Here is a 55,562-nt window from a genome sequence, read left to right on the forward strand (position 1 = left end):
GGTCAATACCGACAAGGTGACGGCGAAGATCAACACCGATTCCAACGAATGGGGCGCGACGGCTGCCAAGTGGATGGTGAGCCAGCTCGGCGGCAAGGGCAAAATCATCGTCATGAACGGCCCGGCCGGCATCTCGGTGAGCGACGACCGCCGCAAGGGCGCCCAGCCGGTTCTCGATGCCAACCCAGGCATCCAGGTGATCACCGAGACCAACACGGAATATAATGTCGCGCCGGCACAGGAAGCGATGACAAGCCTGCTTTTCGCCAATCCGGAAATCGACGGCGTGCTGTCGCTCGGCGGCGCCTTGTCGGCCGGTTCGGTTCTCGCCTTCGAGCGCCAGGGCCGGGACCAGGTGCCGACGACAGGCGAAAATGCGAGGCAGTTCCTCGAACTCTGGAAGGAAAAGAGTCTGAAGGGCTGGGCGACGATGCAGCCCAACTGGCTCGGCGCGCTTTCCGTCTATACCGCGGTCCAGGCGCTGCAAGGCAAGGATGTCCCGGCCTTTGTCAAGGTGCCGCTGCCTGTTATCGACGACAGCTCGATCGGCGGCTATCTCGCACGCGCCGACAAGTTCCCGGCCGACGGCTATATCTACTCGGACTACGACAAGGCGCTCTTCGACAAGCTGTTGACCAAGTAATCCGCGTTGGGGACGTCGTCATGACGGAAGAAAACCCGCTGCTGGAAGCCCGGCAGGTGTTCAAGGGATTTTTCGGCAATCCGGTTTTGAAGGGCGTCGACATCGCCCTTCTGCCGGGCAGGGTTCATGCCCTGCTCGGCGAAAACGGTGCCGGCAAATCCACCCTGATCAACCTCCTGTCCGGCGCCCTCCAGCCCGACGGCGGGTCCATTCTTGTCGACGGCAAACCCGTCGGGCGTTTCAGTCCAGCGGCGGCGCGGAAAGCCGGTATCGCCGTGGTTCAGCAGGAGTTGAGCCTGACGGCCAGTCTCTCGATTGCCGAAAATATCGGGCTCGGCGCCTTTCCGCGCTGCTTCGGCCTCATCGATTACCGAGCGCTTCGCCGCGGCGTGCAGGCGATGTGCGACATGGTGGGGCTCACCGAGCCGCTCGACATGCCGGTTGCCGATCTCGCGCTCGGCCGCCGCCAGATGGTCGAGATTGCCAAGGCGCTGTTCCGCAAACCACGGGTGCTCATCCTCGACGAGCCGACCTCGTCGCTCTCGGGCCATGAAGCCGGCATTCTCGCCGGGCTGATCGAGACACTCAGGGGTCGCGGCATGGCACTCCTCTATATTTCCCACCGCCTCAACGAGGTGCAGGCGCTCTGCTCGCATGTCACAGTGCTGAAGGACGGCGGGGTCACAGCGGATCAGTCGCTCTCCGGCATCGACGGCGAAGGGCTGGTGCGTCTCATGGTCGGCCGCGAGACCGGCGACCTGTTCCCGCCGCGTGGCGCCACTGCGCCCGGCGTCATGCGCATCGGCGTCAAAGGCTTTTCCGCCGGCATGGTGCGCGACATCGCCTTCTCCGCCCGCGCCGGCGAGATCGTCGGCATCGGCGGGCTTGTGGGTCAGGGGCAGGAAGACCTGCTGCTTGGCCTCTACGGTGCCATTCCGGCGGCAGCCGCCCGAGCGGAAGTTTCCGGCAAACCTCGCCTGCCCGCTCACGTCGGCGAAGCGAACGCGGCTGGCATTGTCTATGTCCCAGCCGATCGCAAGCATGAGGGGCTGGTGCTGCCGCATTCCATCGCCTCCAATCTCATCTTGCCCTCGCTCGGACGGCTTGCCGCCAAGGGCTTGCGCAACCGGACGGCGGAAACCGGTCTGGTCGCCGATCTCGCCCGCCGGCTGACGATCAAGGGTGATACGGCCCGCCCGGTGCAGGCGCTTTCCGGCGGCAACCAGCAGAAGGTGGCGCTCGCCAAATGGCTGCCGCTCGATCCGTCCGTTCTGCTGCTAAACGATCCCACCCGCGGCGTCGACATCGAAACCAAGCGGGAAATCTATCTGATGCTCCGCGCCTTCGCCGCCGAGGGGCGGCTCGTCATTCTCGCCAGTTCCGACACGCCGGAGCTCGTGCATCTCTGCGATCGCGTCCTGGTTCTGCGCGAGGGGCGCGTCGCGGCGGTGCTGTCGCAGGATGAGATCAGCGAAGCGGCGATCGTCGGTGCTGCCATGGGCGTCACCGCCACGGCGCAGGGAGAGGCGGCATGAACACCGATTCCTCACCCCGGCTCTACCCCTCGATCCAGATGCGCCGCAATCGCGGCCTCTCCGGCCTCTACCTTGTCGTTGCCGCCTTTCTCATTCTCTATGCGATGCTCTTCCCGGGCATCCTTTCGGTCGGCGGCTTCTCGAAGTTCACGCAGAACTGGTTCCCGCTCGCACTCGTCACCATGGCGCAGGCGCTGCTCATGCTGAACGGCGGCATCACGCTGGCGATCGGTCCGCTCGTCAGTCTCGGCGCTGTCATCGCCGCGACGACGATGGAAGGGGCGCTCGGCGTGTCGGGCGGCATTCTCGCGGTCGCCGCCGCCGGCCTTGCGGTCGGCGCCGCCACCGGCGCCATCGTCACCTATCTGAGGCTTCCTGCGATCATCGTCACGCTCGCCGGCTCCTTCATCATCAGCGGCGTGGCGCTCATCCTGCTGCCGCGGCCGGGCGGCGCCATTCCCGACTGGCTGTCGACGGCGCTGGCCGGCCATACGCCCGTCGCCTTTCTGATGCTGGTGGTGGTTCTGGCACTCTGGAAGCTTTTTCTCGCCACCCCGCTCGGCCTCGGCATCTACGCGGCCGGCGACAATCCGGTCGGCGCATTCCGTTCCGGCGTCCCGGTCGAACGGGTGAAGGTCACGGCTTTCGCGCTCTCCGGTCTGCTGGCAGCGCTGACCGGCCTCTTCGTCGCTGCGCAGACCGGCTCCGGCGATCCTGTCATCGGCACGCCCCTCACGCTGAACTCGATTGCCGCCGCCGTGCTTGGCGGCGTCGGCTTCCTCGGCGGCAAGGGCACGATGCGCGGAGCGATCTGCGGCAGCCTGCTGCTCTCGGTCATGATCAACGTCATGTTCTTCCTCGGCTTCCCGCCGGTGGCGCAATATGTCGCTCAAGGCTTGATCATCGTCGGCGCGGTCGCCGTTCCGGAACTTCTCGGCGCGTGGAGGGCAAGACGATGAACATCATCAGATCAGCATTCCGCAACCCGCCGCTCCTGACCTTTCTTCTGGTGGCGCTCGTCTGGTTCGTTGCAGGCTTCACGCTGCGCGGCTTCGGCGCCTACGGCCATTTGCGCTACCTCCTCGAGCTCGCCGCCGTGATCGGCATTGTCGCCGCCGGGCAGACGTTGGTTATTCTGATGGGCGGCATCGACCTTTCCGTCGGCGCGGTGATCACGGTCACGACGATCCTGTTGCCGCTGATTTCGCCGGCATGGGATCCGACCGGCCTTGCCGGCATCGCGTCAACCCTTGCCATTGCCACCTGCATCGGCTTGATGAATGGCGCAGGTGCCACCTATCTCCGCGTCCCGCCGATCATCATGACGCTTGCGATGGCGACCTTCCTGCAGGGCCTGCTCGTCATCGTCGCCGGCGGCAGCGCCGTCACCGTCAGCAATCCCGCCGTCATCCTGCTCGGGCAGGCGCGGCCGCTCGGCATTCCCTCGGGCATCATTCTGTGGCTCGCGGTCGCGGTCGTCGTCCTGCTGCTCGTCCACCACATGCCGATTGGCGCCCGTTTCCTGGCGCTCGGGGCGAACCCGCTGGCCGCCCGGCTTTCCGGCGTCAGCGTCACACGCAACACGCTGATCGCCCATACACTGTCGGGCTTTTTCGCCGGCCTTGCCGGCATTCTGGTGCTCGGCATGAACCGGCAAGGCTATGTCGGCATCGGCGATCCCTATCTGCTGACCTCGATCGCCGCCGTCGTGCTCGGCGGCACCTCGATCCTCGGCGGCCGCGGCACCTATGCCGGGACCATTCCGGGAGCGATCCTGCTTGTGACGGCGACGGCGCTGATCACCGTCGTCAACGCCTCGCCCGGCTGGCGGTCGATCATGTTCGGCACGCTGATCCTCGCCCTTCTGCTCGTTTCCGGCCGCGAGACGCGCCGATGACGGGACGCTATGATGGGCCGGTAATCGACCCGCACCACCATCTCTGGGACTTGGGCCTGCAGCGTCATCCCTGGCTTCAGAAAGCGCAGGTATCAGGTGAAGAGATGGTGTTCGGGAGCTTAGCGCCGATCCTGCGCGACTATGACATCGACGATTACCACGCCGACGCGGCGCGCCAGAATGTGGTTGCGACCGTCCATGTCGAGGCCGGCTGGTGCGCTGCCTATCCGCTGGAGGAGAGCCGTTGGCTGGATGGGCTCGACCGCAGCTCCGGCGTGGCGCGCCGTTATGTCGCCGGCTTAGCCCTCGACCGGCCGGACGCCATGTGCCTGCTCGAGGCGGAAGCGAAAAATCCCAACGTCGTCGGCATCCGCGATATTCTGAGCTGGCATCCCAATGTGACCAAGAGTTTTGCGTTGCGTCCGAATCGCATGAGCGATCCGGCCTGGCGAGCAGGCCTTGCCCATGTCACGCGGCTCGGGCTGGTCTTCGACCTGATGCTCTATCCCTGGCAGATGGCTGAAGCGCTCGAGCTCGTACAGGCTTTTCCGGCGACGCTTTTCGTGATCAACCACGGCGGAAGCCCTGCCGACAGGACGCACGAGGGCATGGCGCTCTGGCGCCGCGGCCTGCGGGCGCTCGGCGGAGAGCCCAACGTGCGGCTGAAGATTTCCGATCTCGTCGCCTACGACAATGATTGGACACTCGAAAGCCTGCGACCGGTGATCGAGCATTGCCTCGATTGTTTCGGGCCGGCACGTTCGATGTTTGCGAGCGATTTTCCGGTCGCAGGCTTGCACGCGTCTTTCGACGAGATCTATGAGGTTTTCCGTACGGTCGCCTCGCAGCTCTCCCAGGACGAGCAGCGCGCCCTGTTCTTTGTCACCGCCAACGACACCTACCGTCTCGGCATCGCCGACCCGTCCGACGCCCGGAGGGGCTGCCATGTCTGAGCTTCATGCTGCGTGGGAAAACGTGCTGATCGACGAGCGGGTGCGGGGCTTTCCGCCGGGCCATCCGCCGCTTTCGCTCTCGGAAATCGGCAAGCAGGGATGGAAGCCTTATGACGGCAGGATGGCTCTACCGCTGATCTCGCTCGACCGGCAGGCCTTCTCAGCCAATGTCGAACTGATGATGGCCTATGTGAAAAGCCACGGCGCCGAAATTGCGCCGCATGCCAAGACGCCGATGTCGACGGTGCTGGCAGAGGCGCTTGTGACGGCGGGGGCCTGGGGCACGACGGTTGCCGATATCCGCCAGGCTGCCGTCCTGCTGAAGGCGGGACAGCGCCGCCTCATCCTCGCCAACGAGATCGGCGGGGCGGCGGCGGCCCGACGGCTTGCGGCTCTGCTCGGCCAGTATCCCGATGCGGAACTTCACGTCTTCGTGGATTCGACAGCGCTGGTCGAAGCGCTCCGGTCGGCGTGGCGAGAGCGCATGGACCTGCCGCCTCTTGGCCTGCTGGTGGAGCTCGGCGCCGGCCGGGCCGGCGTCCGCAGCGCCGCTACCGCGGAGGCGGTTCTCGAGGCAATTCTTGCCGCGGAGACGTCCACCTTCCGGTTGAGTGGCATCGCCGCCTATGAAGGTGCTGCCGCGACCGCTGATGCGGCGGAGACGATGCTTCGCATCGAGGCTCTGATGGCGATGACATCAGATTTTCTGCCGAAGGTGCGCGCCCGCACGAGCACCGACCGGTCGCTTCTTGTGACGGCCGGCGGCTCGGTGTTTTTCGATCTCGTGATCGCCGGACTTTCGGCCGCGGTTGCGGCCGATCCGGCCTGCCGATTGGTGCTGCGTAGCGGCGCCATCTTCTTCCACGACCACGGCGTCTACGAGCGCGGCCTTGCCGGCCTCGATTCGCGCGGCGGTTTCCGTATGGCTGGTGAGACGCTTTCGGCGGCGGCTGGGTTTCATCCGGCGCTGCGGGTCTGGGCCGAAGTCCTGTCGCGGCCGGAGCCGCGGCTTGCGATCTCAGGCATGGGCATGCGCGACGTGGCGATGGACCAGGGCCTGCCACGGCCGCTGGCGCTCTATCGCCATGGGGCGTATCTCGGCCATCTCGAGAGCGCCGAGGTTTTCCGCCTCAACGATCAACACGCCTTCGTCGGACTTGCCGAGGCGAGCGATGTCCGCGTCGGCGACGTCATCGAGTTCGGCATCTCTCATCCCTGCACCTGCCTTGACCGGCACGCCATTCTCTATGGTCTCGACCCCGACCATTCGGTAACGGCGGCCTATCTCACAAGCTTCGGCTGAATTCTCCCTTCAAAAGCAAGAAAAGGAAAACCTGCCCATGATCCAGCGTTATCAGAAAGGTTCGCGAATGAGCCAAGCCGTCAGCTATGGCGGTCTCGTCTATATTGCCGGCCAAGTCGCGGAAAATCGCAAGGCCGGGATCCAAGAGCAGACCCGCGATGTGCTCGGCAAAATCGACGCTCTTTTGAAGGAGGCCGGTACGGACCGCTCGCGTCTGATCGCCGTCAATGTTTTCCTGCCGGCAATCGTCGATTTCGAGGCGATGAACGGCGTCTATGACGACTGGGTCGACATCGAAAACCCGCCGGCGCGCGCCTGCACCGAAGCACGCCTCGCCGATCCCGATCTGCGCGTCGAGATGACGGCGGTCGCCGCGCTCTGACGGTGAAGTAACCGCCCGGACTGGAGAGATCATGCACAGCGGCCTCGTCAACCCGATCGACTTCTCGCGCGAGGGCCGGCAGGCCGGCTACCTCGCCATTCCTTATTCGATAGACCGTTCGCCCTATTATCAGATCCGCATCCCGGTCCTTCATCTCAGGAACGGCGAGGGTCCGTCTCTGCTGCTGATGGCGGGCAATCACGGTGACGAGTATGAGGGTGAACTGCAGCTCGGCCGGCTGATGCGGCTGTTGGATGTTGCGGAAATCCGCGGCGCCGTCACCATCCTGCCGATAGCGAACCTGCCTGCGGTGATGGCGGCCAAGCGCTGCTCGCCCTTCGACGGCGGCAATCTCAACCGCGCCTTCCCCGGCGATCCCGCCGGTTCGCCGACAGCGCGGATGGCGCATTTCCTCGAGCGTGAACTCTTTCCGCGCCACGACGTCGTGCTCGACCTGCATTCGGGCGGCACGTCGATGGCGCATCTGCCCTGCACGCTGATCGAGCGGCAGGCCGATGCCGTCCGCTTCGAGCGGTCCATGTCGCTGATTCGGGCGCTCGGCGCGTCCTATGCCTTCATTGCTGATAACGGACCGGCGGCGCCGACATCGATGGGGGCTGCCGCGCGGGCGGGGACGATCGGGCTTTCCGGCGAATTTGGCGGCGGCGGAACCGTGACGCCCGAGACGATGGCCTTCACGGCGGCGGCGATCGACCGGCTGCTTTTGACACTCGGCATCGTCGAGCGCCCGGTCCTGTCGCGCGGACCACTCCCCCAGCCTGGGCCGCTGCAGCTGCTTTCGCTATCCCGGCACAGCCAGGGCATCTATGCGAGCCGCAGAGGCTGGTTCGAGCCGGCTGTCGCGCTTGGCACCGCCGGTGCCGCCGGCGATCTGGCGGGATGGTATCATGATCTGGAACGCCTGGAGCAGCCGGAGGAAGAGCTCCGCTTTGCCGAGAACGGCATCGTGATTTCCCACAGGCTGCATTGCGACAGCCAGGCCGGCGACTGCCTGATCCAGGTTGCCGAACCTATCGCATCCTGAGCCAATCCCCGTACGCGCGATCCCACTTAACTGATTGCGTCCACCGCGGCCTTGACCCAGTCGAGGCGCTTTGCCGGAATGAGGCCGTAGTTGTAGAAATTGACGCCGTCGGCGCCGGCATCGATAGCGGCCTTGGCGCGTGCGGCGAGCACCATGGGTCCGCTGACCTCGGGATAGAAGACGCGCAGGCCGACTCCAAGGAACTTTTCCCGCCCGATTGCCGCCCGGCCGGCTCGGATGACATCGCCGACGGCCGCCGGCGTCGTGTCGTAACAGCAAAGAATCGCGCCGTCGCAGAGCTTGCCGACGGCTGCGAGATCGACGCCGCCGAGCCAGCCGTCCTTCAAATCGATAAGCACGATACGCGTCGCCGGATCGGCCGCGGCCTTGATCTCGCCGATCAGGCTGGTCACCGGCTCGCTGCGCCACGCAAGATAGGCATGGAGATCGGGATGGTCGCGGAAGGCATCGATGCCGGCTGCCGGGAAATCCGGGAACTGCCGCTCCGGCACGGCTCGTTCGCAGAGCTCGGCGATGAAGCGCGCCACAGTTCTGCGCGCGCCCTCTGCGGGCACGCCGGCTCCAGCGGCGCGCGCGATACAATGATCGCAGAAGCAGAGCGACAGCAGGAAATCGTCTTCGGCATTTAGGCCGACCCCGTCCTTCTCGTGATGATATTCATGCGCGAAGCCCATGAAGTTCGGGCTCTCGAGCTCGATCATGTCAGGCCGGTAGTTCGTCGTGATGTCCTGCACGAGAGTGACGACATAAGCCCGCGCGGCTGGGCTCGAGGGGCAGAGGTTATAATAATTGGGATTGCCGAAGGCGTTTCGTGTCACGTGATCGGGATGCAGCATGCCGAGACGGGTATTGTGCAGGCAGACCGTCCAGCAGGAGACTTTTAGACCAGTCGCCGCGCGCTCCCTGACGAGCGCCTCCAGCATATCGCCGCGCTCGGTCACGTTGCCCGCCATCAGCGGCCGGATCAGCGTGTCCTGCCACAGGCTTCCATCCGGCCGGAAATAGACCGTTCCGTCCTCGGGGAAGTAGGCCTTCTGTTGCGGGCTGCGCGGTTGGAGGAAGCGGCCGGCATGATAGGAAGTCGCCAGGCTGACCGTTGTCAGGCCTGCCCGGCCGGCAAGCTCGGCAGCGAAGACGTCGAGCCCCTGGTCCTGGATATCCCAGGGATAGGTCCACATGGAAAGATGCATGGCGCGCTCCCGTCGAATCTGTCCGCTTTATAGAACATGTGTCCATAATAGTGTCCAGGCCGATCTGTGAGCGCTGGCATGTGCAGACCGGTATGACAGAGGGATCGGCAAGAACCTGACGCCCAACTGGCTTTGCTGCGCCGGCCAGGCATCAGGGAGTATCTCAGATGTCGACGACAAGGCCCTTGGCTTTCAGCACCGGCGCCAGATTGCTGACCTCGATGACCGATTTGCCCGCCTTGTAGGCGGCGATATAGTTGGCTTCGGCATCTTCGCGCGCCTGCGACAGCCGGGCGGCTTCCTGGGCCTCCTGCCTGCGCACGACCACCAGTCCGTCGGCATCGCCGACGATGATGTCGCCGGGATTGATGGTTTCACCGCCGACGATGATGGTGTCATTCACCGCCGCAATGGTTTCCTTGACCGTGCCCTTGATGCAGACGCTGAGCGAGAAGACGGGGAAGCCGAGTTCCCGCAGCTGCAGCGTGTCGCGCACGCCGGTATCCGTGACCAGGCCGCCGATGCCCTTGGCGAGGCAGGCATTGGCAAGCACGTCGCCGAAGGAGCCGGCTTCTTCGTATTCACCAGCCGAGACGACGATGATGTCGCCCGGCTTCGCATAGTTGATGGCGAGCTGCAGCATGATGTTGTCGCGCGGCGCGCATTTCACCGTGAATGCCGGGCCGCACAATTTCATGCGGCAGTCGACGGGCTTGAGGCGGGAGGAAAGTGCGCCGCGGCGGCCCTGGGCTTCGTGGATGGTCGCCGGCGAAAATTTCGAAACGGCCTCGATGTCGGCTTTGCTGGGCCGCTCAGCGATGTCTTTTATATGAATCATGGATGCCTCACATCGTTGGTAGACGGCGGGCATATCCCGCCGTCTTATCTCGGGTTGATTGTCATCGGGAGGTTCCGAGACCGGTCGGTCTACGGGATCGGGTCGAATTTCAGCTGCGCGAGCGGCACGACTTTGTCGGTACGGGCCATCTTGTACTCGGTGTTCGGGCCGAGCCACTTGTCCCAGATCTTGTTGATCTCGCCCGACTCGTCGAGCTTATGCAGAATCTCGTTGATCTTGGCGGTGAGCGCCGGCTGATCTTTGGCCATGCCGATGCCGATCGGCTGGTAGAGCATCGGCTCCTCGATCATCCGCATTTCCTTGCCCTTGCTCTTCGATTCGTTGACGAACTTGGTCGTCGTCATGGTGTTCGCCACCATGCCGCGCGCCTTGCCCTGCTGAACGGCGAGGTAGGCCGAGGCGGTATCCTGGAAGGTCAGCGGCTCGGACTTGTTGAGCTTGATCGACATTTCCGAGGTCGAGCCCTTGGTCGAGGCGATGCGCTGACCTGCATAATCGGCCTTCGTCTTGCCGGCGTCATCGGCCGGCACGATCAGCATTTCCTTGGCGAGGTAATAGGGATCGCTGAACTGGATCTGTTCGGCGCGGCTCAGCGTATAGGCAAGGTTGGCAACGGTAATGTCGACGCGGCCGAGCTTGACCTCGGGCACGCGGGCTTCGACCGAAACCGGCTTGATTTCAGCCTTGACGCCCAGTTCCTTGGCGATGGCGCCGCAGAGATCGACGTCGAAACCGGCCATTTCGCGGGTCTTCGGATCGGGAGACGCGAAGGGGGGAACGTCGGCAAACGTCGCGCAGCGCAGGGTCTTTGCCGACATGATGTTGTCGAGCTGATCGGCTTTCGCGGGCATCGCCGCCGCCAGGCCGGCCAATGCGACGGTGAGGCTCAGGTATTTCCAGTTCATTGCTGTTCTCCTTTGTTTTTGATGGTTGGTATCAATGCCTGAGATCAGCGAGGAAACGCTGAGCCCGAGGATGGGTCGGATTGCTGAAGAAATTTTCAGGCGTCGCCATTTCGATGATCTGGCCGGCATCGATGAACCAGATCCGATCCGCGACCTCGCGCGCGAAGCCCATTTCATGGGTGACGCAGAGCATGGTCATGCCTTCCGATGCCAGGCTCTTCATGACGCCCAGAACTTCGCCGACCATTTCGGGGTCGAGCGCGCTCGTCGGTTCGTCGAACAGCATCACCGGCGGCTCCATCGCAAGCGCACGGGCGATTGCTACCCGCTGCTGCTGGCCGCCCGACAGCTGACCGGGATAGGCCCGGGCCTTGTCGGCGAGGCCGACGCGGTCGAGAAGTTTGAGCGCCTTCTCGTGCGCGATATCGGGCGCCACGCCCTTTACCCGGATCGGCGACATCGAGACGTTTTCAGCCACGGAAAGATGCGGAAAGAGGTTGAAGTTCTGGAAGACGAAGCCGATCCGGCTGCGCATTGTGTTGAGCTCCTTCGCCCGCATCGAGGCGTGGATGTTCTGTCCATCGAGCGTGATCGATCCGCTGTTGATCTCCTCGAGGCGATTGATCGTGCGGATTAGCGTGGATTTTCCCGAACCAGATGGACCGCAGATGACGACCACCTCGCCGCGTGCGACCTCAGCATCGATGTTCTTCAGGACCGGATAGTCGCCGTAGCTCTTGCAGACCTGCGAAAGCCGGATCGTCTGCGATTCCTGCGCGGAAACTGACATGGTCATAGCTGCTCCGATACGATTTTCGATGGCGTGACCGGAGAGGCCGTGGGAACCTTGAGAAGTCCCGCACGCCGCCGCGTGATGCGCCGCTCGAGGCGATTTGCGAAGTAGGTGAGCGTCCAGCAGATGATGAAGTAGACGATCGCCAGGATGAGGAAGACCTGGAAGGGCTGCGTCAGGAGCTGGTTGTTGACCTGGCTTGCCGCAAAGGTGAGATCCGGCACATTGATCACATAGCCGAGCGTCGTATCCTTGATCGTCGAGACGAAGGTGGAGAGGATGCTCGGGATCATGTTGTAGAGCGCCTGCGGCAGGATGATGTAGCGCATCGCGCCCATATAGCCGTGGCCAAGCGCACGCGCCGCGTCCATCTGGCCCGGTCCAAGCGCGACGATGCCGGCGCGGACGACTTCGCTGAGAAACGCGCTCTGATAGACCACAAGCGTCGTCAGCATGGTGACGAAGCTCGGCACATCGGCGCCGGTCAAGAGCGGCACCAGGAAATAGCTCCACAGGATGAGCATCAGGAGCGGCACGCCGCGGGTGAAATAGACAAGCGCGGTGACCGGCCAGCGCATCAGCCGCGACTTGGAGAGTCGCGCCATTGCAAACAGAATGCTGGCAGGAAAGGCGAGAGTGATGCTGAGCGCCGAGAGGATCAGCGTGTTGGCGAGCCCGCCGAGCGGTCCGTTCGGATATTGACCGACCAACAGCAGCAGCCAGTAATCGCGAACGATGGCGATCATGTCCTGGATCATGCGCGGGCACTCCTGGCGGGATCGGCGCGCATCGACAGATAGGCGCCGATGCTCATGATCACCAGCGAGAAGAAGAGGTAGAGAACCGTGCCGATCAGGTAGATCTCGAAGGTGCGGAAGCTGAGGTTCTCGATTTCCTTGACGGCATGCGTCAGTTCCGACGCGCCGATGACGACGGCGAGACTGCTGTTCTTGAATAGGGAGACGCTGTGATTGATGAGCGGCGGCAGCGCGTTGCGCACGCCCTGCGGCATGATGACGAAACGCATCGCCGAGACGTAGCCGTGGCCCAGTGCACGGGCTGCCTGCATCTGGCCGTCAGCGACCGAGCGTACGCCCGAACGAAGATCTTCGCTGAAATAGGCCGCCTGGCAGAGCCCCAGCCCGATCACCGCGAAGATGGATTCCGCATTGTGGCTTGCAAGCCAATTCCCGATGCCGCTCGGCATCAGCGTGAAGATCCCGAAATACCAGAGCATGAGCTGCACCAGCGTCGGGACGTTGCGGTGATAGGAAACGTAAGCTGCGACCAACGGATCGCCGAGGCGAAAGGGTGACAGGCGCAGACCCAGCAGCAGAAGCGCCAGCATCATCGCCAGCAACCAGGATCCGGCATAGATGATGAAGGTCATCTCGATGCCATGCAGCAGCATGTCGGCATATTCCGGATTTCCGAGGATCGCCGAAAGGTCGAAGCCGCTCACGGTTTTGGCTCCCCGGATTGATCCGTCTTCGCCACAGGCTGCGGCTTGGCCGTCTGCAGACCGCCCATGACCTGCAGCGTCGGGGTGATCTCCATATGTCCGATGTTGACCGCGACGGGGGCTGCGATTGCGAAGGCAATCGCATCTGCGATATCGGTCGCCTGCGGCAATTCGAAACCGTCGATGAACCGTTCCCGGACGCTGGGGTCATTGCCGTGGACGTGTTTGAAGATGTCGGTGGCGACCCGGCCGGGGCAGATTTCCGTGACCCGAACCCGCTTGCCGAAGGCGTCGATGCGCAGCTGGTTGGACAGCATGCTCACCCCCGCCTTGGTGGCGTGATAGGACGAGTTGCCGCCGAAATTGTAGGCGCCGGCAATCGACGAGATATTGATGACATGGCCGCGATCGCGCGCCACCATGCCGGGCACCACCAGGCGGCAGAGGTGCAGCACCGCCCGCAGATTGACGTCGACGATGAGATCGATGTCGCCTTCATCGGCTTCGAGGAACTTCTTCGGCCGGTCGACGCCGGCATTGTTGACGAGAATGTCGAATTCCACCCGATCCGCGAGCTCGGCCATCGCCTTGCGGTCGGTCACATCGATGGCGTGAGGGATGCAGCCCGTGCGCGCGGCCAGCTGCTGCAGCGCGTCAGTGCTGCGGGCAACGGCGTGGACCTCGATATTCTCCCGGCGGAGCCGCTCGACAACGGCTGCGCCGATTCCGGAGGATGCGCCGGTTACCAGTGCGGTCTTGTAGTCGGAGAATGGCATTGTCGTTCCCTTGTTGTTGATCGAGAGAGTAGCGAAGCTTTAATTCCTTGCCTAAGACCGATTATCTCTGGAGCAATAAGCAACGGTTATGGAGCCTTGCGCGGCTGCCGAAGAAGAGAAAGATGCGATGTCGCCGCTATTGGCGGTGTTCGTGCCTCGGCAAGGCCTGGCCGGTTGACGATCGCGTCGCGTTGCAAAAGCTATACGCGTCTGCAAACATGCCATCCCAGCAGATCAGAACGGTTCCCCGATCCTCATGGACATCAGACGCCTTAAATCCTTCATCGTGATCGTCGACAGCGGCAGCATCACGCGCGCGGCGGATCTTTTGCATATCGCCCAGCCGGCGCTCAGCCAGCAGCTGGCGGCGCTGGAGGAGCATTTCGGCCAGAAGCTTTTGATCCGCAGCCAGCAGGGCGTCAGCATGACCGATGCGGGCCATGCGGTGTATCGCCATGCCCAGATTATCCTCCGGCAGATGGAGCAGGCGCAAGCGGATGCTTCGGCGGCCGGCAATTCCCTTGCTGGGCGTGTCTCTGTCGGTCTGGTCCCTTTCAGCAGCGCTGCCACGCTGTCGGTCGACCTGTTGGCGGAGACGCGGAAGCGGCATCCCGGCATCCTGCTGCATCTGACCGAAAGTGTGGGGCAGACCTATAGCCAGATGATCATGAACGGCCGGCTGGAGATGGCCCTTCTGCATGGAACCGGGCCAATCAAAGGCGTGCGGTTCGAACCCATCCTCAGAGAAGAATTTTTCCTGGTCGCGCATCGCGATTTTGCAATCGAGGCGGATGCGAAACCTGTCTCCGTCAACGCTCTCGACGGGATACCGATGCTGCTGCCGCCGGCCTATAATTTTGTCCGCCGCGCAGTCGATACCGCCTTCACGCGCACCCGCACCAATTTGAAAGTCGTGGCGGAAGTCGAGATCGTCCGCACCCTGGGGCGCGCGGTCGGCGACGGTCTCGGCGCAACGATTATGCCGAAAGCCATCGCCGATCGCATCGTATCGGAATCAAGCGAGCCGCTGATCTGCCGGCTCGTCTCTCCGCGGATCGAGGAAACCCTGTCGCTTTGCGTTTCCGACCAGAATCCCCTGTCGGAACCGGCCCTTGCCGTCCGGGACATTCTCCTCGAGCTGACGGCGCGGCTGAAAGACTGAGGCGGGGGCTGCCGGTCAGCGCATATCCTTACAGAACTCGGCGATGCGGGCGCAGCCCTCACCGAGTTTCTCCATGCTGGTGGCGTAGGAAATGCGGAAGAAGGGGCTCATTCCGTAAGCCGCGCCTTGCACGGTCGCCACATGGTGCTCTTCCACGAGCGCCATAACGAAATCGACATCCGTTTCGATCTTTCGTCCGCCCTTGCTGGTCTTGCCGATCAGCCCTGAAATGTTGGGATAGATGTAGAAGGCGCCTTCGGGCCTGTGGCAGCGCAGCCCTTCCACCTCCGACAGTTTGCCGAGGACGAAGTCGCGTCTCTTCTTGTAGATTGCCGCCCGCTCCTTCAGGAGATCCTGAGGTCCGTCGAGCGCCGCGGTCGCGGCCGCCTGCGTCAGCGTCGCGATGCCGCCGCCGTTCTGACCGTTGACGTTGCTGATAGCTGCCATCAACTCTTTCGAGCCGGCGCAGAAACCGAGCCGCCACCCCGTCATCGCGTAAGCCTTGGAGACGCCGTTCATCGTCAGGACGCGCTCATAGAGCCTCGGCTCGACTTCCGCCATGGTGCAGAACTGGAAGTCGTCATAGACCAGGTGCTCGTAAATATCGTCGGTCATGATCCAGACGTGGGGATGGCGCAGCATGACCTCGGCGATGGCGGCCATCTCCGTCCGGGAGCAGGCTGCTCCCGTCGGATTGTTCGGGAAATTAAGGAAGAGCCATTTGGTGCGCGGCGTAATCGCCGCCTCCAGATCCTCCGGGCGCAGCTTGAAGCCGGTCTGCTCGTGGCAGGGAACCGCGACGGGCACGCCGCCGGCGAATTTGACAATATCGGCATAGCTGACCCAGGAGGGTGTCGGAATGACAACCTCGTCGCCCGGATTGCAGGTTGCGAGCATCGCATTGAAGATCACCTGCTTGCCGCCGCCCGAAACGACGATCTGGCTGGCGTCATAGTCGAGATTATTGTCACGCTTGAACTTCCTGATGATCGCGGCCTTGAGGACCGGCGTGCCGTCCATCGGCGGATATTTCGTGTCGCCCGCGAGAGCCGCCGCATGCGCCGCTTCGATGGCGTGCGCCGGCGTGGGGAAATCCGGCTCGCCGGAGGAGAGGCTGACGACTTTGATCCCTTTGGCGGCGAGCTCCCTGGCCCGCTGGGTCATGGCGGCGGATGCTGATATGGAGACGTTTTTCAGGCGGTCGGCTTTGATGGACATCGGAATGGTCCTTCGGCGAGGGATTGGAGTTATGGACCGCCCGCGGGCGATCGGCATTGAGTCATTCGGCGAGTCCGGCAGCGGGAGCGAGTGCCGCGCCCGTGGCTTCGATTTCGCCGCGAACGATGCCGGCGAGTTCGAGGGCGCCGGGTGTATCGCTGTGCACGAGGATGGAGCGCGCCGGCATGGCGATCACGGCGCCTTCGATCGTCTGGACGGTCCCATCGAGCAGGAATTGCCGCACGCGGGCGCGCACCGAGGCTTCGTCCTTGATGACGGCGCCCGGGAGCCCGCGCGCGACGAGTTTGCCGTCGGCATCATAGGCGCGGTCCGCGAGGAAAAGCGCCAGCGTCTTCAGGCGCGCGCGTCTGGCCGCCAATTCGATCTCGCTGCCCGCCGTGACGAAGACCACGAGACCGGGGTCCACGGTAGCGATCGCATCCATCATCAGGTCGGCGAGGACGGGATCGCGGTTGACCATATTGCCCATGGCTGCATGGAAGCTGATATGAGAGACGGCGACCCGCTCGCTCCTGGCGATGGCCATCAGTGCGCCGAGCTGGTAGAGCATCTGCTGGCGAAGCTCGTCTGCCGAGAACGGTATTTCGCGCCGGCCGAAGCCGAGCCGGTCGGGCAGACCGGGATGAGCGCCGATGCCGACGCCGCTCAGCTTTGCGAGCCGGACCATGCGTCCCATCGTATCGGGATCGCCGCCGTGGAAACCGCAGGCGATGTTGGCCGAGGAGACGATTTTCATCATCGCTTCGTCGTCGCACAGCCGGTAGGGACCAAATCCTTCGCCCATATCGGAATTCAGATCGATCTTCATGAGTTCCTCCTTGTGAGGGTCCTAAGCCATCGCCTTCAAAGCGCGCTTGACCATCCGGGACGTCCGTCTGACGTCGTCGACATAGCGGGCGACGGCCTGTTCGACAGCGCGCGCTTCGGCGTGTGTCGAGCGAACAAAGCTGAGGCGGGCGCCGATGCGGGCCTGTCCCAGCCGCCAGAGATCGGATTCGATCACGCCGGCGATTTTCGGATATCCGCCGGCGGTGTTCGCATCGCTCATCTGCACGATCGGTTCGCCGCCGGGCGGCACCTGGATAACGCCGGGCACGACACCGTGGGAGCGCATCTCGATGGATGCCACCGGTTTGATCGGTTCGCCTGACAAGCGGTAGCCCGTCCGGTCGCTTCGGGAGGAAATCCTCCAGGTCTGGCTCCAGAAGGCTTCGCCGTCTTTGGTGAAAAGCTCATGCTCGCCTGCCGGCAGAGCGCGGATCGGCAATACGCCATCGACCGGGGCCGGAAAGACATCGCTGAGCGCTGTCGCCGGTTCGACGACGGCGAGGCCCGTGGCCGGCAGCATGGCAATCTCCGCGTCCTCGCCGATCGCGATCCGATCGCCTTTCGCCAGTGGCCGGCCTGCATTGCCTCCGAAGCCGCCGCGTAGCGACGTGCTGCGCGAGCCCATGACGACCGGGATATCCAGGCCGCCGCCGAGCGCGACGTAGGAGCGCGCCAGCCGCGGAGGCTGCTTCAGTTCGAGAACCTGTCCGGGCTCGGCGACATAGGCGCACCAGGCAAGCCGTTCCGATCCGTCGAGATGGGGATTGCCGTCGGCGCCGGTTATGGCAAAGGCGATACGTCGCTCGAAACGCAGGCGGAACGGGAAGGTCTGCACCTCGACCACGGCAGCGTTCTCGTCGTTGCCGACGAGAATATTGCCGATCCGGACCGCAAGCGGATCCATCGCGCCGCTCGCCGATACGCCGATATCGCGATAGCCGGGACGGCCAAGGTCCTGCACGGTGTTGAAAGGGCCGCTCTCCAGGATCTCGATCATAGCTCGATCCTCGCCGGCAGGAACCGGACCGTGTCTCCCGGCGCCATCATGGCCGGGATCGGCGAGGCGGGGTCGAACATTTCAAGTGTGGCAAAGCCGATGGAATTCCAGCCGTTCGGTCCTGTCAGCATGGCGACGCCGGTCTGCATGCCGCCGATGGTCACGCAGCCCTTCGCCATCTTCAGCGAGGGGACGGTCTTCCGTGGCATGTAGATACGTGGGTCGAGACCATGCAGATATCCGAAGCCGGGAGCGCTTCCCAAAGCGAAAACACGGTAGGTCGCTTGATGATGGATACGCACCACCTCGCGATCGCTGAGGCCCGAGAGATTGCAAAGGGCCGGAAGATCGGTCGCGTGTTCGCCGCCGTAATGGACGGGGATCTCGATGGTCTTGCCATCGAGATCGATGCTCTCAGCATTCGCCCATGCCTCCAGCAGCCGTGCGACCACCGCATCGGGGTCCTCGGGCGTCTCCTTGAAAATCACCAGCAGATTGGTCATCCCGGGAATATCTTCCGCAAGATCCGCCCAGCCTTTCACAGTCTGGGAGAGAGCCCAGATCCGCCGCTGCGCGACAAGATCGAATTCACCGGGCGCCTCGAGCAGGAAGGCTCTAGCGCCGACCGAGGAAACCCTTGCCCGGCTGTTGGTGGCCGGAACGATCTCGCGTTGCGAAGCGTGCCTGTTCGTCGTGACGATCATGATGGGAACCTGATTTCGAACAGAGGATCGCCGTAGCCCACCAGCGCGCCGGGCGCGGCGAGCAGTCTGGTCATAACACCGGAAGGGTCGGCGCGAAGGGGAAGCAGCACATCCCCTACCCTGATGAAGCCGAGGATATCGGCGACGGACTGGGATCGCGGCAAATTTTGCGGCACGGCGGAGGCGGCCGGATGTTCGACGCAGAAGCGGCCCGCCATCGGCGCCGTCACGACCGTCTGTGTGGCGCGTGGCGCGCGCGGCGCTGCCTCTGTCGCGCTGATCCGCGCCTCCCCCTCCCCTGAAATGACGATGCGAAGCTGGGCGCCCGGACGGGAAATTTCCAGCCCGTCCACGCCGGCGGCCGTCAGTGCTTGGGTCAGCAGCGCGATGGTGGCCGGATCGCTGAAATCGATCGCGCTCATGCCGCCGCCCTCCGCAGCTTCAGCCATTGTTCGAGATAGTGAATGTCGGTTTCGCCGCGCGCGAAAGCATGGTCCTCGAACAGGGCGCGCAGGAAGGGAATATTGGTGGCGATGCCCTCGATCTCGGTGCCGGCAAGCGCTTCGCACATTCTGGCCATGGCTTTCGCCCGCGTCGGCGCATGCACGATCAGCTTGGCGATCAGCGAGTCGTAATAGGGCGAGACCTTATAGCCGGCATGGATATGTGTATCGACGCGGGTGCCGGGTCCTTGAGGCAAAGCCAGACGGGTGATGATGCCCGCCGACGGCAGGAAGGTGTCGGGATCTTCGGCGTTGATGCGGCATTCGAAAGAGTGGCCTTCGCAGATCACCTCGCTTTGGATGAGGTTCAGAACCTCACCCTGGGCCGCCCTTATCTGCGCCTGGACGATATCGACGCCGCTCGTCAGCTCGGTGACGGAATGCTCGACCTGAAGCCGGGTGTTCATTTCGATGAAATAGAAGGCTCCGTCCTCATAGAGGAATTCGAAGGTTCCGACGCCCCGGTAGCCGATCTGGCGGCAGGCCTCGACACAGGCCATGCCGACCGGCCGGATGATATCGGATGCGATTCCAGGCGCCGGCGCCTCCTCCACAACCTTCTGATGGCGGCGCTGCATCGAGCAGTCTCGATGCCCCAGCCATACGGTGTTGCCGTGGTCGTCGCAAAGTACCTGTATTTCGATGTGGCGCGGATGCCCCAGGAATTTTTCCATGTAGAGTGAGGGCGATCCGAAAGCCTTGCGGGCTTCTTCCCCGGTCAGCGCGATTGCTTCATGCAACTGGTCGGCCTTCGGAACGACGCGCATGCCGCGGCCGCCGCCGCCGCCTGATGCCTTGATGATGACGGGATAGCCGATCTCCAGCGCGAGCTGCTCGACCGATGCGGGATCATCGGGCAGCGCCGTGTCCGGCCCGGGAACGCACGGCACGCCCGCCGCCATCATCGCCCGCTTCGCCGCGATCTTGTCGCCCATGGTCGCGATCGACGAAGCCGTCGGACCGATGAAGACCAGCCCTGCCTTTTCGACAGCGTCGGCGAATGCCGCATTTTCCGACAGAAACCCGTAACCGGGATGGATGGCGCCTGCGCCGGTCAGGCGCGCCGCGAGAAGAATGGCATCCTGATTGAGGTAGCTTTTCGCCGCGCTCGACGGGCCGATGCAGAGAAAGCTGTCGGCGGTGCTGCCGTAGGGTGCTTCCCTGTCCGCCTCGGAGCAGATGGCGATCGTCTTGAGGCCGAGCTCGCGACAGGCGCGCTGGATCCGTGCTGCGATCTCGCCGCGATTGGCGATGAGGACGGTATCGAAGCGGCGCCGTGAGACAGCGGATTGTTCAGTTGATTCCGGCATCAGGCAATCTCCGCCAGCAGGTCGCCGGTCTCGACCTCGCCGCCGTCTATTTCGGTCAGGCGCATGATGCGCCCGGCCCGCGGTGCGGTGATCGTGTTGAAAACCTTCATGGCCTCGATGATGAAGAGCGTCTGCCCCTCCTCCACCGCGTCTCCGATCGCGACAAATGGCGGTTCCCCGGGCGCCGGGGCCTTGTGGAGAACGCCGAAAACAGGCGCCGTCACCGCATGGGAGGTTTGCTCGACGCCGCCCGAGAGCGCACCGGCGATCGGTCTCGGCTTTCGCTCGGGTTTGGCGACAGCCTCCTGGCTCGCTGCCGTTCGGAAAATCCGAACCGTCAAGTCCTTTTCCGTCACGGTCAGCTCGGTAATATTGGATCGTCCGACAAAGTCGATCAGCGTCTTGATCTTCGAGAGGTCCATGTGCGTGCTCGGAATTTCAAAATACCACCGCGCATAGCCGAAGTTTCAGATCGCCCGGTGTTGTGATTTCGTAGCACGACGGGCGGATTGATGGGGTCAGACGAAGTTTTGATGGAGCGCAGTCCGCGCCCTGTGGGGACATGGCGCCGGATGCCGTTATGGCAGCCGGCGCTGAGACAAAAGCGCTTAAGTCCTGTACGCCCTCAATCCGCCATCGATAGCGGCGGCCTCGACGTCAGACAAGTTTGAATGTTTTTCGTGTCGCTTCAACTTTGCCCTTCATGTCATCCAGTTTTATGGCAATCCAGAACTCAGTTTTTTCGTCGAATGGGCCGGCATCTAGTTCCGGTTTAACAACGAGCGACAACACTTTGTCTGTGCTCGTCGCAGAGCCATCGGTATCTATTTTGATTTTATAGATTTCTTTCTTGTCGCTGGCAGTTGGGTTTGAAACGTCGTCACTCCCGTCTGGCTGAGTAGAGATATAGACATATATCTTGTTGCTGAGACCGGAGCCTATTATTTTAAAGGGCGTTCGAACAAGCAATGGAGCAACGACGGTCTCCGGCTCGAGGCGCTCGATTTTAACTTTAGGGTTTGCGGCGGGCATATGATCCTCCCTCATCCGTCTTTAACTTGAATTACTCGTTATCGCCTGATCTTCGAGGAATGAACCCACCTGATCTTGACATCACGCCACCGGAGCGGGACAGGGCCCCGCCCGATCTGGACATTGCGCTGCTCGCCATCCCTCGGGGGTCAGAGGAAACCTCGGCCGACAGAAGGATTTGCTCGAGGGTTCCTGTTTCAGCATCGAGTCTCATCGAGACGTCGCCCTTGTCATAAATCCAGACCCTGATGTCCTTGGCGAGTGCTCCGAATTGGGAACCAAGGCCGGTTCGCGCACTCGAACCAGGAGCCCGATACAATCTGTCATACTCAATATCGCCATCCACGTTCCTCGGCGGCGGATCGTCAGGATCGGCTCCCGGGCCGTGGACAACGAAGATCGCTGGTCGACCAAGTTCAACGAACGCCCCCTCGAACGAGAAAGCGAAGATTCGCGCCAGAACCGCGTCGGCTGCACCAAGCTGGTCTCTCAGAAAATTATTTCTTCCCGCTATTGGTACGCTTAGATTCTGATAAATGGGGCCTCCTCTAAGGATCAGATCGCTCAGCGGACGTCCGAACAGATGTATCGATGATATGCCTAGTAAAGTTTCATTGTCTGCCACTTCTCCCTCCATCTCTGTGATTATTGGCTTCTAGCTAATGTCGACAGCAGAACTTTCTCGCGATAGCTCATCTTCGGAAGATTCAGATGATCTCTCGGCAGCAAGATTCGCGCAGAGTGAAAATGGCTGCGATGCTCGCTACCCTTGAGGTGCGCGCCGGCGTGTAGCTTGCCGATCGCCCGTTGCCCGAAATTTCCGGTGATGATCCCCGCGAATTGGCCGCGAGTTTCCTTTCGATCAACTGCAAGCATTGTTTCCGCGACGTCGCCGTAGTCCAAAAAGTCGGGAGCAAGGGTCCACAAGGTTTCCGCCAGATACGTGCCGGCGATGTCTCGTGCATCGAGCAGCGCTTCGACAAATCCATCCGGATTCCGCGCAAAAGCGCGGTCGAAAGCGAGCTGTACGGGCGCCTCGGCAGTCGGGTCGAACTCGGCAATATCCGAGAGATCTTCGACGTCCCGGGAGATGAGGCCTCGCGCCACAAGGCTCTCGTGAAAGATATCGACGAGTATATCGAATACCGCACCGGTGAGTGGCTGGGAGAGCTCGTGTTCGTCCTTCCAGGCACGCGTGAATTCGGCCATCGTCCGTTTGTTGTTTGCCGAACGAATCTGACGATGCGGCGAGAATTCCGAAAAGCGTGCGAGGCGATTTGCCCGGTAAAGGTTGCCGCGCGTCTCCTCGAGTACATTCTCGATCACCGACGGAAAATGCATGGCCGCGATCAGCGACACGCAGTCTGAGAAGGACTCCTGGAAGCCGAGATATTCCGGATACTCGGTTCCCGGGCGCGGTACGCCGAGGACGCTGAAGATGATCGCGTGCCCCACCTCATGGGCGATGACGTCGAAATCCAGGCTGAAGGGAAGGATGCGCCCATCCTTCTCGAACTGGCTGCCGACTTCAAGGAAGCCGTAGCCGTACTGGGCGTTGTCCCACTGCGGCAAAATGGAGATTTCCAACCGGTCATAGTGATCGCGAAAATGCCACGTAAGCGGCTGGCCGAGATAACGCTCCCAAACATCGAGTGTGAACCGTACGCAGCCGAAGACATGCGCGGCTTCGAAAGCGGGCATCGAAGGTCGGAGATGGTCGAAATTGCCGCGCTCATCGGGAGCGGCCGGCTCGAGGATTTTGCCCGTCCAGGGCGGAAGGGACATATACGGCGTCCCGAGCGGGCCGTGGTTTACGCCATAGGGAGAGATTTTGCCGACCGGTTTGACAACAAACATGTAATCGTCGGCCGGACCAGCGGTCAGGCTGCCCAACGGAGACGACACTTCGACAATCTCGGGACTTGATCGAGCATCTTCAAACGGAGGCTGCACAAAAAGTCTGAACCGGGTGCCCATCCGCTCCCCCCTCAAAAGACTTTCTTGATTGCCAGTTTAAGTTGACATTCGGCGCTCGTGGCAGATTTAGCAAGTAATAAAATGGTATTAGTGACGTTGTTCAGACAGTGAAACCAGTTTCAAATAGCGCGGGTGACTGCGAATGGGATCGAGATCGGAATCATTCTTGAACCATAGCCGCATTTCGATGCCGACTTGCGGCATCCAGACTTCAAGCAAGTCTATCGCCCGATCGATCTCGCCAAGCAGTGCATAGGTGCAGGCGGCGTTGTACTGAATGTTTATATCATCGGGATCCGTCGCCAGGGAGCGCGCCAACCATTCCAGCGCGGTGTCGCGAACACCGAGGAAGGCCAACGCTGTCGCTCCCAGGCAGGCAACATTGGCATTCTCCGGATGGAGCCGCAGTTCCTCCTCCGCCCGTTTCAATGCGATCCTGGCATAGCTGCTGGCCTTATCTATTTGTCCGAGTGAACGTAAGACGTTCACAAGCATGATCGGTGCACCGTAGTCGGCAGGCTTGATTTCCATCGCCCGCTGAAAGTGCGTAGCCGCAAGTTCGAACTGACCTTCAGTGACGCAAAATTCGGCATAGTAGCGGTTCGCTTCGTGGCAATTGGCGTCGAGCGACAAAGCTTGCTCGAATGCGGAAGCTGCCTCGGTGCGATTGCCGGCCACCGCCAAAGCAAATCCCTTGGCAGCATAAGCCTCCGCCAGATTAGGATCGATAACGAGCGCCGTCGTCGTGTTTGCAAGAATATCTTCGACCGGAATTTCAGCGCCGAATTGAGACCGCAGGCGCGCATCGCAGACCGCGATGCCGGCATAGGCGCGGGCATAACCCGGATCCAGTTCGATGGCTCTGGCGAAGCTCTGCCTGGCCATCAGATGGTTGGAGCGTGAAGCAATATGGTAGTATTCGCGTCCTCGGAGGAAATGCGTATAGGCTTCAACGCTCTCTGTCGGCGCCTGCTCGATTGCCCTCTTCTCCTCCGGCAGCAGCTTGACCTTGAGCTGCCCGACGATTGCCTTGACGATCTCGTCCTGCATTTCGAAAATGTCGGTCAAATCGCGGTCGTAACGCGCGGCCCAGACATGGCCGTCGCTGGCTGCTTCAATCAATTCCGCATTGATCCGCACGTGGTTGCCTGCCTTGCGGACGCTGCCCTCCACGATATAGGCAACGCCGAGTTCGGCAGCGATACGTTGGAGGTTTTCGCTCCGGCCTTTCCACGTAAAGACAGTGTTGCGGCTTAGTACGAACAGGCCTGAAACATTCGATAGATCAGTGATGAGATCTTCGGTGATGCCGTCGCTGAAGAAATCCTGCTCGGGATCGTTGCTGATGTTGGCGAATGGCAGAACCGCAACCGAGGGCTTGTTGACGGGCGCCCGTGTGTGTCCGCCTGCGGTAAGCGGAACCTCTTCACTGGAGGGGGCATTGCCCCAATCGGCCAAATAGACATGGACCGGTCGGGATATATTCTTGACGGTCATGGCGCCCTGGTCTGCGAAACCGAGGCCGAGCTTGTTGGCGACTTCGTGGCGCACGGCCGCCGAACAGGCGATACCGCCAGGGGCCGCAAGAGCTTGCAGCCGGACTGCGACATTAATGCCGTCTCCATGAAAGTCATCCTCATCGAAGACGATGTCGCCGAGATTCAAGCCTATGCGGAACGCAAAATGCCTGTCCGCCGGAATCCCTATGTTGCGCTCCAGCATGCCGCGCTGGATCTCGACAGCGCAGCGTGCCGCACTCAGCACGCTGCCGAACTCGACCAGGAAACCATCGCCCATGACCTTGATTATATGTCCGCCATGGGTTGCGACAGCAGGATCGAAGAGTTCCCGGCGATGCTGACGAAGGGCGTTGAGCGTCTCCTCTTCGTTGGCTTCGAGGAGACGGCTATAGCCCACCACATCGGCAGCCAGAATAGCCGCCAGCCGACGTTCAACAAGCTCTGCACACATGCCCGTCTCCCCAACGCGCTGGTGGCAATACTATTCAGTTCAAGAAGCTGGACAGTAATGTTGCCGGACGATTGTATTACTGACAACTAAAATCTCCCGCGCGGCTGTAAGAACCGCCGGAACCGCTTGATGGATTATAGTGGAACTTCAGAATTGATGGTGCGGCCCCTGATTACGGGAGGCCGCGGGTTCCGGCATCGTCAAGTCTTCGCAGCGGCGATGCTCTCCCGCAGGATAAGCCTGCTGCGGATGACGGTACGCAGCGTTGCCGGGTTTTGCGCCCGGCCAATGGTGTCGAGCAAGAGTTCCACCGCCGCGCGGCCCATCTCTTCCACCGGCTGCTCGATCGTCGAGAGTGGCGGCGCGGAGAATTCGCAGACCGGGGAGCCGTCGAAGGAGATGACCGACAGATCGTCGGGAATGCGCAAGCCTGCACGCTTGATGCGGCTGATGAATGAAATGGCCATGTCATCGCTGGTGGCGATAACCGCCGTTGGTTTTTCGGCTAGCTTCGTGAAATCGTCCGCCGCCTGAACGCCGATGTCGAAGCCGTGTTGATAATCGAGGCGACCGCCCGAGCGACGCACTGCCTGCTGTGGCAGGCCCGCTGCATCGAGCGCCTCGAGCACGCCGCCATAGCGCTCGACATCGTGATAATTGCCTTCAGGGCCTGCAAGATAGAGGAACCGCCGATGCCCCAGCCGGACCAACTCGGCCGTGACGTCGCGCACAGCCTCGCGATCGTTGGTAACGACGCTCTGCAGGCCCGCATCGCTCATGTCGAGCAGCATCGACACGATCGGCAGGCCGGAATTTGCCAGCGAACGCCCGTCGACCTCCGGAAGCTTCGACGACAGGATGATGGCGCCGCGCACGCTGCCGCCGAAGGCGAGATCGAGAATGTGCCGCTCGGAGGCCTCGTCGCGATCAAGGTTGGCGATCATCAGGTTATAGCCGCCCTGGATCAGCGTCTTGTTGATGCTCTGCAGGACCTGAGGAATGATCTGGGAGACGCCATAATAAAGCGACCCCGGCAGGATGATCATGATGATGTTGGATTTTCCGACCCTCAGGCCGCGTGCCATTGCGTTCGGCGTGTAGCCGAGTTGCCTGGCGGCCGCATTGATCTTGGCACGGGTCTTCTCGTTGACCCGTCCGGGATTGGCAAGCGCCCGGCTGACCGTCGATATTGCGACACCGGCGAGCCGCGCGACATCAGCCATCAAAGCGCCAGACGGCTCTTCTCCCGCCACATCCTTGTTTTTATTCACCTTTAATTCCGTCCTCCCGGATGCTTCGATTTGCAATTCTAAGGCAGGTGACGGTTTATAGCAAACGTTTGCCAAAAATCGCTTGCTTAAAAAACCAGCTTGGCTATCATTTGGGCATGGCAAACGATTGCCGTCTCTTAATGCATTGAAAATGCACGACGTATTGAATGCGGAGCCGCTGTTTCGCATGCAGATAGCATCGTGCCTTGAGAATGGATAGGTTATGGCCACTGACGACAGACTACGCTTCGGTGTCGATCTCGTGACGTTCTTCCATCCCGGCTTCTGGGGCGTCGGCAGCCATGATGCGATTGTCGACCATGCGCGCGCCGCGCCGCGCGCCTTCTGGGACAAAATCCTCGACAGCGTCCAGGCTTCCGGCGTCACCGGCGTCGAGGTGACCTTCTCTCCCTTTAACTGGCAGGACGCGATCCAGACCTACGGTTCGATCGATGGCTTTGCCGCCGAACTGGCAAGGCGCGGGCTGACGCTTTGCAGCGGCTTCTTCGCAGAGCTCGAGGCAGCGGGAGACTTTACCGACCCTGAAGCCCAGCGCGCTTTGATCGACAAGGCGGAACGATATGCCGATTTCCTGAAGGCCTGCGGCAGCGATATCATGGTGATCGGCGCCCCCCTGCGCCAGACGCTCGGCGCCCAGCCGGTGCAGTTCCATGACTTCGACCATGCCAAGGCAATCGCGGATTTCCTCAACCGGCTCGGCGCGACCCTCCATGCCAGAGGCGTCCGGCTCGCGCTGCACACGGAGGCGCACTCGGTCTTTGCCGCCGCGCGCGACGTCGACCTGATGATGTTGCTGACCGATCCGGCCTATGTGCATATGTGCCCCGACACGGCCCACATCATCGTTGCCGGCTCCGACCCCGTCCAGCTCGTCGACCGCCATCATCAGCGCATGATCATCGCCCATTGGAAGGACGCGATCGGCCCGATGCCTGCCGACACCCCGATCGACAAGCACATCCACGAACGCCACCAGCCCTATTTCTGCGGCTTCGGCCTCGGACGGGTCGACTGGCCGGCCTGGATCCGGCTGCTGCGCGACCGGGCCTATGAAGGCTGGGCGATCCTTGAACTCGATGCCGCGCCGGATCCGGTCCGCGACATCGCTAACGGGCTCACGCTCGTCCGGCAGGCACTCCTGCCGATCTACCGCTGATATCATTCCGAAGACGACAAACGCCCCGCCAAGAGGGCATTTTCAAGAGGTGGAACATATGACGACCATGATGAAGTTTTTTCTTGCCGGTGTGGCTTTCGCCGGTCTCTTCGCCGCGGCGCATGCCGAGGACAAGCCGACGATCGAGATCATGTCGTCCTGGACATCGGGCGGCGAAGCCGCAGCCCTCAACGTCATCAAGACGGAGTTCGAAAAGCGCGGCGGCGTCTGGAAGGATTCCTCGATCGCCGGTTTCGGCGCGGCCGACGCGGCTTTTCAGAACCGTATCGTTGCCGGTGATGCGCCCGGCGCCAAGCAGGGCGTCATCGGCCTTGCCGCCGCCGATTTCGTCAGCCAGGGCCTGTTCAATTCGATCGACGACGTGGCCGCCGCCGGCAAGTGGGCCGACGCCCTGCCGAAATCGATCCATGACCTCATTTCCTATGACGACAAGGTCTATCTCGCGCCGACCGGCGCGCATGGCGAAAGCTGGGTCTTCTATTCCAAGGAGGCCTTCGACAAGGCTGGGATTGCGCAGGAACCGAAGAGCTGGGACGAGTTTTTCGCCGATCTCGACAAGCTGAAGGCCGCCGGCATCATCCCGGTCGCCTGGGGCGGCCAGCCCTGGCAGCAGACGAAGGTCTTCAACATGATCCTGCTTTCGCAGGTCGGCATCGACGGCTTCCTCAAGATCTATGTCGATAAGGACAAGAGCGAAGCGTCTGTCGCCGGCATCAAGAAGACGCTTGAAATCCTCGGCAAGCTGCGCGGCTATGTCGATGCGGGTGCTGCGGGCCGCAACTGGAATGATGCGACCGCCATGCTGATCACCGCCAAGGCCGGCGTGCAGTTCATGGGCGACTGGGCCAAGGGCGAATTCACCGTCGCCGGCAAGGAACCGGGCAAGGATTATGGCTGCATGATCGCTCCTGAATCCAAGGGCATGGTCTACATCGCCGACGCCCTCTGGTTCCCCAAGACCGGCAATGGCCAGACCGACAAGGCGCAGAAGCTTCTTGCCGAGGTCGTGATGGACCCGACCGTCCAGGTCGAATTCGCCCTTAAGAAGGGCTCGGTCCCGATGCGCGCCGATGTCGATAAGTCGAAGCTTGATGCCTGCGCCCAGAAGGGTGCGGAGCTGATGGCTGCCGGCGCGATCGTACCGGATCAGGCGATCGTGCTCACGCCGCAGCAGGTCGGCGCGCTCGACGATTTCGTCGACGAATATTGGAGCGGCGGCTCGAACGACGCGGCGGCTGCGGCCGAGAACTTTTTCGCCACCTTCGAGTAGGATCGTGCCCGTGGCGTCGGATTGATCCCGACGCCACTACTGGCCGGCCGCCGCGCTCGCGGGGCGGCGCGTGTTCCGCTTTCCACCGTCAATGAGCTGGCCGATGCCCGTCAAACGCAAGCGCAATCTTTCCGCGACCATCGCCCTCTTGCCGACATGGTTCGCCGCGGTCGTGGTCTTCATCGGCACGATGGCCTGGTCGATCCGGCTGTCCTTTACCAATTCCACGCTCTTTCCATCTTCGACCTATGTCGGCTTCGCGCAATATTCCAAGCTCTTCGCCTCGGCCAAATGGCTCGCCTCGCTGCAAAACGTCTTGATCTTCGGCGTACTCTATGTGTCGGGCTGTCTGGTGCTCGGCTTCCTGCTGGCCGCCGCCCTCGATCGCAAGATCCGCTTGGAAAGCGCCTTCAGGACGATCTTTCTCTATCCCTACGCCATGTCCTTCGTGGTGACCGGGCTGATCTGGCAATGGATGCTCAATCCGACGCTCGGCATTCAGGCGAGCATGCGTTCGCTCGGCTGGGAAGGCTTCGTCCTCGACTGGGTAGTCAATCGGGACATGGCGATCTATGCGCTGGTGCTTGCCGGCGTATGGCAGGGCGCCGGGCTCGTCATGGTGATTGCGCTCGCCGGCATACGCGGCATCGAGGCCGAGCAATGGAAAGCGGCGCGCATTGACGGCATTCCCGTCTGGCGCATCTATGTCTCAATCATCCTGCCCCAGCTCGGACCGGCGCTTGCCGCTGCCGGCATGCTGCTCGCCATGGGTGTGATCAAGACCTACGACATCGTCGTCGCCATGACCAACGGCGGCCCCGGCAATGCCACCGAAGTGCCGGCGAAATTCATCATGGATAATCTGTTCGGGCGCCAGAATCTCGGCCTTGCCACAGCAGGCGCGACGGTGCTGGTCCTTGGCGTCATCATCGCCGTCGCGCCGTTCCGCTACGCGATGCACATGCGCAACCAGGCAAAGGGTGGGGCGTGATGAACCAGCCTCACCCGAATGGGCCGAAGCCGGCACGGATCACCGCGGGACGCATCGGCCTTTATACCTTCCTGGTCGCCGCCGCCCTTTTCTTCCTGCTGCCGCTCTATACGATGGTCGTCACTTCGCTGAAGTCGATGGACGAAATCCGACTCGGGCAGATATTTGCCCTGCCCGCCACGCTCGATTTCTCCGCCTGGGTGACAGCCTGGTCGGGCGCCTGCATGGGAACTGTCTGCGTCGGCATTCGCAGCGGCTTCTGGAATTCGGTGGCGATCACCGTTCCCGCCGTCGCGATCTCGGTCTTCATCGGCGCCGTCAACGGCTATGCGTTGTCGCTCTGGCGGCCGCGCGGGGCGAATGCGCTCTTTGGCCTGTTAATGGCCGGTGGTCTCATCCCCTATCAGATCTTCCTCTATCCGATGGTCCGGGGCATGGCGAATATCGGCCTCTACAATTCACTCGCCGGCATCATTCTCGTCCACGTCATCTTCGGTCTGCCGCTGGTGACGCTGCTCTTCCGCAACTATTTCGTCAGCGTGCCGGAGGAGCTCTGCAAGGCCGCGCGCGTCGACGGCGCCGGTTTCTGGCGCATCTTCTTCGAAATCATGCTGCCGATCGCCGTGCCGATGGTCGTCGTCGTCTCCATGCTGCAGTTCACCGGCATCTGGAACGACTTCCTGCTCGGTCTCGTCTTCGCCGGCCGCGACAACCTGCCGATGACCGTGCAGCTCAACAATATCGTCAATACCACGATGGGCGAGCGCACCTACAATGTGAACATGGCGGCGACGATTCTCACCGCCATCGTCCCTCTCGCCATCTATTTTCTGTCCGGCCGCTGGTTCGTGCGCGGCATCGCCGCCGGCGCAGTCAAGGGGTAACGCTTCCATGCAATCCGCTGTCTCCGTCAAGGACCTGAAGATCGCCTATGGCCACCACACGGTGATCGAGAAGATGTCGATCGACGTCGCGCCCCGCGAGTTCCTGGTGCTGCTCGGCCCTTCCGGCTGCGGCAAGTCGACGCTTTTGAACGCCATTGCCGGCCTGCAGGACATAACGGCAGGCGAGGTGTGGATCTCAGGCAGGAACGTCAGCTGGGAGGAGCCGAAGGATCGCGGCATCGGCATGGTCTTCCAGTCCTACGCGCTCTATCCCCGCATGTCGGTGCGCAAAAACCTCTCCTTCGGGCTTCGCGTCGCTGGTCTGCCGAAGGCCGAGATCGAAGCGCGCGTCGCCCGCACCGCCGCCCTCCTCCACCTCGATATGCTGCTCGATCGACGCCCCGCCGAACTATCCGGCGGTCAGCGCCAGCGCGTCGCCATCGGCCGGGCCCTGGTGCGGGAAGTGGACGTGTTCCTCTTCGACGAACCGCTGTCGAATCTCGACGCCAAGCTCCGCAACGAATTGCGCGTCGAGATCAAAAAGCTGCATCAGAGCCTCGGCAATACCATGATCTATGTGACTCATGATCAGGTCGAAGCGCTGACGCTCGCCGATCGCATCGCCATCATGCGCGATGGCGTCATCCAGCAGCTCGCCTCGCCGGCGGAGATCTACCGCCGCCCGGCCAACCTCTTCGTCGCCGGCTTCATCGGTGCTCCGGCCATGAATTTCATCGAGGGCCGGATCGAACGCGACGGCGACACTCTGCTCTTCCGGAGCAACGGGCTGGCCGTCGATCTCTCGGGATATGCTTTCCGGGCCGCGGTGGCGGAAGGGCCTGTTACATTAGGAATTCGCCCTGAGCATCTTGTGCTCGACGGGGTGGTAAGCGGGCTGCCCACCATTCCTGGCCACGTTTCCGTCGTCGAGCCGATGGGATCGGATACCGTCGTCTGGTTCGACTGGACGGAGCAGAGCCTCTCGCTTCGTCTTATGGGCGACGTCGACGTCAAGCCGGGCGATGCCGTGGCTCCGGGCCTGGATATCGCCAAGGCGTCGCTCTTCGCTGCCGATGGATCGCGGCTATGACGCGCCATCCCTGCGCTTTCCCGCAATTCCGGACGCGTCTCACGCTGCTTTGAGGAATTGCCCCAGGACAGGATTTGAAAGAGACATGTCTGAGATCGTTTATGATGCGCTGGTGATCGGCTCCGGCGCGGCGGGTTCCTTTGCCGTCAAAGAGCTGACGGCCCATGGACTGTCGGTGCTGCTGCTCGAGGCTGGGCCGGCCGTCGGCCCCAGAGATTTCGATCCGGCGCGCAAGAAGGCGCCGGCAAGCAGCATCAATATCTGGGAGCGCGCACGCGCCACACTGAAGGGGCAGCCGATCCAGGCGCGGGCGGCGTTCTTTACTGAACGCTTCAGCCACTTCTTCGTCAACGATCGCAAGAACCCCTATACGACGCCGAAGGGTGAACCCTTTCTCTGGATCCGCGGCCGCCAGGGCGGCGGGCGTCTGCACAGTTTCGGCCGCGTGCTGCTGCGCTGGACCGACGATGATTTCAAGATCCGCTCGCGCAGCGGAAAGGGCGTGGACTGGCCGGTCTCCTATGACGAGCTTGCGCCCTTCTATGACGAAGTGGAGGCCTATCTCGGGCTGTACGGCAACAGGGACGATGTGCCGACCTTGCCGGACGGCCTCTATGCGAAACCGGCAAGCCTGACGCCCGCAGAACAGATCTTCAAGCAGGCAGTGGAAAGCCGCTGGCCGGAACGGCGCGTCGTCTCCTGGCGCTATATCGCGCCGGACGCCGAACGCATGCCGCGACCGCTGCGGGAGGCAAAGGCGAGCGGGCGGCTGACAGTCCGCTATGACGCCATCGTGCGTCGCATCACCACCCACGAAAAGACCGGCCGCGCCACCGGTGCGGAATTCATCGATCGCAATACGGGCAAGGTTTCGACGGCGCGTGCCGCGACGGTCGTGCTCTCCGCCTCGCCGATCGAGAGCGTGCGGCTGCTGCTGAACTCGGCATCGGCAAGACATCCTGATGGACTCGGAAACAGCTCGGGCGGGCTCGGGCGTTATTTCATGGACCAGCTTCCATGCCTCGCCTTCGGCTCTTTTTCCAAGGCGAAGGGTTGGGCCGTTGACGATTCCGCTCCTGTCGATCCTTTCTACAATCCGTCGGGTGGGATCTTCATCCCGCGCTTCGGCGAGGGTGACGCCGCCCGCGGCGATTTCGACTATCAGGGCAGCGTCGGCAGGGCGCCGGTTTCAGAGGAGACCGATGCGCGTCTCGCCTTCTTCGGCTTCGGCCGCATGCTGCCCTATGCCGACAATCGCATCACCCTCGATGGCAAGCGAAAGGATGCCTGGAACATTCCGGTGCCGCACATTCGCTGCGTCATGCAGGAGGAGGAGCAGCGGCTGCTTCGCCGGCAGCAGGAGGCGTTGATCGCCATGATCCGGGAGGTCGGCGGCGACCTGGAATTCATCGGCTCTCCCAGCGGCCTCAAGGAGATGGGCAGGGGCGCCTTTCCCGACGCCGATGCCTTCAGCCGCTTCATGTTTCGCAAATGGTTCCGCAAGACCATGTGCATGGGCGCGGCAATCCATGAAACTGGCGGCGCGCGCATGGGCGAAAGCCCGGAAGCCTCGGTGCTCAATCCCTACAACCAGCTCTGGGATGCCCCGAACGTCATCGTTACCGACGCCAGCGCCTTCCCGGGCAGCGGTATCGCGGGCACGACGCTCACCGTCATGGCGCTGACGATCCGCGCCTGCCGCAACCTTGTCGACCACTACCGAACGGGGCTGCTCTAGTCCCGCCTCCATCTCGTCGTGAGCGGCGTCGAAGAAGTTCGCCGGCATGTGGAGTGGCGAAAGAGGCGAACAAGTGAACGAGCTTTGGGTTATCCAACCGTCACACTAACTTTGCAGTGACATGCTCCTGTCAACTGAGCAGGAAGGGAAAGCCCATGTCTAGAACACATCAGGACCAGCTCAGCCGGATAAAGGCCGAAATCGCCGACAGCTTCGATGAGGAGCTGGAAATGCAGATGGAGGAAGACCGGCTGGACGATCTGGTCGTCGAAGGAATGACGGAACCCGCGGAGCAGACGCTCGATCGAAAGATCTATTTCCGCGAGCTGTTCCGGCTGCAGCATGAGCTGGTGCGGCTGCAGGATTGGGTCCAGTACAAGCAATTGAAAGTGGTGGTGCTTTTCGAAGGCCGGGATTCGGCCGGCAAGGGCGGCGCGATCAAGCGCGTGACCCAAAGGCTCAACCCGCGCGTCTGCCGCACCGTGGCACTGCCTGCGCCGACCGAACGGGAGCGCCATCAATGGTATTTCCAGCGTTATGTCCCGCATCTTCCCACCGCCGGCGAGATCGTGCTCTTCGACCGCAGCTGGTACAACCGCGCCGGCGTCGAGCGCGTGATGGGGTTCTGCACCCCTGACGAACTCGAGGAGTTCTTCCGCTCGGTGCCCGAATTCGAACGGATGCTCGTCCGTTCCGGCATCGTGCTGATCAAATACTGGTTCTCGATCACCGACGAGGAACAGGAATTCCGCTTCAAGATGCGCATCCACGATCCGCTGAAGCAGTGGAAGCTTTCGCCCATGGACATGGAAAGCCGCATCCACTGGGAGGAATATACCAAGGCCAAGGAAGAAATGCTGGCGCGCACACACACCAGGGAAGCGCCCTGGTGGGTGGTGCAGGCCGTCGACAAGAAACGGGCGCGGCTGAACTGCATCGCCCATCTTCTCGAGCAGATTCCCTATGAGGATGTGCCGAAGCCTGAGATCCAGCTGCCGGGCCGTATCCGTCATGCCGACTACATCAGGGCGCCGGTTCCGCCTGAAATGCTCGTACCGGAGCGCTATTGAAAGCATAGCTGCAACAAGTCGGCTGCCGAAGCGTTGAAGCCGAGACCGCATGGTCACTGCCACCGTGCGGTCAACGTGTGTTTCCCAACGGCTGCATCGTGAAGTATAAAGACTGAGCGTCCTTCGGCCGATAATACGGAGATGACAGGAGGTTGATCATGACGGGCTTTTGGAGATTAATCGTTCAGGAGGTTGTGCTCTCGGCGATTCTGGCCGCCGGCACTGTTATCGGCCTTCCCAAGCTTGCCGATCCGAACGCCAGTGCCAATTATCCTTTGGCAATCGTCGTTTTTCTGGCGATGTCAGGGGCCTTGGTGGCTTATGAGCTTCTGACACGGAAGCCATCCTGATGCTCTCGTTTACCGGCCGGTTGGCGCAGCCAACAAGGTGCTGCCGACCGACAGATTGCGCCGGCAGGTCCGGCAAGCTCGCTACGCCGCGCGAGAACACGGCGCAACGATTGCGCCGCCGGCAGCTGTCAGGCCGCGATGTCAGCCATATGATTCAGTTCCTCAACGGCATCATCCGGTAGCACCAATCCGGCAGCAGCGAGATTTTCCCTGAGATGGCCGAGCGACGACGTGCCCGGGATCAGCAGGATATTGGGTGCGCGGCGCAACAGCCAGGCGAGCGCCACCTGCATCGGCGTGGCGCCGAGGCGTGCGGCGACATTGGAGAGCGTGGACGATTGCAGCGGCGTAAATCCGCCGAGCGGGAAGAAGGGTACATAGGCGGTGCCTTGACGGGCGAGATCGTCGATCAGCCGGTCGTCGTTCCGATGCGCCAGATTGTGCTGGTTTTGCACACAGACGATCTCGGCGATCCCGCGGCCTTCGGCGACCTGTTTTGATGTGGCGTTGCTTAAGCCCACATGACGGATCAGACCCTGCCGCTGGAGATCGGCCAGAACCGCAAGGGGTGCTTCTATCGAGCCTTCGGCCGGGCGATGCAGGTCAAATGCGATCCGGAGATTGACGACATCAAGCGCATCAAGGCCGAGGTTGCGAAGATTGTCGTGAACCGCCTGCGTCAGTTCCTGGCGCGAGAAGGCCGGAATCCAGGATCCGTCCGTGCCGCGCCGCGCGCCGACCTTGGTGACGATGACGAGATCGTCGCCGTAGGGATGGAGCGCTTCACGGATGATCTGATTGGTGACGTGCGGGCCGTAGAAATCGCTGGTGTCGATATGGTTCACACCGCTTGCGACCGCCTCGCGCAGCACTGCCAGGGCGGTGTCATGATCCCTGGGCGGACCGAACACGCCAGGCCCTGCAAGCTGCATGGCGCCATAGCCAAGTCGCCTCACCGTGCGGTCGCCGATAGTGAATGTGTCGGACTGATTTATGATGGACATGATCTCGCTCCTTTCAAGAGATGAGGCCAAACTTACTCCTTGGCGGTGCGTATGATAATCGAGTACAATGCGCACAGGCTGTGCGGAGTGGTGAACAGTGAAAGCAGACCTGAGTGACCTCAACGCCTTCGTCGCAGTGGCGCGGGCGGGTGGTTTTCGCGAGGCAGCGCGCGCCAGTGGCAGCAGCGCCTCCTTCTTGAGCGAAGCGGTGCGTCGCCTGGAGGCCGATCTTGACGTCAGGCTCTTCAATCGCACGACCCGTAGCGTCGTTGCGACCGATGCCGGCAAGGGTCTGCTGGAGCGGCTCGGCCCTGCATTGACGGAGGTGGAGGCCGCGCTCGACGTGGTCAACCGTTTTCGCGACAGGCCGGCTGGTTCGCTGCGCCTCAATGTGCCGGTCAGCGCTGCACGGCTGGTGCTGCCCGCCATCGTCCCGCCATTCCTAGCCGCCTACCCCGACATTCGCCTGGAGATCGTCGCCGAGGAGAGCTTTGTCGACGTGCTCGCTGCCGGGTGTGACGCCGGCATCCGTTATGACGAGCGGCTGGAGCAGGATATGATCGCGATTCCGATCGGTCCGCGCTACCAGCGCTTTGCCACTGCGGCGTCGCCTGCTTATCTCGACCGCCACGGGCGGCCGCAACATCCGAGGGAACTTCTCGGCCATGCCTGCTTGCTGGGCCGTTTTGCCAGTGGTGCGCTGACGACCCCATGGGAATATGAGCGGGACGGTGAAGTCGTGCGGGTCGAACCGACCGGCCCATTGATCGTCAGGGTCGGTGGGGCGACCGATCTTTCCGTCGACGCGGCGATCGCGGGCACAGGAATCATCTGCATTTTCGAAGACTGGCTGCGCCCGCATTTCGACAGCGGCGTCCTCGAGCCCATCCTCGAGCCGTGGTGGCAGCGCTTTTCAGGACCGTTTCTCTATTATCCCGGCCGGCGTCTGGTGCCTGCGCCGCTCAGGGCATTCATCGACTTCGTCAAGGCATCGGCCGGCCGGGCTTGATGTCCGTCGGCGAGCGGCATGCCTTCGGCCTTCGCGCCTATGTGTCAGAGCGTGACCTCGGCATTGTCGCCCATATCCGGTTTGCTGTTGGTGACCGCTGCGGCCGCCATTTTAATATAGCTGATGATGGTGCCGGGGCTGTCCCAATATTCAGCCGAAGACGGGGTAACCTTGAGGATGCGGATGGAGGGATCGTCGGGATTGTCCCACCATGCTTTTGCCGGCGTTGCCCATAATTCACGGATCTTTTCGCGGTCGTTCTGCACCTCGGCCGTCCCCGATATGGAAACATATTTCTGTGCCTTGGTGTCAGCAAAGGCCAGGCAGACATTCGGCCAGCGGGCGACCTCGTCGTCCTTGTGACTGGCTAGATCAGTCAGAAAATAGACTGCATTTTCGAGTTGCGCGCTATAGACAGACATTGGTCGGGCGCGCAGATCGTCGCCGTTGCGGGTGGTCAACATGCAGAACCCTATTCTGTCGATCAACTCCCACACCCGTGTCGCGTCATCCTGCTCGGCCATCGTCATCTCCATTGTGGGAAAGACGGATTAACCATTGGCTTGAGCCAATGTTCCCGCTGTTTATGCGGCCAACTCCCGGAAGGTGATCGAGTAACGCAGTCGGTCGACAGGCGGGATGGAATGCTCCCAGAGCGTTCTTGAGGCGCCGGCCATGAGATAGGCGGAGCCGGGTTCAAGCACGAGCGATCGTCGCTGCCACTTGTCGCCGTTCCGGCGCCTCAGCCTGAAGGTGCAGGACGAAAGCAGGGAGATGCCGACGACGCGGCCGAACACGGCTTTATCCTTATGCCAGCCGATCGGCGCGCCAGGTGCGTATTCCGTCACGAGAGCATGTTCCAGCGCCTCCGGCGCGATATTCGCGAAGCATGCGGCGATCTCGCGAATGGGGAGCAGCCATGAGGGTATTTCCCCTGCTTTTCTCATGCGCTGACTGTCGAAGTCGTATTTCCAGCCGAAGGAGACCGTCCTGCGCTTGCCTTCGAACCCGTGGAAGTCGAAGGCTTTGAACGGCAGGGCCGGTATCGCTTCGAGAGCTGAGCGCTGCAGATCGACGGGCACAATATCCCGGATATATCGGAAACCCTCGGGAAAACCGTCGTCGGCCACACCAAAGAGATCCTTCTGCGCCATCATGGTCACCGCTCGCTCCTCAATGCACGCTCGGGGTTTCCATGACCATCGCGAAATCTTCTGCGACCAATTCGCTGACCGCTATGAGGATTTCCTCCCGTGAAAAGCCCGATGTCAGTGCGTGCTGGATCAACTCCTGTAAATCCGGCTCCACGACATCGCGACAATCCTCGAGGCGTTCCTCCGAAATGGTGAGGCTATTCAATTCGTCCATTGTCTATCCTTTCGGCAAATGTAACCGCTGAGGCCGGGGGCAGGATTCTAACGCGCGGCCGTCCGCTTGCGCCCGACCAACAGCCCTTCGCGCTGCATCTTCTTGCGTGCAGCCTTTCGCTGCCGGCTGATCGCTTGCGCTTTTTCCCGGAGGCGGCGTTCCGACGGTTTCTCATAGGCGCGCCGTTCCTTCATTTCGGGAAACAGCCCTTCGCGCTGCATTTTCTTCTTCAAGGCCCTGAGGGCCTGATCGACATTGTTGTCTCTGACGAGTACCTGCATGTCGGATTCTCCTTGTTGGATGAGTGTCGATCGTCTTTCAGCCGAACTGCGCGGCGATCGGCGTCTACATTCGCTGCGGCTAAAGAGGCTGAAATGCCTGGCCTACGGCCGCAATCGCAGTCGCTGTGTTTCGTCGCTCAAAAAGAAATCCCCTGCCGGCCGCAGCCGGATTTATCGTTTGTTGCTGGGATTGCCCATAGCGCGCGCGATGACGCCCACCGCCGATCCTTTACGTTCTTTGACGAGTCGGCACTGCTTGAGTGACCGATGGGATCGGGTTCGGCTCTAAAAATAGGTGGCGGCGATGGGGATTGCAATGGTGTGCGGGCACCATAAAGCAGCACCAGAAAAACGCCGCCGTAACCTAGTCGCCCCAGAAGTTCCTTCAAGTTTACCGCGTGTAAATTGTTCTAAATTGCTTCAAATTTGATTGAAGCGGCGTACGTAATGGTCGTTTTATGAAGCGACGACACACGTTATAGGTGAATTTTAACCTTTCGTTAAATAACCCGTTGACTTGAAGTATTAATAAGTTGTTAAAGAAGCCGCTCTCAAGAGGTCAAATTGGCCCGTTAATATACAATTTTAGGAGAAACTAATGGCTTCGCCGATTCACGCAACTGATGATAGTGCAACATTTCAAGAAACTGACGTAATTTCCGGAAATCTGCTTTCCAACGATTCGTCCGACAACGGACACTTGTTCCTGCGCGCCTTCGACGGCGCCAGCGTTGGCGCCAAGAGCGGCTTGAGCCAGATCACCGAAATTCACGGTGAGTACGGCACGTTCTTCGTCAAGCCGGATGGCAGCTATACCTATGTTCTGAGCGATGCCGCCAAGATCGGCTTCACCAACGGTGAAACGCTGACCGAGCGGGTCTCCTACAAGATTTCCGACGGCAGCGGTCATACAGATGTTGGCGTGTTCTCCCTGAACATACAGGGCGTTACCCAGGTAAAGCCGATCGCTGTTGACGATACCTACAGCTTCACCGAAGGCAGCGTCATCGGCGGCAACGTTCTCGACAACGACATTGCCGGCGACAACGGCAAGCTGTTTCTCCGTCAGTTCCTGAGCACGAAGGTGGACTCCAAGGCAGATGCCGTAACTGACGTTCAGGGCACCTACGGCATGTTCCACGTCAAGGCCGACGGCTCGTTCACCTATGATCTGACGAGCGATCTGAACGATGGGCAGACCTACACGGAAGTTCTCCGCTATTACAAGATCTCCGACGGGGAAGGCCACACGGACACTGCCCTGGTGACGCTCAACATCCTCGGCACGGACGCTCATCCCGACGGCGTTGGTGTTTGATCCGCAGCAGTAGATCAGTGAGACAAGATGCCCGCCGCGCAATCGGCGGGCTTTTTTATATGCGCCGTTCCTCAATGATTGGCAGACATAACCCTTTTTAGCTAGTTCTTATAAAAGATCGGCAGGCGTAGTCTCGATGTTCGGAGGACACGCCCTTGACCGAACACATCGAACCCAAGCAAATCGAAACGGACGATCTGACGAAAGTCTGGTCCGTAACCGAGTTCTGCGCTCGCCATCGGATAGATGTCGAGGAGCAAGCGTTGTTGCTCAAACTCTTCGGACCATTCGCGACAGCCTGCGAGTTGCTCCATAATGCCAGGCGTGCGCCTCGATACCGATGAGGTCCTCGCTCGCCGACCGGCGATATTCCCCGCTTCCTTAATCGATCTCGACTTGCCATCCCGGGAACCGGCAGAAGCACCACCTGATCGGGTGGCCTTCGTTGTCGTGCTTCCGAGGGATTGGTGAATTCCCATCCGCCGTCACGCCCGCTGTGAGCTGGAGCGCCCCTCCATGACCTCCCGGATCGGACAATCTCCTGAATTGCTCCTCACTCTCTGCACAAAATCTGCAATCCGGCGCGGCATCTTCCCGCCATGAGCAAAAATGATATCCCGCCGCGCCTCACATCGCCCACCTTGCCGGATCGCCTCCGCGAGGACGGGTGGTGGCTGATCGAGGTTCCTATCGAGGCAAGGTCGGGAAATAGGCTCGTCGTGATCGAAAAACGGCATTTGCGAGAGGAGCACCAATGGACGCAGCCGAGATCCTGACACCACCGATGCGCATCAGGCGCGGCAGCGGCCGGGTCGCCGCTCTGCTTGCGCTGGTGGCGCTTGCCGACTTTCTGATTTTTGGCGACACCCCCGGCATCAATCTTTTCCTCTTTGCTGTTGCGGTCTGCGTCGGCATTCAGTTCTCGGCGCGCAAGCCGCCATCGTCTTCGACGGCGGCTCTTCTCGTGAGCTTTCTGGTCCTGGCTGCGGCTCCCCTGCTGGAAGCGACCTCACTCACGGGCCTTGCCTTTTGCCTCGGCGCGCTGATGTTGGTTGCTCTCATCAGCGCCAAGCTCATGCCTCGCCGGCCAACCGCGCTGCCTCTGGTATTTTGCCGTTTCGCACTTGTCATTCCCTTGCGACTTGTCGGGGATATCAGGAAATATCTTGCGACACCGGGTAAACATCTATCCCTAACCGGCGTTCAGCAGAGCATTGCCCTCTGGATCATGCCTCTCGTTCTCGCCGCGGTCTTCGTGTCTCTCTTTGCGGCTGCGAACCCGCTTATCGAGATCGCGTTGCGGAGCATCGATTTCGGCATTCTGCTGCAGTTCCTCGACCCTTGGCGGATCGGCTTCTGGTTGATGACCGCCATCGTGGTTTGGGCGATGCTGCGGCCGCGTTTGAAGCGGCGTGATGCGCGGTCGCAGGCCGGCAGGGCGTTCATGATCGTGCCCTCCAAAAATGCGCCGCTCGGCCACGCCTCGCTGCTGCGGTCGCTCGCCCTGTTCAATGCCGTCTTTGCCGTGCAGACACTCCTTGATCTCGTCTATCTCTGGGGCGGCGCGGATCTGCCGGATCACATGAGCCATGCTGAATATGCACATCGCGGCGCCTATCCCCTGATTGCGACCGCGCTTCTGGCCGCCGGCTTCGTCCTCGTTGCCATGCGGCGCGGCGGCCCCGGCGATTACAGTCCGCTCATCCGTGGCCTCGTCCACGCCTGGATCGCCCAGAACGTCCTTCTCTGCCTGTCGTCGATGCTGCGGCTCGGGCTTTACGTCGAGGCCTATTCGCTGACCGAACTGCGTGTCGCCGCCGGTCTCTGGATGGGGCTCGTCGCCATCGGCCTTGTGCTGATCCTGCTGCGCATTCTGCTCAATCGATCCAACCAGTGGCTGATCGCCGCCAACCTCGCCTCTCTCGTGACGGTCCTCTACATCAGCGCCTTCATTGATTTCCCGGCGTTCATCGCCCGCTTCAACGTCAAGCATAGCCAGGAGATCAGCCAGGAAGGCGCGCCGCTCGACCTTGCCTATCTCTCCTCGCTTGGCCCCTCCGTCATTCCGGCGCTCGATCTTTATCTCAGCATGCTGCCGGAACACCTGATCGACCGGAGGAGCGAAGCGGTGACAGTTCGGTACTACCTCGCCAGGAATTTCGGAATGCGCCGGAGTGACTGGCGGAACTGGACCTTCCGGGCGGCGCGGCTGGAGAGCTATCTTCTGGCCCCTGCAGCCATTGCAAGATAGGACGAGAACGATAACAACAGGCACGACAACCAGTACAGGACCGGTGATGGCGCCCCGCATTCTCGTCGTCGATGACGAGCCTCATATCCGCGATGTGATTTGCTTTGCTCTCGATCGTGCCGACTTGGCATCGATGGCGGTCCGCAACGGCACCGAGGCGATGGCGGCTTTCCGCCGCGGCAACATCGATCTGATCATTCTCGACATCGGTATGCCCGGTATGGACGGTCTGGAAGTCTGCCGTCAGATCCGCACGACGTCAGGATTGCCGATCCTGTTTCTGTCGGCGCGCGACGAGGAGATTGACAGGATATTGGGGCTCGAAATCGGCGGGGACGACTATGTGACGAAGCCTTTCAGCCCGCGTGAACTCGTGGCGCGGGTGAAGGCGATCCTGAAGCGCAGTGGCAGTGAAGCGGGGCCTGACAGGCGCCACGCCACGCTCGTCGCCGGCGAGCTCAGCCTGGATCGCGCCGGCAGGACCGTTATGTTCGGCAAGTGCGCTGTTGCGATGACGGCGCTCGAATTCGCCATCCTGGACGCATTGCTGTCACGGCCCGGTATGGTCTTCAGCCGCGAGCAATTGATGGAGGCGGCCTACGGCGCCGGCACCTATGTCGCCGATCGCACGATCGACAGCCATATCCGCAATATCAGGGCCAAATTCGCTGCCGCCGGCGGCTCCGGGGTCATCGCAACGGTTCACGGCATCGGCTTCAAGCTCGGCGGTGAAATCGGGAGGAAGGCGTGATGCCGGCGCCGAAGGTCAGGGTGAAATGGCGGCCGCCGCTGGCGCTGATCGTCTACGCGGTGCTTCTCACGGTGATGGCGCTGCCTGTCCTGATCGTCATCTGGTTTCGCGCCACCGAGGCGAGCGCGAACCGGATGGAGCCGGTGGAGATCATCGCCCTCGTCGTCGTCCTCGTGCTGACGCTCGCCGTCGCCTATGTGCTGACGCGCACCATCACCGGTCCCATCGACGCCCTGATCGCCCGGACGGATGAGATCGCCCGCGGCGGCAAGGCAGCAATCCGTCCGCTTGAAAGCTATGGAACGCGGGAGATCGCCGTGTTGTCGCAGAGTTTCCTCGATCTCGCGGGAAAACTGGTCGACCGCACCGAATATGTCCGCTCCTTTGCCGCACATGTGTCCCACGAATTGAAATCGCCGCTGACGGCCATTCGGGGCGCGGCGGAGCTTCTGCGCGATGATGATGCCGACAGGGCAATGACGAAGGCGCAACGCCTGCACTTTCTGGACAACATCGCCGCCGACGCTGTCCGTCTCGACGCATTGCTGCAGCGGCTGAGGGAACTTGCGCAGGCGGAAATGCCGATGACCGGGGGCGGAAGCAGCATTGCAAGCGTCATGGCCCTACTGCGCCAGCGATTTCCCGCTCTTGATATCTCAGGGACAGGCGATACGGAAGCATTGATTGCGCTTCCCGACGAGGCGGCCATCATCGTCTTCGCCAACCTTGCCGCCAACGCCCTTCAGCACGGCGCCGCGCTGCTTGAATTCACAGTGTCGGCCGACGCGCGAACGGCCCTCATTCTCGTCCGTGACGACGGCGGCGGTATTTCCGAGGCAAACCGCGACCGCATCTTTCAGCCGTTCTTCTCGACCCGCCGCGAAGAGGGCGGCACCGGCATGGGGCTCGGCATCGTCCATGCCATGCTCAGCTCCCACGGCGGCACGATTCACCTTCGGCAGACGACCGGCGCCGGCGCTGAATTCGAGATTGCGATACCCTTGCTTTCCCAGCGCGGCTGAGGAGACCGCGCCGTCAGCTTTTCAGATAGCTGACGACGGCATCGGCGATCATTCCGCGATGGCGTTCGATGGTGTCACCGTCCGAGAGGTTGCGCCGGAAGATCGTGCCGAACGTATAACGGTTCGAGACGCGGAAGAAGCAGAAGGCGCTGATCATCATATGGATGTCGATCGGGTCGGCCTTCCGCCGGAAAACACCCTGGTCGAAGCCGCGCTGCAAAATGCCGGCAATGGTTTCGATGACCGAGACGTTGAGATCGCGGATCGCCTCGGAGCGAAGCATATGGGCGGCATGATGGATGTTCTCGATGCTGACGAGACGGACGAAATCGGGATTAGCCTCGTCGTGATCGAAGGTCGTTGAAATCAGCGTCCGCAACGCCTCTTCCGGCTCGAGATTGGACAGATGCAGATCGGATTCCAGCGAGCGTATCTTGCGGTAGGACTGCTCGAGGACGGCAAGATAGAGCCCTTCCTTGCTGCCGAAATAGTAATAGATCATCCGCTTCGAGGTGCGCGTCTTCTCGGCGATCGCGTCGACGCGGGCGCCGGCAAGCCCATGGGTCGAGAATTCCTCGGTTGCGACGAGGAGGATATCTTCCTTCGTCTGCTGTGGATCGTTCTTTCGGCCGTTTTCGCCCCGTTCCGCCATGAGCCTGATTGCCGATCCTCTAACTTATTGTCGTGCATAAGGAATTCAGACTGTGGGCGGCGTTCAAGGCGAACGTCTCCATCTGTCTTTCCGTCAGTCTTATTCACCTTGACCGCATGTTTCAATAGATGACGCTTGACATACGAACTAGTTAGTACATTTTAGAGGCGCGACAATGGAGGAATTGATCGCGACGGCAATTGTTCGGTCACGGCACGCTTTCGCATGTCTGACGGATGGTCGGCGGACGGCCTGAACAAGGCCGGGCTTGGAGGAGCGAATGACCCGTATTATCGACTTTTATTTCTTCGCACTGAAAGCGACGATCGCCCTGTTGCTGGCGGGCATGGTCGTCCTCGTCTTCGGGAACGTCGTACTACGTTATGCCTTCAACCAAGGCATCACCTCGTCGGAAGAGCTGTCGCGCATCTTTTTCATATGGCTGACTTTCCTCGGCGCGGTGGTGGCAATGCGCGAGCATGCCCATCTCGGCGTCGACTCCCTCATCGTCCGCCTCCCGAAACCCCTCGCCAAGCTCGCCGTGCTCCTCGGCTATGGAATGATGCTGGTCGCCACCTGGCTGATGATCAGCGGCAGCTGGGCCCAGACGCAGATCAACCTTCACGTCTCGGCACCGGCGACGGGCATTTCGATGGGCGTCTTCTACGGCGCGGGGCTCGCCTTTGGCGTGCCGGCCTTTTTCATCCTTCTCTGGGACGCTTTTGCCATCGTGACCGACCGCATTGACGTGACGACCGCTGAGCTCGTGCGCGACAGCGAGGAACAGGCGACACTCGAGGATCCCGCGCAGACGGCCTTCCGCGTTCTGAAGCCGAAACACTGAGGAGCGCGTCATGACCGTCACGATCTTCCTCGGCGCCCTTCTCGGCCCCATGGCGCTCGGCGTTCCGATCGCCTTTGCCCTCATCATCACAGGCGTGGCGCTGATGATGTATCTCGGCATGTTCGATGCGCAGATCGTCGCGCAGAACGTGCTGAACGGCGCCGACAGCTTTCCGCTGATGGCCGTGCCTTTCTTCCTTCTCGCCGGCGAGGTGATGAACACAGGCGGCCTTTCGCGCCGCATCGTCAATCTCGCCATGGCCATGGTCGGCCATATCAGGGGCGGCCTTGGCTTTGTCGCCATCTTCGCGGCCTGTGTGCTGTCGAGCCTTTCCGGATCGGCCGTCGCCGATGCGGCCGCGCTTGGCGCCCTGCTCTTCCCGATGATGCTGAAATCGGGCCATGATCCGGCTCGCGCCGGCGGCCTGCTCGCTTCCGCCTCGATCATCGGCCCGATCATCCCGCCCTCGATCGGCTTCATCCTTTATGGCGTCATCGGCGGGGTGTCGATCACCAAGCTGTTCCTGGCCGGCATTTTCCCAGGCCTGATGATCGGCGCGGCCCTTTGCGTCACCTGGCTGATCGTGGCGCGCAAGGAGCAGTTCGCCCTGCCGCCGAAGCAAAGCAGCGCGGTGCGGATGAAGGCATTCGCCGAGAGCATCTGGGCGCTGATGCTTCCCCTGTTCATCATCTTCGGCCTGAAGTTCGGCGTGTTCACGCCGACCGAAGCCGGCGTCGTCGCGGCTGTCTATTCGCTCTTCGTATCGATGGTCGTCTATCGGGAACTGCCGCCGTCGCGGCTGTTCGAGGTCTTCGTCGCGGCCGCGAAAATCACCTCGGTGGTGATGTTTCTGGTGGCCTGCGCCGCCGTTTCGGCCTGGCTGATCACCGTCGCCGACGTGCCTGGCGAACTCGCCGCTCTCGTCGAACCGCTTATGGATAATCAGACACTGCTGCTGCTTGCCATCATGGTGCTGATCGTCGTCGTCGGTACCGCCATGGACATGACGCCGACGATCCTCGTCATGACGCCGGTGTTGATGCCGATCATCAAGCAGGCGGGAATCGATCCTGTCTATTTCGGTGTGCTGTTCATCATCAATAATTCGATCGGGCTGATAACGCCGCCGGTCGGTACGGTGCTTAACGTCATCTGCGGCGTATCGAAGCTTTCGATGGAGGATCTGATGAAGGGCGTCATTCCCTTCATGATCGCCGAACTGATCGTTCTCTTTCTGCTCGTCCTTTTTCCCACACTGGTGACCGCGCCGGTCGCCTGGTTCGGGCACTGACTTCGCTTGCGGCGATGGAATTTCAACATGGCCGGAGGGAGATGCCGGCCTCATCCTGGGAGGAAAACATGCTGACTAGATTGACGAAACTGGCTCTGGGGCTGGCCCTGCCGATTGCCCTCCTGGCAAGCGGCCCTGCCATGGCCGAAATTCGCGAACACAGCCTCAAATTCGCCGCCGCCAACAACAAAGGCCATCCCCAGGTCATGGGCATGGAGAAGTTCGCCGAACTGGTGAAGGAAAAGAGCGGCGGCAAGATCGAGGTCAAGCTGTTTCCGGGCGGCGTGCTCGGCGGCGACGTCCAGACCGTATCGGCGCTGCAGGGCGGCGTGATCGAGATGACGGTGCTCAACGCCGGTATTCTCGCCAGCAACGTCAAGCAGTTCGGCGCTGTCGACCTGCCCTTCCTCTTCAACAGCGGCGAAGAGGCCGACAAGGTGATGGACGGCGCCTTCGGCACTGACCTGATGAAGCTCCTGCCCGACACCGGCCTCGTCGGTCTCGGTTATTGGGAGCTCGGCTTCCGCAACCTCACCAACAACCGTCATCCCGTCACCAAGCTCGAGGATATCAAGGGCCTGAAGATCCGCACGATCCAGTCGCCGATCCCGATCGAACTCTTCAACAGCCTCGGGGCCAATGCCGTGCCGCTGCCCTATACGGAACTCTATACCGCGCTTGAGACCGGCACCGTCGACGGCCAGGAGAACCCAGCCGCCAACATCATAAACGCCAAGTTCTTCGAAGTGCAGAAGTACATGACGATTACCCGTCACCAGTACAATCCGCAGATCGTGCTCATCAGCAAGAAGTTCTGGGACGGCCTGAACGATGAGGAAAAGGCGGTCTTCCAGTCCGCCGCGACGGAAGCCCGCGACTATCAGCGCAAGGTGTCCAGGGAAAAGGATGCCAACGCGATCGCGGAAATCAAGAAGACCGGCATGGAAGTCGCCGAACTCAGCCCCGAAGAGACGCAGAAGCTGCGCGACGCCGTCAAACCGCTGATCGACAAGTTCACGGCTGAGATCGGCGCGGAGACCGTCACGCAGCTCTTCAAGGAACTCGACACGGTTCGCGGCAAGTAAGCGGAACCGGGCCCGCAGCGATCCTGAGGGCCTTTCCCACCACGAGCAAACGGGACCTGGCGCATGGCCGAGACACTGCTGAAACCGCTGAAGGCCGGGCTGATCGGCTCCGGCATCCAGGCCTCGCTGACGCCTGCCATGCATATGGAGGAAGGTGCGGCCCAGGGGCTGGATTACGATTATGAGCTGATCGATCTCATCAAGCTGAACGCCTCGCCGGCCGATCTTCCGCGGCTGGTCGCGGATGCCGAAGCGCGCGGCCTTGCCGGCCTCAATATCACCCATCCCTGCAAGCAGCTCGTCATTGCGCTGCTCGACGAACTGTCGCCGGAAGCCCGGGCGCTCGGCGCCGTCAATACCGTCGTCCTGAAGGACAACAGGCGCTTCGGGCATAATACCGACTGGTGGGGCTTCGCCGAGAGTTTCCGGCGCGGACTGCCGCAGGCCGATCTTTCCTCGGCCGTGCAGCTCGGAGCAGGCGGAGCGGGTGTCGCAACCGCCTATGCGATCCTGACGCTCGGCCTGAATAGACTGACGGTCTTCGATCGCGAGCATGAGCGCGCCGTCGATCTGGCGGAAACGATGTCCCCGCTCTTTCCCGATGCGTCGATCACCGCCGGCGGCGACCTCGAGGCAGCGATGAAGGCGGCATCCGGCCTCATCCACGCGACGCCGACCGGCATGGCCAAATATCCCGGCACGCCGCTTCCGCCCGAACTCCTGGAAAGGCGGCATTGGGTTGCCGAAATCGTCTACTTCCCCCTGGAGACAGAGCTATTACGGCAAGCGAGGCAGCGCGGCTGCCGGACGCTTGATGGCGGCGGCATGGCGGTCTTTCAGGCGGTCGGCGCCTTTCGCGTGATTACCGGCAGGGAGCCGAATGCCGGTCGCATGCTTGCGCATTTCAAGACCATGACGACTTAACGCTCTCGCAAGGACCACTGCGATGAAGACATCGATTGCGACTGTTTCGCTGAGCGGCGACCTCCGCGACAAGCTGGAGGCGATCGCCAAGGCCGGTTTCGACGGGGTGGAGATCTTCGAGAATGATTTCCTGATTTTCGACGAAAGCCCGAAGGAGGTCGGCCGGATGGTGCGCGATCTCGGCATGGAGATCACGCTCTTTCAGCCGTTTCGTGATTTCGAAGGCATGCCGGAGCCGCTGCGCAGCCGCACCTTCGACCGGGCGGAGCGCAAGTTCGACCTCATGCAGGAAATGGGCACCGATCTCGTGCTGGTCTGCTCCAACGTCTCGCCGGCATCACTCGGCGGTCTCGACCGGGCCGCGGCGGATTTTCGTGAACTCGGCGAGCGCGCCGCCAAACGCGGCCTGCGCGTCGGCTATGAGGCGCTCGCCTGGGGCCGCCACATCCACGACCATCGCGATGCCTGGGAGATCGTCCGGCGGGCCGATCATCCCAATATCGGCCTGATCCTCGACAGCTTTCATACCCTCTCGCGCAAGATCGACGTCAATTCGATCCGGTCGATCCCGAAGGAAAAGATCTTCATCATCCAGCTTGCCGATGCGCCGCTGATCGACATGGACCTGCTCTATTGGAGCCGGCATTTCCGCAACATGCCGGGTGAAGGCGACCTGCCGGTGCTCGACTTCATGAAGGCTGTGGCGGCAACCGGCTATGACGGCTATCTCTCGCTGGAGATCTTCAACGACCAGTTCCGCGGCGGTTCGCCGAACGCGATTGCCGTCGACGGCCGCCGCTCGCTGCTCTACCTCGGCGACCAGGTGAAGCGCCAGCAGCCGGAGAGCGCACTGCTGGTGCCTTCAATGCCGCCGCGCGCTGCCGTCGAGGGCGTCGCTTTCGTCGAGTTCACCGCCGACGAGGACGAGGCGCGGGAACTCGAGGCGCTGTTTGCAAGCCTTGGTTTCCGGCAGGCGGCGAGACACAAGACCAAGCGAGTGGCGGTTTTCCGCCAGGGTGCCATCAATCTCGTGATCAACACCGAGCCAAAGGGCTTTGCCAGCGCCTCCTACGCCGTCCACGGGACTTCCGCCTACGCCGCGGGCTTGATGGTCGACGATGCCAAGGCAGCCTTGCAGCGCGCGCTCGCACTTGGCGCCGAACGGTTCGAACAATCGCTGGATACAGGCGAGATCGAAATGCCGGCGGTGCGCGGCGTGGGTGGCGGCGTCCTCTATTTCCTCGACCGCAAGACCGAGCTTGGCCGCATTTGGGAGATCGAATTCGATGCGGTCGAGGATGATGCCGCTCCGCAGCCGGCGGGGCTGCAATCGATCGATCATATGGCGCAGACGATGAAATATGAGGAACTGCTGACCTGGCTGCTGTTCTACACCTCGCTCGTCGAGGCTGAGAAGACACCGATGGTCGATATCGTCGATCCCTCCGGCATCGTCCGCAGTCAGGTGGTGGAGAACAGCGAAGGATCTTTGCGCATCACCATGAACGGGGCGGAAAACCGCAACACGCTCGCCGGCCGCTTCATCGCCGAGACCTTCGGCTCCGGCATCCAGCATCTTGCCTTCAGGACCGACGACATCTTCGCCACTGCCGCTGCCCTTGCCGGCAACGGCTTCGTTGCGCTGGCGATTTCGCCGAACTATTATGACGATCTCGAAGCGCGCTTCGGCCTCGACGCCGAATTTGCCGATCGCCTCAAGGCCAACAACATCCTCTACGACCGCGATGACGCCGGCGAATATTTTCAGCTCTATAGCCCCACCTATGGCGAGGGCCTGTTTTTCGAGATCGTCGAGCGGCGCGGTTATCGTGGTTATGGCGCTGCGAACGCCATTTTCAGAATTGCGGCGCTGAGGAAACATCTGAGACCGGCAGGCCTGCCCCGCACCTGAGAGGCCATCAGGCTGAAGCCCGCAGCATCAGTTCGGCATTGAGAAGAATGCGGCCCGCCGGTGCGGCAGGCCCCTCCCCCTCGCCGAGCCTGTCGAGCAGCAGTTCGATCGCCAGCCGGCCGATCTCGCTATAGTTCTGCGCGACCGTTGTGATCGGGGGGCAGGCGTATCGGGACAGTGGATGGTCGTCGTGTCCGGCGACACGCAGGTCATGGTTGACGCCGTGGCCGACCTTGACGCCCAGCTGGTAAGCGGCGGCGATAACGCCGAAGGCGACGCGGTCGTTGGCGCAAAGCACGGTGCGCGTCGGGAAGCCCTGGCCCGACGTCAGGATGCGGGTCGCCTCCTCGAAGCCGAAGCGCTCGAAGTCCCAGCTCTTGCTGTCGGCAAGCTCGACAATGCTGGGCGCCATGCGGAACTGCTCCATCGCCTCCAGGTACGCCGTCTGGCGCGTCAGGGCGTTGGTGTTGACATGCGGCATGCCGAAATAACAGGGCGGCTCGCCCGAGCGGCAGAGATAGTCGACGATGAGGCTGAAACTCTGGCGATTGTTAGTGCCGACGAAAGAGGACGTCTCGTCGAGCGGCGAGTCCACATAGATGAGGGGCACGCTGCGGCCGAGTTCGTCGAGCGTCGCATGGTGGGATTCGACGCCGAGCGGCGCGATGATCGCGCCGGCGACATTCATCGATTTCAGCGTCTTGATTGCCCGATCCTCCATCTCGGCCTTGCCGTCCGACGACAGGACGAAGGCGAGGAAGCCCGTCTCGTTGGCGATCATCTCGATGCGGCGGGTGAGCGCCATGTAAAAGGGATCGGTGGAATTGGGAATGATGACGCCGAGAATGTTGCTGCGCCGCCGGTTGAGATTGACGGCAAACATATTGGGCCGGAACCCCGATTTCTTCAGGGCCTGTTCGATCGTTTCCCGGGTCTTCTGGCGCACAGACATCGGGTCGCTGAAATATTTGGAGACGGTGGGACGCGACAGGCCGACGAACTCCGAAAAGTCCTCCATGGTTTTGATCGTCTTTGCCACCACCTGATCTCCTGACATGGCGTTTCTGACGGCTTTCTAGATGACTCATCGCCGAACGAAAAGCGGGTCCCTCGAGCCGCCGTGACGACGGCGATAGTTCAAGATTAATCGATGGAGAAGTGTACCTTCATCGTTGCCGGATCGACGGACTTCCTGGTGATGAAAGGCAACACCTCGCCGAGCGGCAGGCGATGGGAAACCAGCGCAGCCATCGCGCCCTCGTCCCGTTTGAGGATGGCAAGCGCCTCGGAAATGTTGCGGTTCAGCGAATGGGACCCGGCAAAACGGATCTGGCGGCGGAAGATCTCGAAGGGGGCGATGGAAACGCGCTGGTCGGGCGCACAGACGCCGAAGACGAGGATCGTGCCGCCATCGGCGGTAAAATCGATCATGCCTTCGACGACTCGGGCGATCCCGGTCGCGTCGGCGACGAAATCGAAGGCCCGGCGGCGGTCCGCGAGCGCCTGGGAACCCGAGACGGCTATCCCCAGCCCCAGCTTTTCGGCAAAGGCGAGACGTCCCTCGTTGATATCGGCGACCGTCACCGACGAGACGTCCTCGGCCTTCAGGGAAAGCGCGAGCAGCAGCCCGATCGGTCCGGCGCCGAAGACCAGAGCCGTTTCCGTTCCTGTCGGCCCCGCCCGCAGGCCGGCGCTGTTAAGGCCGTTCAAGACGCAGGCGAGCGGCTCGGCGAGTGCGGCGAGGTTGAAATCGAGATCGCCGATCTCATAGAGGTGATCGGTCCTGACCAGGCTGTATTCGGCGAAACCGCCGTTCTCCGTCACGCCGTAGGCCTTCAGGTCACGGCAGAGATTGGTCAGCCCCTTGCGGCAGGCCGGGCACTCTCCGCAAGGAAGATTGGGATCGACGACGACGCGGGCGCCGACGGCAAGGCCGCAGACATCGCCCGCGACGGCCTCGACCACGCCGGCATATTCATGGCAGGGAACCAGCGGGAAGCGGCCCGCGCCGTAACGACCGTGCAGGACGTCGATATCGGTATGGCAAAGGCCGGCCGCGCGCACGCGCACCAGCGCATGGCCGGGCCTCAGTTCCGGCAACGGCAGCGCCTTGGTGACCGCGACGCCCTTTTCGGTATAGCAGATGGCTTCCATTCCTCTGGCCCCTGGCTTGGGTGGCGGGTAGAGCGATCAACTCATCCAGTTGCCGCCATCGACATTGTAGGTCTGGGCAAGAATGTAATCGCTGTCGGCGGAAGCCAGGAAGACGGCCAGGCCTTTGATGTCGTCAGGTGTCGCGAAACGGCCGATCGGAACTGATTTGGCAACGGCGGCCTTCTTCTCGCCGGGCTTCAGGCCCTCCCACTTGGCGAAATGGGCATCGACGATATCCCAATGCTCGCCGTCAACGACGCCGGGTGCAATGGCATTGACGTTGATGCCGTATTTCACCAGCGCAAGTGCTGCCGACTGCGTCGCCGAGATGATGGCGGCCTTAGAAGCGCAGTAAAGAAGCACGAGCGCCTCGCCGCGACGGCCGGCCTGGCTCGCCATGTTGATGATCTTGCCGCCCCTGCCCCGCTTGATCATGACGTTCGAGACGGCCTTCATCATGAAGAGCGGTCCCTTCAGATTGACGGAGAAGACACGGTCATAACTTTCCTCACTGATCTCGTTCACGGGCGCCATGTCGAAGATGGCGGCGTTGTTGATCAGGATGTCGATGCCGTCGAACTCCGCATCGATCGTCTCGACGAGGGTCTCGATCGCATTGAGGTCTGTAACGTCAAGCTGCATCGCCTTGGTTGCAGGGCCGATCGCCGCGGCGGATCTCGTCGCCCGATCAATGTCGATATCGGCGATGATGACTTTGGCACCCTCCTTGACGAAGGCTTCGGCGAAGCCCAGTCCGATACCGCGGGCCCCGCCGGTAATCAGGGCGATTTTGTCTTTCAGGCGCATTTCCATCTCCATTGAGGCACGCATGATATTATCATGCGTAAACTTTGTATCCGCTTGTCCATGTCTGCTGTCAACCGTGTTCAAGAGATTTCAAGTCCAAATGCGGCACCAACTGTCATTTTGCTTTATATGACAGGCCCTGATTTAGTTTCTGCGACGCAATATAATTGTTGTCGCGAGGCAAGTATTTCTTGACTGCTGTGGTAGGGCGCGATAGGCCGAATGGCGCGTACAAAGACGCGGCATTGATCCGCGGAGTGAAGGAGATTGCGGATGCCCTCACGTCCCAGGACAGTTGCGCCAGAGACGCTCGGGCCGACGATCACGATCGGCGAAATTCTGGTGGAGATCATGGCGACCACCGTCGGTGCCGGCTTCCTGGAGCCGCAATCCCTGACGGGGCCCTATCCAAGCGGCGCGCCGGCCATTTTCATTGATCAGGTTGCGCGTTTGGACGGTGCCGCCGGCATCATCGCCAGCGTCGGCAATGACGATTTCGGGCGGCTGAATGTCGAGCGTCTGCGGCGGGACGGCGTCGACGTCTCCGCTATTGCCATCAGCGCCGACTGGCCGACGGGCAGCGCTTTCGTCCGCTACCGGCAGGACGGCGCCCGCGATTTCGTCTTCAACATCGCCAGATCCGCCGCCGGTCAGATCGCCCTGACGCCGGCCGCCGAGACGCTCGTTCAGCGGGCCGGCCATGTGCATGTCATGGGAACGGCTCTTTCCATCCCCGGTGCCCGAGAGGTGGTTCTTTACGCCATTGAGACGGTGCGCGCTCGCGGCGGGTCGGTTTCCCTCGACCCCAATCTCCGTAAGGAACTGCTGACGGATGGCGACGCGCTGAAAAGCTTCGACAAGGTGCTTGCAGCGGCTGACCTATTACTGCCATCAGGCGACGAGCTTTTCACCGCCGCTGGAATAACCGACGAGGCCTCGGCTGTCGCAAGGCTGCTGGAGCGGGGTATCGGCGAAATCGTCCTGAAGCGGGGCGAGCAAGGTGCATCCTTCTTCACCCACGACCTCGCGCGCGTTGATTGCGCCGCCTTCGCTGTCGACGAGATCGATCCGACCGGTGCGGGCGACTGCTTCGGCGCAACCTATCTCACCTGCCGCCGCAAAGGCATGGCCCCCGGGGCCGCCCTTCTCCATGCCAACGCGGCCGGTGCTCGCAACGTGACCCGGCTCGGCCCGATGGAAGGCGTCTCGACCCTTGCCGAACTCACGGCTTTTATCGCCGAAACCCCGAGGAGATAGACGATGGACCGGATGTTGATCCGTCTTGCCGCCGCCCGGCGTGAAGGCAGACCCTTCGGCATCACCTCTGTCTGTTCCGCCCATCCCGTCGTACTCAGGGCCGCCATCCGACGGGCGGTGCGCGATGGTATGCCGGTCCTGATCGAGGCGACCTGCAATCAGGTCAACCATCTCGGCGGCTATACCGGGATGACACCGGAAGACTTCATCCGCTTTGCCGAGCGCATCGCTACCGAGGAAGGGCTCGACCGTCCGCAGATGATCTTCGGGGGCGATCACCTCG

At 61.8% G+C, this 55,562-nt stretch carries 58 protein-coding genes (2 of these 58 cut by a window edge); 30 read left to right on the top strand and 28 right to left on the bottom strand.

The features are described from left to right. The 8 genes in view from J7U39_RS29200 to J7U39_RS29235 are tightly spaced (at most 37 nt apart) and all read left to right on the top strand, a layout consistent with a single transcriptional unit that may run on beyond the window. Positions 1-643: the 3' portion of an ABC transporter substrate-binding protein gene (locus J7U39_RS29200; protein ID WP_210633457.1), read on the top strand. 428 nt of this gene lie to the left of the window's left edge; 643 of the gene's 1,071 nt are visible here — the last part of the coding sequence; its start codon lies off the left edge, out of view; it ends in the stop codon at positions 641-643. A gap of 20 nt (positions 644-663) precedes the next feature. Further along, complete coding sequence (locus J7U39_RS29205; protein ID WP_210633458.1) at positions 664-2,178, top strand: sugar ABC transporter ATP-binding protein; 1,515 nt, start codon at positions 664-666, stop codon at positions 2,176-2,178. Next, complete coding sequence (locus J7U39_RS29210; protein WP_210633459.1) at positions 2,175-3,137, top strand: ABC transporter permease; 963 nt, start codon at positions 2,175-2,177, stop codon at positions 3,135-3,137. Before J7U39_RS29205 ends, J7U39_RS29210 begins: the two co-directional genes overlap by 4 nt. Further along, a complete protein-coding gene (locus tag J7U39_RS29215; protein ID WP_210633460.1) occupies positions 3,134-4,075 on the top strand; it encodes an ABC transporter permease in 942 nt (313 codons plus the stop codon). Before J7U39_RS29210 ends, J7U39_RS29215 begins: the two co-directional genes overlap by 4 nt. Next, a complete protein-coding gene (locus J7U39_RS29220) occupies positions 4,072-5,028 on the top strand; it encodes an amidohydrolase family protein (protein WP_210633461.1) in 957 nt (318 codons plus the stop codon). The genes J7U39_RS29215 and J7U39_RS29220 overlap by 4 nt, the downstream gene beginning before the upstream one ends. After that, on the top strand, positions 5,021-6,331 hold the full coding sequence (locus J7U39_RS29225; protein ID WP_210633462.1) for an alanine racemase: 1,311 nt from the start codon (positions 5,021-5,023) through the stop codon (positions 6,329-6,331). Before J7U39_RS29220 ends, J7U39_RS29225 begins: the two co-directional genes overlap by 8 nt. Before the next feature lie 37 nt (positions 6,332-6,368). Further along, positions 6,369-6,713, top strand: a complete 345-nt coding sequence (locus J7U39_RS29230; protein WP_210633463.1) for a RidA family protein — start codon at positions 6,369-6,371, stop codon at positions 6,711-6,713. A gap of 31 nt (positions 6,714-6,744) precedes the next feature. Next, a complete protein-coding gene (locus J7U39_RS29235) occupies positions 6,745-7,758 on the top strand; it encodes a succinylglutamate desuccinylase/aspartoacylase family protein (protein ID WP_210633464.1) in 1,014 nt (337 codons plus the stop codon). Between the two features lie 26 nt (positions 7,759-7,784). Here J7U39_RS29235 and J7U39_RS29240 read toward each other — a convergent pair whose 3' ends face one another. The 7 genes from J7U39_RS29240 to J7U39_RS29270 all read right to left on the bottom strand — a co-directional run bounded on the left by J7U39_RS29240 (position 7,785) and on the right by J7U39_RS29270 (position 13,764). Next, positions 7,785-8,969: a hypothetical protein gene (locus J7U39_RS29240; protein ID WP_210633465.1), complete on the bottom strand. Its 1,185-nt coding sequence runs from the start codon at positions 8,967-8,969 to the stop codon at positions 7,785-7,787. 163 nt (positions 8,970-9,132) lie between these two features. Next, positions 9,133-9,807, bottom strand: coding sequence for a 4-carboxy-4-hydroxy-2-oxoadipate aldolase/oxaloacetate decarboxylase (locus J7U39_RS29245; RefSeq protein ID WP_210633466.1), 675 nt, complete (start codon positions 9,805-9,807; stop codon positions 9,133-9,135). An 89-nt stretch (positions 9,808-9,896) separates the two neighbouring features. Continuing rightward, a complete protein-coding gene (locus J7U39_RS29250; RefSeq protein ID WP_210633467.1) occupies positions 9,897-10,733 on the bottom strand; it encodes an ABC transporter substrate-binding protein in 837 nt (278 codons plus the stop codon). 31 nt (positions 10,734-10,764) lie between these two features. Next, positions 10,765-11,529, bottom strand: coding sequence for an amino acid ABC transporter ATP-binding protein (locus tag J7U39_RS29255; RefSeq protein WP_210633468.1), 765 nt, complete (start codon positions 11,527-11,529; stop codon positions 10,765-10,767). Beyond that, positions 11,526-12,284, bottom strand: coding sequence for an amino acid ABC transporter permease (locus tag J7U39_RS29260; RefSeq protein WP_210633469.1), 759 nt, complete (start codon positions 12,282-12,284; stop codon positions 11,526-11,528). Before J7U39_RS29260 ends, J7U39_RS29255 begins: the two co-directional genes overlap by 4 nt. Then, positions 12,281-12,988, bottom strand: a complete 708-nt coding sequence (locus J7U39_RS29265) for an amino acid ABC transporter permease (protein WP_210633470.1) — start codon at positions 12,986-12,988, stop codon at positions 12,281-12,283. Before J7U39_RS29265 ends, J7U39_RS29260 begins: the two co-directional genes overlap by 4 nt. Further along, a complete protein-coding gene (locus J7U39_RS29270) occupies positions 12,985-13,764 on the bottom strand; it encodes an SDR family oxidoreductase (protein ID WP_210633471.1) in 780 nt (259 codons plus the stop codon). The genes J7U39_RS29265 and J7U39_RS29270 overlap by 4 nt, the downstream gene beginning before the upstream one ends. A 256-nt stretch (positions 13,765-14,020) precedes the next feature. On the opposite strand from J7U39_RS29270, the gene nac reads away from it, so the two are divergent. After that, complete coding sequence (gene nac, locus J7U39_RS29275) at positions 14,021-14,926, top strand: nitrogen assimilation transcriptional regulator NAC (RefSeq protein WP_210633472.1); 906 nt, start codon at positions 14,021-14,023, stop codon at positions 14,924-14,926. A gap of 15 nt (positions 14,927-14,941) precedes the next feature. Here the strand turns inward: nac and J7U39_RS29280 are convergent, their stop codons facing one another. From J7U39_RS29280 to J7U39_RS29335, 12 genes are all read right to left on the bottom strand, one after another. Beyond that, entirely contained in the window at positions 14,942-16,144 is a 1,203-nt protein-coding gene (locus J7U39_RS29280; RefSeq protein WP_210633473.1) for a pyridoxal phosphate-dependent aminotransferase, read from the bottom strand. A gap of 61 nt (positions 16,145-16,205) precedes the next feature. Then, positions 16,206-16,973: a 5-oxoprolinase subunit PxpA gene (locus J7U39_RS29285; RefSeq protein WP_210633474.1), complete on the bottom strand. Its 768-nt coding sequence runs from the start codon at positions 16,971-16,973 to the stop codon at positions 16,206-16,208. A gap of 21 nt (positions 16,974-16,994) precedes the next feature. Further along, positions 16,995-17,990 (bottom strand): biotin-dependent carboxyltransferase family protein, encoded by a 996-nt coding sequence (locus J7U39_RS29290; RefSeq protein ID WP_210633475.1) that lies wholly within the window; start codon positions 17,988-17,990, stop codon positions 16,995-16,997. Beyond that, positions 17,987-18,694: a 5-oxoprolinase subunit PxpB gene (gene pxpB, locus J7U39_RS29295; RefSeq protein WP_210633476.1), complete on the bottom strand. Its 708-nt coding sequence runs from the start codon at positions 18,692-18,694 to the stop codon at positions 17,987-17,989. Before pxpB ends, J7U39_RS29290 begins: the two co-directional genes overlap by 4 nt. Then, positions 18,691-19,116 carry an acetyl-CoA carboxylase gene (locus tag J7U39_RS29300; RefSeq protein WP_210633477.1) on the bottom strand — a complete coding sequence of 142 codons (426 nt, stop codon included), beginning with the start codon at positions 19,114-19,116 and terminating at the stop codon, positions 18,691-18,693. The genes pxpB and J7U39_RS29300 overlap by 4 nt, the downstream gene beginning before the upstream one ends. Continuing rightward, complete coding sequence (locus J7U39_RS29305; RefSeq protein ID WP_210633478.1) at positions 19,113-20,507, bottom strand: acetyl-CoA carboxylase biotin carboxylase subunit; 1,395 nt, start codon at positions 20,505-20,507, stop codon at positions 19,113-19,115. Before J7U39_RS29305 ends, J7U39_RS29300 begins: the two co-directional genes overlap by 4 nt. Continuing rightward, entirely contained in the window at positions 20,507-20,929 is a 423-nt protein-coding gene (locus tag J7U39_RS29310; RefSeq protein WP_210633479.1) for a biotin/lipoyl-containing protein, read from the bottom strand. Before J7U39_RS29310 ends, J7U39_RS29305 begins: the two co-directional genes overlap by 1 nt. Before the next feature lie 235 nt (positions 20,930-21,164). Further along, on the bottom strand, positions 21,165-21,539 hold the full coding sequence (locus tag J7U39_RS29315; RefSeq protein WP_210633480.1) for a hypothetical protein: 375 nt from the start codon (positions 21,537-21,539) through the stop codon (positions 21,165-21,167). Between the two features lie 31 nt (positions 21,540-21,570). Beyond that, a complete protein-coding gene (locus J7U39_RS29320) occupies positions 21,571-22,176 on the bottom strand; it encodes a hypothetical protein (protein ID WP_210633481.1) in 606 nt (201 codons plus the stop codon). Between the two features lie 8 nt (positions 22,177-22,184). Next, the gene (locus J7U39_RS29325) at positions 22,185-23,516 is read right to left on the bottom strand and encodes a hypothetical protein (protein WP_210633482.1); all 1,332 of its coding nucleotides are present in this window, start codon (positions 23,514-23,516) and stop codon (positions 22,185-22,187) included. An 87-nt stretch (positions 23,517-23,603) separates the two neighbouring features. Further along, positions 23,604-25,487, bottom strand: coding sequence for an adenylate/guanylate cyclase domain-containing protein (locus J7U39_RS29330; RefSeq protein ID WP_210633483.1), 1,884 nt, complete (start codon positions 25,485-25,487; stop codon positions 23,604-23,606). Between the two features lie 200 nt (positions 25,488-25,687). Then, the gene (locus J7U39_RS29335) at positions 25,688-26,758 is read right to left on the bottom strand and encodes a LacI family DNA-binding transcriptional regulator (RefSeq protein ID WP_210633544.1); all 1,071 of its coding nucleotides are present in this window, start codon (positions 26,756-26,758) and stop codon (positions 25,688-25,690) included. A gap of 223 nt (positions 26,759-26,981) precedes the next feature. Here J7U39_RS29335 and J7U39_RS29340 point away from each other — a divergent pair, with 223 nt between their 5' ends. The 8 genes from J7U39_RS29340 (at position 26,982) to J7U39_RS29375 (ending at position 35,349) form a co-directional block, all read left to right on the top strand. Beyond that, complete coding sequence (locus tag J7U39_RS29340; protein ID WP_210633484.1) at positions 26,982-27,935, top strand: sugar phosphate isomerase/epimerase; 954 nt, start codon at positions 26,982-26,984, stop codon at positions 27,933-27,935. A gap of 58 nt (positions 27,936-27,993) precedes the next feature. Further along, on the top strand, positions 27,994-29,226 hold the full coding sequence (locus J7U39_RS29345) for an ABC transporter substrate-binding protein (protein ID WP_210633485.1): 1,233 nt from the start codon (positions 27,994-27,996) through the stop codon (positions 29,224-29,226). A 103-nt stretch (positions 29,227-29,329) separates the two neighbouring features. Next, complete coding sequence (locus J7U39_RS29350) at positions 29,330-30,217, top strand: sugar ABC transporter permease (protein ID WP_210633486.1); 888 nt, start codon at positions 29,330-29,332, stop codon at positions 30,215-30,217. After that, entirely contained in the window at positions 30,217-31,101 is an 885-nt protein-coding gene (locus J7U39_RS29355; RefSeq protein ID WP_210633487.1) for a carbohydrate ABC transporter permease, read from the top strand. The genes J7U39_RS29350 and J7U39_RS29355 overlap by 1 nt, the downstream gene beginning before the upstream one ends. A 7-nt stretch (positions 31,102-31,108) precedes the next feature. After that, complete coding sequence (locus J7U39_RS29360) at positions 31,109-32,191, top strand: ABC transporter ATP-binding protein (RefSeq protein WP_210633488.1); 1,083 nt, start codon at positions 31,109-31,111, stop codon at positions 32,189-32,191. Between the two features lie 85 nt (positions 32,192-32,276). Beyond that, entirely contained in the window at positions 32,277-33,929 is a 1,653-nt protein-coding gene (locus J7U39_RS29365; protein WP_210633489.1) for a GMC family oxidoreductase, read from the top strand. Positions 33,930-34,084: 155 nt separating this feature from the next. Continuing rightward, a complete protein-coding gene (ppk2, locus tag J7U39_RS29370; protein WP_210633490.1) occupies positions 34,085-34,999 on the top strand; it encodes a polyphosphate kinase 2 in 915 nt (304 codons plus the stop codon). A gap of 158 nt (positions 35,000-35,157) precedes the next feature. After that, positions 35,158-35,349 (top strand): hypothetical protein, encoded by a 192-nt coding sequence (locus J7U39_RS29375; RefSeq protein WP_210633491.1) that lies wholly within the window; start codon positions 35,158-35,160, stop codon positions 35,347-35,349. A 128-nt stretch (positions 35,350-35,477) separates the two neighbouring features. Here the strand turns inward: J7U39_RS29375 and J7U39_RS29380 are convergent, their stop codons facing one another. Next, positions 35,478-36,353, bottom strand: coding sequence for an aldo/keto reductase family oxidoreductase (locus J7U39_RS29380; protein ID WP_210633492.1), 876 nt, complete (start codon positions 36,351-36,353; stop codon positions 35,478-35,480). Between the two features lie 97 nt (positions 36,354-36,450). On the opposite strand from J7U39_RS29380, the gene J7U39_RS29385 reads away from it, so the two are divergent. Further along, complete coding sequence (locus J7U39_RS29385; protein ID WP_210633493.1) at positions 36,451-37,362, top strand: LysR family transcriptional regulator; 912 nt, start codon at positions 36,451-36,453, stop codon at positions 37,360-37,362. A gap of 44 nt (positions 37,363-37,406) precedes the next feature. On the opposite strand, the gene J7U39_RS29390 is transcribed toward J7U39_RS29385, so the two are convergent. From J7U39_RS29390 to rpsU, 4 genes are read right to left on the bottom strand one after another with little or no spacing between them, the layout of a single operon-like run. Beyond that, entirely contained in the window at positions 37,407-37,886 is a 480-nt protein-coding gene (locus J7U39_RS29390) for a pyridoxamine 5'-phosphate oxidase family protein (protein WP_210633494.1), read from the bottom strand. A 60-nt stretch (positions 37,887-37,946) separates the two neighbouring features. Then, positions 37,947-38,525, bottom strand: coding sequence for an alpha-ketoglutarate-dependent dioxygenase AlkB (locus J7U39_RS29395; protein WP_247241819.1), 579 nt, complete (start codon positions 38,523-38,525; stop codon positions 37,947-37,949). Between the two features lie 10 nt (positions 38,526-38,535). Continuing rightward, positions 38,536-38,730 (bottom strand): hypothetical protein, encoded by a 195-nt coding sequence (locus tag J7U39_RS29400; protein ID WP_210633495.1) that lies wholly within the window; start codon positions 38,728-38,730, stop codon positions 38,536-38,538. Positions 38,731-38,777: 47 nt separating this feature from the next. Next, entirely contained in the window at positions 38,778-39,011 is a 234-nt protein-coding gene (gene rpsU / locus J7U39_RS29405) for a 30S ribosomal protein S21 (RefSeq protein WP_210633496.1), read from the bottom strand. 598 nt (positions 39,012-39,609) lie between these two features. Here rpsU and J7U39_RS29410 point away from each other — a divergent pair. The 5 genes from J7U39_RS29410 to J7U39_RS29430 all read left to right on the top strand — a co-directional run bounded on the left by J7U39_RS29410 (position 39,610) and on the right by J7U39_RS29430 (position 44,353). Then, complete coding sequence (locus tag J7U39_RS29410) at positions 39,610-40,329, top strand: Ig-like domain-containing protein (protein ID WP_210633497.1); 720 nt, start codon at positions 39,610-39,612, stop codon at positions 40,327-40,329. A 155-nt stretch (positions 40,330-40,484) separates the two neighbouring features. Further along, positions 40,485-40,673 (top strand): hypothetical protein, encoded by a 189-nt coding sequence (locus J7U39_RS29415; RefSeq protein ID WP_020922905.1) that lies wholly within the window; start codon positions 40,485-40,487, stop codon positions 40,671-40,673. Positions 40,674-41,083: 410 nt separating this feature from the next. Further along, positions 41,084-42,580, top strand: coding sequence for a DUF4173 domain-containing protein (locus J7U39_RS29420; RefSeq protein WP_210633498.1), 1,497 nt, complete (start codon positions 41,084-41,086; stop codon positions 42,578-42,580). Positions 42,581-42,626: 46 nt separating this feature from the next. Beyond that, on the top strand, positions 42,627-43,331 hold the full coding sequence (locus J7U39_RS29425; RefSeq protein ID WP_210633499.1) for a response regulator: 705 nt from the start codon (positions 42,627-42,629) through the stop codon (positions 43,329-43,331). After that, positions 43,331-44,353 carry a HAMP domain-containing sensor histidine kinase gene (locus J7U39_RS29430; protein ID WP_210633500.1) on the top strand — a complete coding sequence of 341 codons (1,023 nt, stop codon included), beginning with the start codon at positions 43,331-43,333 and terminating at the stop codon, positions 44,351-44,353. Before J7U39_RS29425 ends, J7U39_RS29430 begins: the two co-directional genes overlap by 1 nt. Positions 44,354-44,366: 13 nt before the next feature. Here J7U39_RS29430 and J7U39_RS29435 read toward each other — a convergent pair whose 3' ends face one another. Continuing rightward, positions 44,367-45,005: a TetR/AcrR family transcriptional regulator gene (locus J7U39_RS29435; protein WP_210633501.1), complete on the bottom strand. Its 639-nt coding sequence runs from the start codon at positions 45,003-45,005 to the stop codon at positions 44,367-44,369. A 280-nt stretch (positions 45,006-45,285) separates the two neighbouring features. Between J7U39_RS29435 and J7U39_RS29440 the strand changes: the two genes are divergently transcribed. The 5 genes from J7U39_RS29440 to J7U39_RS29460 all read left to right on the top strand — a co-directional run bounded on the left by J7U39_RS29440 (position 45,286) and on the right by J7U39_RS29460 (position 51,061). Further along, a complete protein-coding gene (locus J7U39_RS29440) occupies positions 45,286-45,849 on the top strand; it encodes a TRAP transporter small permease (RefSeq protein WP_210633502.1) in 564 nt (187 codons plus the stop codon). A 10-nt stretch (positions 45,850-45,859) separates the two neighbouring features. Next, on the top strand, positions 45,860-47,140 hold the full coding sequence (locus J7U39_RS29445) for a TRAP transporter large permease subunit (protein ID WP_210633503.1): 1,281 nt from the start codon (positions 45,860-45,862) through the stop codon (positions 47,138-47,140). A gap of 68 nt (positions 47,141-47,208) precedes the next feature. Then, complete coding sequence (locus tag J7U39_RS29450; RefSeq protein ID WP_210633504.1) at positions 47,209-48,225, top strand: TRAP transporter substrate-binding protein; 1,017 nt, start codon at positions 47,209-47,211, stop codon at positions 48,223-48,225. Between the two features lie 63 nt (positions 48,226-48,288). Further along, entirely contained in the window at positions 48,289-49,149 is an 861-nt protein-coding gene (locus J7U39_RS29455) for a shikimate dehydrogenase (RefSeq protein WP_210633505.1), read from the top strand. Positions 49,150-49,171: 22 nt separating this feature from the next. Continuing rightward, positions 49,172-51,061, top strand: a complete 1,890-nt coding sequence (locus tag J7U39_RS29460; protein ID WP_210633506.1) for a sugar phosphate isomerase/epimerase and 4-hydroxyphenylpyruvate domain-containing protein — start codon at positions 49,172-49,174, stop codon at positions 51,059-51,061. A gap of 7 nt (positions 51,062-51,068) precedes the next feature. On the opposite strand, the gene J7U39_RS29465 is transcribed toward J7U39_RS29460, so the two are convergent. From J7U39_RS29465 to J7U39_RS29475, 3 genes are all read right to left on the bottom strand, one after another. Further along, the gene (locus tag J7U39_RS29465; protein WP_210633546.1) at positions 51,069-52,079 is read right to left on the bottom strand and encodes a LacI family DNA-binding transcriptional regulator; all 1,011 of its coding nucleotides are present in this window, start codon (positions 52,077-52,079) and stop codon (positions 51,069-51,071) included. Between the two features lie 125 nt (positions 52,080-52,204). Next, positions 52,205-53,215 carry a zinc-dependent alcohol dehydrogenase family protein gene (locus J7U39_RS29470; RefSeq protein WP_210633507.1) on the bottom strand — a complete coding sequence of 337 codons (1,011 nt, stop codon included), beginning with the start codon at positions 53,213-53,215 and terminating at the stop codon, positions 52,205-52,207. 36 nt (positions 53,216-53,251) lie between these two features. After that, positions 53,252-54,022 carry an L-iditol 2-dehydrogenase gene (locus J7U39_RS29475; RefSeq protein ID WP_210633508.1) on the bottom strand — a complete coding sequence of 257 codons (771 nt, stop codon included), beginning with the start codon at positions 54,020-54,022 and terminating at the stop codon, positions 53,252-53,254. Between the two features lie 273 nt (positions 54,023-54,295). Between J7U39_RS29475 and J7U39_RS29480 the strand changes: the two genes are divergently transcribed. Both J7U39_RS29480 and J7U39_RS29485 read left to right on the top strand, forming a co-directional pair. Further along, positions 54,296-55,279: a sugar kinase gene (locus tag J7U39_RS29480; protein ID WP_210633509.1), complete on the top strand. Its 984-nt coding sequence runs from the start codon at positions 54,296-54,298 to the stop codon at positions 55,277-55,279. 3 nt (positions 55,280-55,282) lie between these two features. Further along, positions 55,283-55,562: the 5' portion of a D-tagatose-bisphosphate aldolase, class II, non-catalytic subunit gene (locus J7U39_RS29485; RefSeq protein ID WP_210633510.1), read on the top strand. It continues 989 nt past the right edge of the window; the window shows 280 of its 1,269 coding nt (coding positions 1-280); its start codon is at positions 55,283-55,285; the stop codon falls past the right edge of the window.

The organism is Rhizobium sp. NLR16a, assembly GCF_017948245.1.
Taxonomy (GTDB): Bacteria; Pseudomonadota; Alphaproteobacteria; order Rhizobiales; family Rhizobiaceae; genus Rhizobium.

Excerpts from the sequence above, each read along its gene's own strand:
- J7U39_RS29360 (WP_210633488.1), top strand. The coding sequence starts at position 31,109 with ATGCAATCCGCTGTCTCCGTCAAGGACCTGAAGATCGCCTATGGCCAC.
- J7U39_RS29355 (WP_210633487.1), top strand. The coding sequence starts at position 30,217 with ATGAACCAGCCTCACCCGAATGGGCCGAAGCCGGCACGGATCACCGCG.
- J7U39_RS29310 (WP_210633479.1), bottom strand. The coding sequence starts at position 20,929 with ATGGACCTCTCGAAGATCAAGACGCTGATCGACTTTGTCGGACGATCC.
- J7U39_RS29315 (WP_210633480.1), bottom strand. The coding sequence starts at position 21,539 with ATGCCCGCCGCAAACCCTAAAGTTAAAATCGAGCGCCTCGAGCCGGAG.
- J7U39_RS29305 (WP_210633478.1), bottom strand. The coding sequence starts at position 20,507 with ATGCCGGAATCAACTGAACAATCCGCTGTCTCACGGCGCCGCTTCGAT.
- J7U39_RS29230 (WP_210633463.1), top strand. The coding sequence starts at position 6,369 with ATGATCCAGCGTTATCAGAAAGGTTCGCGAATGAGCCAAGCCGTCAGC.
- J7U39_RS29235 (WP_210633464.1), top strand. The coding sequence starts at position 6,745 with ATGCACAGCGGCCTCGTCAACCCGATCGACTTCTCGCGCGAGGGCCGG.
- J7U39_RS29260 (WP_210633469.1), bottom strand. The coding sequence starts at position 12,284 with ATGATCCAGGACATGATCGCCATCGTTCGCGATTACTGGCTGCTGCTG.
- J7U39_RS29470 (WP_210633507.1), bottom strand. The coding sequence starts at position 53,215 with ATGGAAGCCATCTGCTATACCGAAAAGGGCGTCGCGGTCACCAAGGCG.
- ppk2 (WP_210633490.1), top strand. The coding sequence starts at position 34,085 with ATGTCTAGAACACATCAGGACCAGCTCAGCCGGATAAAGGCCGAAATC.
- J7U39_RS29250 (WP_210633467.1), bottom strand. The coding sequence starts at position 10,733 with ATGAACTGGAAATACCTGAGCCTCACCGTCGCATTGGCCGGCCTGGCG.
- J7U39_RS29465 (WP_210633546.1), bottom strand. The coding sequence starts at position 52,079 with ATGGAGGACTTTTCGGAGTTCGTCGGCCTGTCGCGTCCCACCGTCTCC.
- J7U39_RS29270 (WP_210633471.1), bottom strand. The coding sequence starts at position 13,764 with ATGCCATTCTCCGACTACAAGACCGCACTGGTAACCGGCGCATCCTCC.
- J7U39_RS29210 (WP_210633459.1), top strand. The coding sequence starts at position 2,175 with ATGAACACCGATTCCTCACCCCGGCTCTACCCCTCGATCCAGATGCGC.
- J7U39_RS29320 (WP_210633481.1), bottom strand. The coding sequence starts at position 22,176 with ATGGAGGGAGAAGTGGCAGACAATGAAACTTTACTAGGCATATCATCG.
- J7U39_RS29280 (WP_210633473.1), bottom strand. The coding sequence starts at position 16,144 with ATGTCCATCAAAGCCGACCGCCTGAAAAACGTCTCCATATCAGCATCC.
- nac (WP_210633472.1), top strand. The coding sequence starts at position 14,021 with ATGGACATCAGACGCCTTAAATCCTTCATCGTGATCGTCGACAGCGGC.
- J7U39_RS29300 (WP_210633477.1), bottom strand. The coding sequence starts at position 19,116 with ATGAGCGCGATCGATTTCAGCGATCCGGCCACCATCGCGCTGCTGACC.
- J7U39_RS29255 (WP_210633468.1), bottom strand. The coding sequence starts at position 11,529 with ATGACCATGTCAGTTTCCGCGCAGGAATCGCAGACGATCCGGCTTTCG.
- J7U39_RS29480 (WP_210633509.1), top strand. The coding sequence starts at position 54,296 with ATGCCCTCACGTCCCAGGACAGTTGCGCCAGAGACGCTCGGGCCGACG.
- J7U39_RS29440 (WP_210633502.1), top strand. The coding sequence starts at position 45,286 with ATGACCCGTATTATCGACTTTTATTTCTTCGCACTGAAAGCGACGATC.
- J7U39_RS29380 (WP_210633492.1), bottom strand. The coding sequence starts at position 36,353 with ATGTCCATCATAAATCAGTCCGACACATTCACTATCGGCGACCGCACG.
- J7U39_RS29345 (WP_210633485.1), top strand. The coding sequence starts at position 27,994 with ATGACGACCATGATGAAGTTTTTTCTTGCCGGTGTGGCTTTCGCCGGT.
- J7U39_RS29340 (WP_210633484.1), top strand. The coding sequence starts at position 26,982 with ATGGCCACTGACGACAGACTACGCTTCGGTGTCGATCTCGTGACGTTC.
- J7U39_RS29285 (WP_210633474.1), bottom strand. The coding sequence starts at position 16,973 with ATGAAGATCGATCTGAATTCCGATATGGGCGAAGGATTTGGTCCCTAC.
- J7U39_RS29330 (WP_210633483.1), bottom strand. The coding sequence starts at position 25,487 with ATGTGTGCAGAGCTTGTTGAACGTCGGCTGGCGGCTATTCTGGCTGCC.
- J7U39_RS29325 (WP_210633482.1), bottom strand. The coding sequence starts at position 23,516 with ATGGGCACCCGGTTCAGACTTTTTGTGCAGCCTCCGTTTGAAGATGCT.
- J7U39_RS29475 (WP_210633508.1), bottom strand. The coding sequence starts at position 54,022 with ATGCGCCTGAAAGACAAAATCGCCCTGATTACCGGCGGGGCCCGCGGT.
- J7U39_RS29455 (WP_210633505.1), top strand. The coding sequence starts at position 48,289 with ATGGCCGAGACACTGCTGAAACCGCTGAAGGCCGGGCTGATCGGCTCC.
- J7U39_RS29450 (WP_210633504.1), top strand. The coding sequence starts at position 47,209 with ATGCTGACTAGATTGACGAAACTGGCTCTGGGGCTGGCCCTGCCGATT.
- J7U39_RS29375 (WP_210633491.1), top strand. The coding sequence starts at position 35,158 with ATGACGGGCTTTTGGAGATTAATCGTTCAGGAGGTTGTGCTCTCGGCG.
- pxpB (WP_210633476.1), bottom strand. The coding sequence starts at position 18,694 with ATGATCGTCACGACGAACAGGCACGCTTCGCAACGCGAGATCGTTCCG.
- J7U39_RS29425 (WP_210633499.1), top strand. The coding sequence starts at position 42,627 with ATGGCGCCCCGCATTCTCGTCGTCGATGACGAGCCTCATATCCGCGAT.
- J7U39_RS29350 (WP_210633486.1), top strand. The coding sequence starts at position 29,330 with ATGCCCGTCAAACGCAAGCGCAATCTTTCCGCGACCATCGCCCTCTTG.
- J7U39_RS29225 (WP_210633462.1), top strand. The coding sequence starts at position 5,021 with ATGTCTGAGCTTCATGCTGCGTGGGAAAACGTGCTGATCGACGAGCGG.
- J7U39_RS29410 (WP_210633497.1), top strand. The coding sequence starts at position 39,610 with ATGGCTTCGCCGATTCACGCAACTGATGATAGTGCAACATTTCAAGAA.
- J7U39_RS29365 (WP_210633489.1), top strand. The coding sequence starts at position 32,277 with ATGTCTGAGATCGTTTATGATGCGCTGGTGATCGGCTCCGGCGCGGCG.
- rpsU (WP_210633496.1), bottom strand. The coding sequence starts at position 39,011 with ATGCAGGTACTCGTCAGAGACAACAATGTCGATCAGGCCCTCAGGGCC.
- J7U39_RS29390 (WP_210633494.1), bottom strand. The coding sequence starts at position 37,886 with ATGGCCGAGCAGGATGACGCGACACGGGTGTGGGAGTTGATCGACAGA.
- J7U39_RS29220 (WP_210633461.1), top strand. The coding sequence starts at position 4,072 with ATGACGGGACGCTATGATGGGCCGGTAATCGACCCGCACCACCATCTC.
- J7U39_RS29445 (WP_210633503.1), top strand. The coding sequence starts at position 45,860 with ATGACCGTCACGATCTTCCTCGGCGCCCTTCTCGGCCCCATGGCGCTC.
- J7U39_RS29435 (WP_210633501.1), bottom strand. The coding sequence starts at position 45,005 with ATGGCGGAACGGGGCGAAAACGGCCGAAAGAACGATCCACAGCAGACG.
- J7U39_RS29245 (WP_210633466.1), bottom strand. The coding sequence starts at position 9,807 with ATGATTCATATAAAAGACATCGCTGAGCGGCCCAGCAAAGCCGACATC.
- J7U39_RS29240 (WP_210633465.1), bottom strand. The coding sequence starts at position 8,969 with ATGCATCTTTCCATGTGGACCTATCCCTGGGATATCCAGGACCAGGGG.
- J7U39_RS29205 (WP_210633458.1), top strand. The coding sequence starts at position 664 with ATGACGGAAGAAAACCCGCTGCTGGAAGCCCGGCAGGTGTTCAAGGGA.
- J7U39_RS29460 (WP_210633506.1), top strand. The coding sequence starts at position 49,172 with ATGAAGACATCGATTGCGACTGTTTCGCTGAGCGGCGACCTCCGCGAC.
- J7U39_RS29400 (WP_210633495.1), bottom strand. The coding sequence starts at position 38,730 with ATGGACGAATTGAATAGCCTCACCATTTCGGAGGAACGCCTCGAGGAT.
- J7U39_RS29215 (WP_210633460.1), top strand. The coding sequence starts at position 3,134 with ATGAACATCATCAGATCAGCATTCCGCAACCCGCCGCTCCTGACCTTT.
- J7U39_RS29420 (WP_210633498.1), top strand. The coding sequence starts at position 41,084 with ATGGACGCAGCCGAGATCCTGACACCACCGATGCGCATCAGGCGCGGC.
- J7U39_RS29430 (WP_210633500.1), top strand. The coding sequence starts at position 43,331 with ATGCCGGCGCCGAAGGTCAGGGTGAAATGGCGGCCGCCGCTGGCGCTG.
- J7U39_RS29290 (WP_210633475.1), bottom strand. The coding sequence starts at position 17,990 with ATGATCGAGATCCTGGAGAGCGGCCCTTTCAACACCGTGCAGGACCTT.